Source organism: Albimonas donghaensis (assembly GCF_900106695.1).
GTDB classification, from domain to species: domain Bacteria; phylum Pseudomonadota; class Alphaproteobacteria; order Rhodobacterales; family Rhodobacteraceae; genus Albimonas; species Albimonas donghaensis.
Window position 1 is genome coordinate 393,633 of the sequence record NZ_FNMZ01000004.1, and the last position, 57,671, is coordinate 451,303.

Consider the following 57,671-nt stretch of genomic DNA (forward strand, 5'->3'; position numbering starts at 1 on the left):
CGGGGATGGTTCCGCTGGCCACCGGATCGGACACCGGCGGCAGCCTGCGCACGCCGGCGGCGTTCTGCGGCGTGGTCGGGTTCCGGCCCACGCCCGGCCTGTCGCCGATGGAGAAGAAGGGGTTCGGCTACGCCCCGATCTCGGTCCACGGACCGATGGGACGCACGGTGGCCGACACCGCCCTGCTGATGCAGGCGATCGCGGCGCATGACCCCCGCGACCCGCTGTCGGCGCCCCTGGGCGCGCCGCTTTCCCCGCCCGCGCCGGCGGATCTTTCATCCCTGACCGTCGCCATCTCCGCCGATCTCGGCTTCGCGCCGGTGGACCCCGCCATCCGCACCCGGTTCGAGGACGTCGCAGCCGCCCTCGCCCCCGTCTTCGGGCGGGCCGAGCGCGCCGATCCGCCCCTGGCCGACGCCGATCGCATCTTCGACATCCAGCGCGCCCTGCAATTCATCGCCGCCCACGGCGCCCGCCCGGCGGCGGAGCGCGCCCTGCTCGGCCCCAACATCCTGGAAAACCTGGAACAGGCCGAGACCTTCACCTTCCGCGACGCCGCCTGGGCGCAGGGCGCGCATACCGCGCTTTACCGCCGGTTCCTCGGCTTCATGGAGGGGCGCGACATCCTGATCTCGCCGGCCGTGGCGACGCCGCCCTTCCCGCATGCCACGCTGGCCCCGATGACCATCGGGGGCGCGCCCATGCGCACCTATTTCCACTGGCTCGCCATGGCCTACGGGCTGACCCTGACCGGGCATCCCTGCATCGTGCTGCCCTGCGGGCTGGACGCCGACGGCCTGCCCTTCTCGATCCAGCTCTGCGGCCGGCGCGGCGGCGACGCCCGCCTGCTGGCCGTGGCGCAGGCGGTGGAGACGGCGCTGGCGGGCCTCGGCCTCGGCCGCCCGATCCCCGACCTCGAAAGGCTGTCCCGATGAGCTCCCCGGCCCGGCGGCGCGTGCTGTCCGCCCAGATCGCGCATGAGACCAACACCTTCTGCGTCCTGCCCACCACGCTGGAGAGCTTTCGCAAGCGCCTGCTTCTGGAGGGCGACGCGATTCCGCCCGCGCTGCGCGGAACGCGGACGGAGATCGCCGCCCATCTCGACGCCGCCGACCGTTTCGGCTGGGACCTGACCCAGCCGATCGTCGCCAACGCCACCCCCTACGGGAAGGCCACGGCGGAGGCCTGGACGGTGCTGCGCGACACGCTTTTCGCCGCGGCCGAGGGCGTGGCCTGCGACGGGGTCATCCTCGCCCTGCACGGCGCCATGGTGACGGAGACGGAGGACGACGCCGAGGGCGCGATCCTCGAAGGCCTGCGCGACCGGCTGGGCGCGGGGACGCCCATCGCCATCACGCTGGACCTGCACGCCAACGTCACGTCGCGGATGGCGGCGCTGGCCGACATCATCGTCCCCTACCGGACCTATCCGCATATCGACCAGTACGAGACCGCCGCCCGCGCCGCCGCCCTGCTGGAGCGCGCCATGGCGGGCGAGATCCGACCGAAGGTGGTGCGCCTGCAGGGCCCGATGCTCGACGGCTGCAATCACGGGCGCACCCAGGGCGGGCCGATGTCGGACTTCCTCGAAATGGCCGCAACGATGGAGGCGGCGAACCCCGCGCTGCTGTCGGCGGATGTCTGCGCCGGCTTCACCCAGTCCGATATCGAGGAGGCGGGGCCGAGCTTTCACGTCACCTACGACGCCGCCGCCCCGGGCGCCGAGGACGAGGCCCGCGCCGCCGCCCTGACGCTGTACGAGGCCGCATGGCGCCGGCGCGCCGAGCAGACCGTCGACATCCTGTCCCTGCCGGAGGCCATGGCGCTCGCCACCCGGGCCACCGACGATCCGCGCCCGCTGGTGATCGCGGATTTCTCCGACAATCCGGGCTCGGGCGCCTATGGCGACCATGTGCGGCTGCTGGAGGCGATGGTGGGCGCCGGCGTGGAAAGCGGGCTCTTCGGGGTCATGCCCGACGGGATCGCGGCGGCGGAATGCCATGCGGCGGGGCTCGGGGCGGAGATCACGCTGACCCTCGGCGCCCGGCGTCATCCCGAGAGCTACGGGCCGCCCGTGACCCTGACCGGCACGGTGATCGGCCTGTCGGACGGGGACTTCACCTGCGAGGGGCCGATGCATACCGGGGTGAGCATGGCCATGGGCCCCTCGGCGCTGCTGGAGGTCTCCGTGGGGGCGGGAAGCGTGAAGGTCGCGATCTCCACCCACGCGCTTCAGGCCTGGGATCAGCAGATGTTCAAGACGCTGGGGGCGGAGCCGGCGGCGCACAAGGTGGTGGCGGTGAAATCCGCCCACCATTTCCGCGCGGCTTTCGAACCCATGTCGCGGCGGGTGGTCCTTGCGGACAGCGGCGGGCTCGCCACGCATGACCATTCGCGAACCCGCTTCGCCAGGCTGCGCCGCCCGATCTGGCCGCTGGACGCGTTCGATGAAACCCCGCCTGCGCCGGCGGGTTGAGGCGGGGTGAGGCGGGTTGAGGCGGGCCGGGGGGGGGCGGAGCGGCGGGTTGAAACCCGCCCTACGAGCGCAGCGCCACGCCTGTAGGGCGGGTGCGAACCCGCCTCGCCCCGCCGCCGTTAGGCGAACCGCGCCTGGCTGGGCGCCAGCGCATCGAGCACCGCGTCCCGCTCCCCCGCCATGGCGCGCACCAGCATCGCGGCCGAGACCGGGCCCTGCGTGAACCCCTGATGGCCATGGCCGAAATCGAACCACAGCCCCTTGTGGCGCGGGGCGGCGCCGATCATCGGCAGCATGTCGGGCAGACAGGGGCGCACGCCGGTCCAGGGCTCGTTCTCCACCGGGGCGCCCAGGTCGAACAGCTCCGCCGCGCCGGCCTCGGCGCGCAACAGCTGCACCGGGGTCTGGCGGGCGCCCTCGGCGGTCAGCTCGGCCCCGGTCAGCACCCGCAGCCCGGCCCGCATCGGCGCCAGCACCGCGGAATGATCGGCGTCCATCAGGGGCAGGACCGGGCCGGCCGCGCAGCGGTGATGCCGATGATAGCCGCGCTTGCGCACCATGGAGATGCGATAGCCGAACCCCGCCAGCAGCGCCGGCGACCACGGGCCCAGCGCCACCACCGCGTCGGGGGCGGAGACGGGGCCGTCGGCCGTCGAAACCCGCCAGCCGGCGCCCTGCGCGGTCAGGCTCGCGGCGTCGCCCGAGACCACCGCGCCGCCCCGCGCGGCGAACAGCTCGGCGTAAGCCCCGGTCAGCCCGCCGGGGTCCGAGCAGGTCCAGGCGTCGTTCCACTGCACCGCCCCGGCCATGGGGCGCTTGATGTTCGGCTCCGCCTCCGCCAGCGCCGCGCCGTCCATCACCGTGGCGTTCACGCCGTAGTCGCGGCTCAGCCGCTCGACCTCGCGGATCTCGGCGTCCAGCTTGTCCCGGGTGCGATAGATCTGCCGGAAGCCCTCCCGCCGGATCATCGCGCCGGCGCCCGCGGCCTCGATCAGGGGGGCGTGGGCGGCGGTCGCGCCCTCGGTCAGAACCCGGAAGGTGACCGAAATCGCCCGATGCTTCGCAGGGCGCGAGTTGAGGAAATAGCGCAGCAGCCCCGGCAGGTGCCCCGGCATGGCGCCGAGATGATAGTTGAGCGCATTGTCCCGCTTCAGCGCCATGCGCGCCAGGGTCGGCAGGCTGAGCGGCAGGGCGTAGGGCTCCACCGCCTCGGCCTGGATGATGCCGGCGTTGCCGTAGGAGGTCTCGCGCCCCGGCTGGCCGCGATCGACCAGCGTCACCGCCCGCCCCTGCGCCTGCAGCGCCAGCGCCGCCGAGACGCCGACCATGCCGGCGCCCAGCACGATGACCTCCCGGCCCGACGCGCCCCCCGCCGACACGCTCAGCGGACCTTGGCGACGACGGTGATCTCGACCTTCGCGTCGATCATCAGCCCGCATTCGATGGTGGTCCGCGTCGGATAGGGCTGCGGAAAGCGGGCCGCGTAGACGGCGTTGAAGGCCGCGAAATCCGCCTTGTCGGTGAGATAGCAGGTGGCGGAGACGACGTCCGACAGATCCAGCCCCTCGGCCTTCAGCGTGGCCTCGATGCGGTCGATGGTGTTCTCGGTCTGGGCCGTGATGCCCTCGGGGATCGCGCCGTCGGCGCCGAAGCCGAGTTCCCCCGACAGGTGCAGCGCATCGCCGAGGCGACGGGACTTGGTGAGGGGCGGCGTGGACATGAGGCGATTCCCGGACTGGTGAAGACCCCCGCATCAGGCGCGCCCCCCGGCGCAGGGTCAACGCGGGCGCGCGCGCGAGATGGTCGCGGGGAACGCGCCGCGCGCGCCGCCCATGGTCTCGGCCCCCCGACGCGTGCATCCTGCGCGCCCAACCGGCCCCGGCGGCCGGACCATGACGCGAGGGAGGCGAGCATGCGGCGCATCACCATCACGGCCCCGGGCGGGCTGGAGAACCTGGCCCTCGGCGAGGGCCCCGAAGCCCCCGCCCCCGGGCCCGGCGAGATCCGCGTGCGGCTGCGCGGCAGCTCTCTGAACTACCATGACCTGCTGGTCGCGACCCGGCCGAACGGCGCCGTCGACGGGCGCATCCCCATGTCCGACGGCGCCGGAGAGGTGGAGGCGGTGGGCGAGGGCGTGACCGAATTCGCGCCCGGCGACACGGTCGTGTCCTGCTTCTTCCCCGACTGGCAGGACGGGGGGGACGTGCCCTCCGACTTCGCCCGCGTGCCCGGCGACGGCATCGACGGCTATGCGCGCGAGGCGGCGACCCTCCCCGCCGCCTGGTTCACCCGCGCCCCCGCCGGCTGGTCGGCGGCCGAGGCCGCCACCATCACCACCGCCGGCCTCACCGCCTGGCGGGCGCTGGCGGTGAACGGCGGGCTGAAGGCGGGCGAAGTGGTGCTGGCGCTCGGCTCGGGGGGCGTGTCGATCTACGCGCTGCAGATCGCGCGGGCGATGGGGGCGACGGTGATCGCCACCACGTCGTCGGAGGCGAAGGCCGAACGGCTGCGCGCGCTGGGCGCCGCGGAGGTCATCAACTACCGCGAGACGCCGGACTGGGGGATGCGGGTGCGCGCGCTGACCGGGGGCCGCGGCGCGGATCACGTCATCGAGGTCGGCGGCGCCGGCACGCTGGCGCAATCCATCGCGGCGGCGAAGGTGGCCGGGCATATCTCGTTGATCGGCGTGCTGACCGGACGGGCGGGAGAGATCCCCACCGGGCTTCTGATGGCGCGCCAGCAGCGGCTTCAGGGCCTGATCGTGGGCAGCCGCCGCCACCAGCAGGATTTCGTGGCGGCGCTGGAAGCGACGGGCATCCGCCCGGCGATCGACGCGGTCTATCCGCTGGAGGGGCTGGCCGAGGCCTTCGCCCACCAGCAGGCCGGCAGGCATTTCGGAAAGATCTGCCTGGAGTTCTGACGCCCGGCATCCGGGCCGGGCGCCGGCGCGCAACGCCGTAGGGCGGGTGCGAACCCGCCGCGCTCCCCCCGCCGGCCCCCACCGCGCGCCCCGCTGGGCTCCCCCCCGGCTCTACCCGCAGATCCGAAGCTCCGTCCCCCAGTCGCGGCACCGCTCCGCGACCTCGGGGGCCGGCGCGCGGTCGGTGTAGAAGGCGTCCAGTTGCGCCAACGAGGCGATGCGCACCGGCGCGCGGCGGTGGAACTTGGTGTGGTCGGCGACCAGCCGCACCTGCCGGGACTGGGCGACGATCATGCGCGAGGCCGCGACCTCGGCCAGGTCGAAATCCAGCAGGTCTCCGCCCGCGTCCAGCGCCGAGCAGCCGATCACCGCGATGTCGAAGCGGAACCGCTCGATGCTCGCCGCCGCGAGATCGCCGACCATGCCCCCGTCCGCCGGGCGCAGCCGGCCGCCGGTCACCACCACCTGGCAATCCGCGGCGCCGGCCAGGATATGCGCGATATTGAGATTGTTGGTCACCACCATGAGGTTGCGGTGGCGCAGAAGCTCCCGCGCCACGGCCTCGGTGGTGGTGCCGATGGACAGGAACACCGAGGCCCCGTCCGGCAGATCCCGCGCGCAGGCCCGACCGATGGCGGCCTTGGCCTCCAGGTTCAGGGCGCGGCGGTCCTCGTAGCCGATATTGGAGACGCCCGAGGGCAGCACCGCCCCGCCATGCACCCGCGCCAGCCGCCCGGCCTCGGCCAGGTCGGCGAGATCCCGGCGGATGGTCTGCACCGTGACCCCGAAACGGGCGGCGAGATCCTCGACGGTGACCCGGCCCTCCTGGCGCGCGATCTCGAGGATCTCGGGGTGGCGGAATATCTGTGCCATGACGGCGGCTCCGTTGACGCGCGGCCGGCGCGGGACTCCCGGAATGACCCGAAAAGCGCGCCAAAGCGAATGTTTTCGCGCATGATCCGAGCGTTTCGCATAGCGAAACCGGGGCGGAAATCACCGCATAGGGCCGCGTCATTTCCGGCGACAGACTGAGACATAGGCCTTTTTCGGAATGCGAAAAAATCCGAACATGTGCGATTGACGCACGCAACGGTTCGTGGCCTTTTGGCCGGCGAGAGAACATCCCCAGGGAGGGTGCAAATGTCAGGTCCGCACAGGGTGCGCGCCCTCCGCGCGCGGCGAGGTCATGTCCCGGCTTCTCCGTCGTCATGCGCGAAGGCCGCGGGTCCGTCGCCGTGCGAAAGGCGCCGCCGATGACCCTGACGCTCGACGGCGTGACCCGGACCGCGGGGGCCGAGACCCATATCCATCCCACCGACCTGACGCTTTCCCGCGGCACCATGAACGTGCTGCTGGGGCCGACGCTGTCGGGCAAGACCTCGCTGATGCGGCTGATGGCGGGGCTGGACGCGCCGAGCGCCGGGCGGATCCTGTGGGACGGCAAGGACGTGACCGGCATGCGGGTGCAGGACCGGCAGGTCGCCATGGTCTACCAGCAGTTCATCAACTACCCGTCGATGTCGGTCTACGACAACATCGCCTCCCCGCTCCGCCTCCAGCGCCGCCCCTCCGCCGAGATCGACCGCGTGGTGCGCGAAACCGCGGAGATGCTGAAGCTGACCCCGATGCTCGACCGTCGCCCGCTGGAGCTTTCGGGCGGCCAGCAGCAGCGCTGCGCGCTGGCCCGCGCGCTGGCCAAGGGCGCCGGCCTGGTGCTGCTGGATGAGCCGCTGGCGAACCTCGACTACAAGCTGCGCGAGGAACTGCGCATCGAGATCCCCCGCATCTTCGAGGATTCGGGCGCGATCTTCGTCTACGCCACCACCGAACCCGAAGAAGCCCTCCTGCTCGGCGGCGCCGTGGCGACGCTCTGGGAAGGCCGCGTGACCCAGTTCGGCCCGACGCCGGAGGTCTATCGCCGTCCCGCCGACGCGGTGACGGCGCGGGTGTTCTCCGACCCGCCGATGAACTTCCTGAACGTGGAGAAGCGCGGCGACGTGCTGGTCTTCGAGGCCGGACGCGAGACGCCGGCTTCGGGCGCCTTCGCGGCCCTGCCCGACGGGCGCTACCAGGCGGGCTTCCGGCCCAATCATCTGGAGCTTTCCGCCCACGCCCCCGCCGCGATCCCCTTCGAGGCGCATCTGCGGGTGACCGAGCTGACCGGCTCCGAGACCTTCGTGCATCTCGACCATGCGGGCGCGCGCTGGGTGGGGCTGGTGCACGGGGTGCATGACCTGGAGATCGGGGCGCCGCTGACCGTGTGGCTCGACCCCGCGCATGTCTATCTCTTCGCCCCGGACGGGCGGCTCGCCGCCCCCGCCGCCTATGCGGCCGCGGCCTGAGGGGGGACGGGACCATGGCCAAGATCACGCTCGACAACCTCGCGCATTCCTACCTCGCCAACCCGAAAGGGCCCGAGGACTACGCGTTGCAGCAGCTCGACCATGACTGGGCGGACGGGGAGGCCTACGCGCTGCTCGGCGCCTCGGGCTGCGGGAAATCCACGCTGCTCAACATCATCTCGGGCCTGCTGCGGCCCAGCCAGGGGCGGATCCTGTTCGACGGCGTGGACGTGACCGACGCCCCCACCGCGGCCCGCAACATCGCGCAGGTGTTCCAGTTCCCGGTGGTCTACGACACCATGACGGTGCGCGAGAACCTGGCCTTTCCGCTGCGCAACCGCGGCGCCGATCCCGCCTATATCGCCGAGCGGGTGGCGAGCATCGCCGCGATGATCGGCATGGAGGCGACGCTGGACCGCAAGGCCCGCGGGCTGACGGCGGATGCGAAGCAGAAGATCTCCCTCGGCCGCGGGATGGTGCGCGAGGACGTCAACGCGCTGCTGTTCGACGAGCCGCTGACCGTCATCGACCCGCAGATGAAATGGGAGCTGCGCACGCAGCTGAAATCACTGCATCACGATTTCGGCCACACCATGATCTACGTCACCCATGACCAGACCGAGGCGCTGACCTTCGCCGACAAGGTGGTGGTGATGCATGAGGGCCGCGTGGTCCAGATCGGCACGCCCGAGGCGTTGTTCGAAACCCCGGCCCACACTTTCGTCGGCTATTTCATCGGCTCGCCCGGCATGAACCTGCTGCCGGCGGAGATCGAGGGGACCACGGCCCGCGTGCCCGGCGGGACGGTGCAGCTGGGCGCGGCCTATCCGGGTCTCCAAGGCAAGGTCGAGATCGGGGTGCGCCCGGAATACGCCCGCCTCCTGCCCGACGACGGCTCGGGCGCCGGCCTGCCCGCCCGCATCCGGCGGGTCGAGGATGTGGGCCGCCACAAGATCGTGCGCGCCGAGATCGACGGCCCGTCGGGGCCGCTGCCGGTCAATGTCGTGGCGCCGGAGGGCGCGGGGGTCGGCCTCGACCAGACCCGCCTGCATTTCGACCCGGCCCGCATCAACGTCTACGCTGACGACTGGCGGGTGGAGGGGGCGGCGGCCTGACGCCGCCCGCCCCCGTCCCCGCCCCGTTTCGCGAAAGGAGCCGCCCGAGATGAACGACAAGACGGTCAACCAGAAGGCCTGGCTGCTGGTGCTGCCGGTGCTGGCGCTGGTCGCCTTTTCGGCGGTGATCCCGCTGATGACCGTGGTCAACTACTCGGTGCAGGACACGTTCGGGAACAACCAGTTCTTCCCCGCCGGGCTGGAGTGGTTCGAGGAGCTGCTGGCCTCGGACCGCATGTGGAACGCGCTGGGGCGCCAGGTGGCGTTCTCGGCGATCATCCTGGCCATCGAGGTGCCGCTCGGCGTGTTCATCGCGCTCAACATGCCCAAGCGCGGCGCCTGGGCGAGCGTCTGCCTGGTGCTGATGTCGCTGCCGCTGCTGATCCCGTGGAACGTGGTGGGCACCATCTGGCAGATCTTCGGGCGGGTCGACATCGGGCTGCTGGGCGCGACGCTGGCGGAGCTGGGGATCGACTACAACTACACCCAGGACTTCTACGCCGCCTGGGCGACGGTCATCGTCATGGACGTGTGGCACTGGACCTCGCTGGTGGCGCTGCTGGGCTATGCCGGGCTGCAATCCATCCCCGACGCCTATTACCAGGCCGCCAAGATCGACCAGGCCAGCCGCTGGGCGGTGTTCCGCTATATCGAGCTGCCCAAGATGTCGGGCGTGCTGATGATCGCCATCCTGCTGCGCTTCATGGACAGTTTCATGATCTATACCGAACCCTTCGTGGTCACCGGCGGCGGGCCCGGCAACGACACCACCTTCCTGTCCATCGACCTGGTGAAGATGGCGCTGGGGCAGTTCGACCTCGGCCCCGCGGCGGCGTTCAGCCTGATGTATTTCCTGGTGATCCTGCTGGTGAGCTGGGTGTTCTACACCGTCATGACCACGATGGACGCGCGGGAGGGCCGCAAATGAGCCGCGCTCGCCCCCGCATCGGTTCCGCGGTCGTGATGACCCTCTACCTCCTGTTCCTGATGCTGCCGATCTACTGGCTGACGAACATGAGCCTGAAGACCAACGCGGAGATCCTGTCGACCTTCACGCTGTGGCCCAATGACCTGACCTTCGCCAATTACCGGACGATCCTCACCGATCCGAGCTGGTATATGGGCTATGTGAACTCGCTGATCTACGTGGTGATGAACACGGTCATCTCCATCGCCGCCGCCCTGCCCGCGGCCTACGCGTTCTCTCGCTACCGGTTCCTGGGCGACAAGCACCTGTTCTTCTGGCTGCTGACCAACCGCATGGCCCCGCCGGCGGTGTTCGCGCTGCCCTTCTTCCAGCTCTATTCCTCGGTCGGGCTGTTCGACACGCATATCGCGGTGGCGCTGGCGCATTGCCTGTTCAACGTGCCGCTGGCGGTGTGGATCCTGGAGGGCTTCATGCGCGGCGTCCCCAAGGAGATCGACGAGACCGCCTATATCGACGGCTACTCCTTCGGGCGGTTCTTCCTGCGCATCTTCATGCCGCTGATCGCGTCGGGCATCGGGGTCGCGGCCTTCTTCTGCTTCATGTTCTCCTGGGTCGAGCTGCTGCTGTCGCGCACGCTGACCTCGGTGGACGCCAAGCCGATCGCGGCGACGATGACCCGCACGGTCTCGGCCTCCGGGCTCGACTGGGGGGTGCTGGCGGCGGCGGGGGTGCTGACCATCCTGCCCGGCGCCCTCGTGATCTGGTTCGTGCGCAACTACATCGCCAAGGGTTTTGCGCTGGGCCGCGTCTGAGCGCCGGGAAAGGGAGCGACTTCAATGGCATGGATGGCCTGGACCACCGAAACGGCGATCTTCTTCGGGGTGATCGCGGCGCTGCTGGCGACCTTCACCTTCCTCGCGATCCGCTTCCCCGAGACGCCGCGCACCGGCGTGCTGGGGATCGAGACCACGCGCGGCGACCGGCTGTTCATCACGCTGCTGGGCTCCGCCTTCATCAACCTGGCCTGGCTGGCGCTCTCCGGGGCGCCCCAGCCCTGGGCGCTGGCCATCTGCCTCGTCTACGCCGCGGCGGTGTTCCGCTGGGTGTGAGCAAGCCTCCGCGCGGCCCGGCCCCGGGAGGGGGGCGGGCCGCGCGGTCCCGATAACACTCGTCCGCAGGGAGGACATCACATGCCGTATCCGCTCCGTTCCACCACCGCGCTCGCGCTGGCCCTGGGCCTGCTCGGCGCGCCGGCCTGGGCCGACATGGAGGCCGCCAAGGCCTTCCTCGACGCCGAGATCGGCGAGCTTTCGGCCCTGTCGCGCGCCGAGCAGGAAGCCGAGATGCAGTGGTTCATCGACGCCGCCAAGCCCATGGCGGGCATGGACATCCGGGTCGTGTCCGAGACCATCACCACCCACGAATACGAATCCAAGGTGCTCGCCCCCGCCTTCACCGCCATCACCGGGATCAAGATCACCCACGATCTGATCGGCGAGGGCGACGTGGTCGAGAAGCTGCAGACCCAGATGCAGTCGGGCGAGAACATCTATGACGGCTACATCAACGACTCGGACCTGATCGGCACCCACTGGCGCTACCAGCAGGCCCGCAACCTGACCGAGTGGATGGAGGGCGAGGGCGCCGACGTCACCAATCCGGGGCTGGACCTGGAGGACTTCATCGGCCTCAGCTTCACCACCGGGCCGGACGGCAAGCTCTACCAGCTGCCCGACCAGCAGTTCGCGAACCTCTACTGGTTCCGCTACGACTGGTTCACCGATCCCGCGATCATGGCCGAGTTCAAGGAGAAATACGGCTACGATCTCGGCGTGCCGGTCAACTGGTCGGCCTATGAGGACATCGCCGAATTCTTCACCGGCCGCGAGATCGACGGCCAGACCGTCTATGGCAACATGGACTACGGCAAGAAGGACCCGTCGCTCGGCTGGCGATTCACCGATGCCTGGATGTCGATGGCCGGCATGGGCGACAAGGGCGAGCCCAACGGGCTGCCGGTCGACGAATGGGGCGTCCGGGTCAACGAGAATTCGCAGCCCGTCGGCTCCTGCGTGGCGCGGGGCGGGGCGACGAATTCCCCGGCGGCGGTCTATGCCATCGAGAAATACGTCAAGTGGCTCAATGAGTTCACGCCCCCCGCCGCGGCCGGCATGACCTTCGGCGAGGCCGGGCCGGTCCCCGCCCAGGGCGCCATCGCCCAGCAGATGTTCTGGTACACCGCCTTCACCGCGGACATGGTCGGCGACGGCGCCGCGGCGGTGCTGGACGAGGACGGCATGCCCAAGTGGCGCATGGCCCCGTCCCCGCACGGCGCCTACTGGGAAGAAGGCATGAAAGTGGGCTACCAGGACGCGGGCTCCTGGACGCTGATGAAGTCGACCCCGGTGGACCGCGCCAAGGCCGCCTGGCTCTACGCCCAGTTCGTCACCTCCAAGACCGTGGACGTGAAGAAGGCCCATACCGGGCTGACCTTCATCCGCGAATCCACCATCCAGCACGACAGCTTCACCGAGCGGGCGCCGAAGCTCGGCGGCCTGGTGGAGTTCTACCGCTCTCCCGCCCGCGTGCAGTGGTCGCCCACGGGGACCAACATCCCCGACTACCCCAAGCTGGCGCAGCTGTGGTGGCAGAACATCGGCGACGCGTCCTCGGGCTCGAAGTCGGCGCAGGAGGCGCTGGACAGCCTGTGCGAGCAGCAGGAGCGGGTGCTTCAGCGGCTGGAGCGGGCCGGCGTGCAGGGCGACCTGGGTCCGAAGCTGAACGAGGAGATGGACGCGGAGCACTGGCTCTCCCAGCCCGGCGCGCCGAAGCCGAAGCTGGACAACGAGAAGCCGGAGCCGATGACCGTCTCCTATGACGAGCTGATCTCGTCCTGGAAGTGATCCGGGACTGAGCGTCTCAAGATCGGAGGCCGCGGGTTCGCTCGCGGCCTCCTTGCGTTTCGCCCCCTCTCGCCCCCCTCGCCCCCCCTCGTTCACGCCGGCCGCGACCCCGCGCCGGCTCGCGCCCCCGGGCCCGGCTCGGGCAGGGTCGCGCCTCCCAGACAGTCCGCGCCGGAGCCTCGCCATGACCCCGTTCTCCTTCCTCACCGCGCAGGAAATCCGCTTTGGCCGCGGGACCGCCGAAGGCGCGGCGGCGGCGGCGGCGGGGATGGGCGCGCGGGCGCTGCTGGTCCATGGCGCGACCGCGGCGCGCGCCGACTGGCTGGCCGAGGCGCTGGAGGCAGCGGGGCTCGTCGCCGCCCGCTTCGCCTGCCCCGGCGAACCCGACGTCCCCCTGATCGAGGCCGGCGTGGCCGCCGCGCGCGCCCATGGCGCGGAGGTGATCCTGTCGCTGGGCGGCGGCGCCGCCATCGACGCGGGCAAGGCCATCGCGGCGCTGGCGCCCGCCGCCCGCCCGATGATGGACCATCTCGAAGTCGTCGGCCGCGGCCTGCCGCTGGAGACCGCGCCCCTGCCCTTCATCGCCCTGCCCACCACCGCCGGCACCGGGGCGGAAGTCACCAAGAACGCCGTCATCCTCGCGCCCGGCGACCGGCGCAAGGTCTCGCTCCGCGACGCGCGCATGCTGCCCCGGCTCGCCATCGTCGACCCCGCCCTGACCGACGGCGCGCCGCGGGCGGTGACGTTGGCCAGCGGGCTCGACGCCGTGACCCAGGTGATCGAGCCGTATCTGTGCGCCCGCGCCAACCCGCTGACCGATGCGCTGTGCCGCGACGCGATCCCGCGCGGTCTCGCGGCGCTGGCGGCGCTGATGGCGGGCGAGGACGCGGAGGCCCGCGACGGCCTGGCCTGGACCAGCCTTTGCGGCGGGCTGGCGCTGGCCAATTCGGGGCTGGGCGCGGTGCACGGGCTGGCCGGCGTGATCGGCGGCATGGCCCCCTCGGCCCCCCATGGCGCGGTCTGCGGAGCGCTGCTGCCGGCGATCCTCACGGCCAACGAGACCGCCCTGGCCGCCGGCGCCTCCCCCCGTTTCGCCGAGGTCCGGGGCTGGATCGCCGCCGCGCTTGGCGGCGACCCGGCCGAAGCGCCCGCGACGCTGGCCGCCTGGGGACGGGCGCAAGGGCTGCCGGGGCTCGGCGCCATGGGCGTGGCGGAGGCGGAACTGGGCGCCATCGCCGAGGCCTCGGCCGCCTCGTCCTCGATGAAGGCCAACCCGGTCCCCCTGCCCCCTCCGGCGCTGATCGAGGCGATGCGCGCCGCCTGGTGAGGCCGGGCGCAGGGGGCGCCCGTCCCCGGGCCCGCGTCGGCCAGGCCGCCTGCCCGAGGGCGAACGCGGATCAGTCGGGGGCCCGCGCCAGCAGCAGGCTGGTCTCGCTGTTCGACACGCCCTGGATCTCACGCAGTTCGCGCAGCGCCCGGTCGAACCCGGCGAGGCTGCGGGCCCGCAGCTCCACCACCAGGTCCCAGGCGCCGCTGGTCGAATGCACCGCCGACACTTCGGGAATGGCGCGCAGCTTGCGGATCACCTCCCGCGACATGCGGCCCTGAAGCTCCACCATGGTGATGGCGCGGACCGCGTCCTCGTCCTCCAGGTCGGTCTCGATGGTGAAGCGGCGGATGCGGCCCTCACGCACCAACCCGTCCAGCCGGCTGCGCACGGTGGTCCGCGACACGCCGGCGATCAGCGCCAGTTCGGTGATCGAGGCGCGGGCGTCGTCGCGCAGCGCGGCCAGCAGGCGGCGGTCGGTGGCGGTCGGTTCGGCCATGTCGGGCTCCGGTCAGGGGCGGGGGGAATCGCGGTCGAGTCGCCGCCTCGCCTTGCCATAATGCACGCAGACCCGCCGTTTTGCGAAGAATGGCCGCCGAATTGCGCAAATCCCCCTCTTCGTCCCGCCACCCGCCCCGCGCAGAGTGCCGCCAGCCGAAACCGAGACGAGAGGATGAGACATGACCCGCAGCTGCCGGATACTTGGCGCGCCGATCCAGGAAGGCGCCTCGCAACCCGGCTGCGTGATGGGCCCCGCCGCCTTCCGCACCGCCGGCCTGCCCGAGACGCTGGCCGAACTGGGCTGGGACGTCACCGACCTGGGCGACGCCCGCCCCCGCGACCTCCCCCCGGCGGGAGAGCCCGACGACCGCCTGCGCAACCTCGCCCCCGTCGCCGCCTGGACCGAAGCGCTGGCCGCAAGCGCCCATGAGATGGCCCGCGACTGCGATCTGCCGATCTTCCTCGGCGGCGATCATTCGATGTCGGCCGGCACGGTCAGCGGCGTCGCCCGCCACGCGGCCGATCTGGGCCGCCGGCAATTCGTGCTCTGGCTCGACGCGCATCCCGACCTGCACAGCCCCGGCACCACGGTCAGCGGCAACCTGCACGGCGTGCCGGTCGCCTATTTCACCGGCCGTCCGGGGTTCGAGCGCTTTCCGCCCTGCCTCGCCCCGGTCGATCCGCGCGACCTGTGCATGATGGGCATCCGCTCGGTCGACATGGCGGAGCGGCGGCTGATCGCCGACGCCGGCATCGTCACCCATGACATGCGCGCGCTGGACGAAAACGGCGTCGCCCGACCGCTGGCGGCCTTCCTGGAGCGGGTGGCGCAGGCGAACGGGCGGCTGCATGTCAGCCTCGACGTCGACTTCCTCGACCCCGCCATCGCGCCGGCCGTCGGCACCACCGTTCCCGGCGGGGCCACCTTCCGCGAGGCGCATCTGATCATGGAGATGCTGCACGACAGCGGCCTCGTCACCTCGCTGGATCTGGCCGAACTGAACCCCTTCCTGGACGAGCGCGCCCGCACCGTCCGCCTGATGACCGACCTGGCGGCGAGCCTCTTCGGCCGCCGCGTGCTCGACCGCGCCACGGGAACCCTCTGACATGACCCATTCCGTCCCCCCGCCGCCCCGCCCCGCCACGGCGCCCGCGCCGTCCGAACTGGCCTGGGTGCCCTTCGTCTCGGTCCAGAACATGATGGCGCTGATCAACGGCATCGGACTGGAGACCGCGCTGCGCGAGCTCGCCGACTATATCGAGGCCGACTTCCGCCGCTGGCCGGACTTCGACAAGACCCCGCGCGTCGCCTCGCATTCCCGCGACGGGGTGATCGAGCTGATGCCCACCGCCGACGCCGAGAGCTACGGGTTCAAATACGTCAACGGCCATCCCGCCAACCTCAAGGCCGGGTTCCAGACGGTCACGGCCTTCGGCGTGCTGGCCTCGGTCGCCAACGGCTACCCGCTGCTGCTGACCGAGATGACCGTGCTGACCGCGCTGCGCACGGCGGCGACCTCGGCGCTTGTCGGCAGGCTTCTGGCGCCGAAAGGCGCGCGGACCATGGCGATGATCGGCGCCGGCGCGCAATGCGAGTTCCAGGCGCTGGCCTTCCGGGCGATCTGCGGGATCGAGACGGTGCGGATCCACGACATCGACCCCGCCGCGACCGCGAAGGCGCTGCGCAACCTCGCGCGGCACGGGCTGGAGGCGGTCGCCTGCGGCTCGGCGCAGGACGCGGTGGAGGGGGCGGAGATCGTGACCACCTGCACCGCCGACAAGCAGAACGCCACCATCCTGACCGACAACATGATCGGGGCCGGGGTGCATATCAACGCCATCGGCGGCGACTGCCCGGGCAAGACCGAGCTGCATCGCGACATCCTGCTGCGCGCCGGGATCTTCGTGGAATATCCGCCCCAGACCCGGATCGAGGGCGAGATCCAGCAGCTCGCCCCCGACCACGAGGTGACCGAGATCTGGCAGGTGCTGCGCGGCGAGGCCGAGGGGCGCCGGGATGCGGCCCAGATCACCCTCTTCGACAGCGTCGGCTTCGCCATCGAGGATTTCAGCGCCCTGCGCTGGGTCCATGACCGGGCCCGCGCCGCCGGCTGCGTCGAGCGGCTGGACATGCTGGCGGATCCGGACGACCCGCGCGACCTGTTCGGCATGCTGGACCGCGCCGCCGGCTGAACCGCCGGCCCGGCCGGTCCCGGGCGGAGGAGGGGGGGCGGGGCGGGGCGGGCCCCCCCCGTCAGGCTTCGGGCGGGCGCCGCAGCCCGTCGACGAACACATCGAGCAGGCGCAGCGCCGCGTCCTGCCAGTTGTCGGCCGGGCCGGGCGCGTAGCAGAAGCCGAACAGCGCCCGCATCACGTCCAGCGCCGAGATATCGTCGCGCAGCGCCCCGGCCTCGACCCCGCGCGCGACCAGCGCCGCGATGGCGTCGTGCAGGCGCGTCTTCACCTCCGCGAAAAGCGGGTCGTCGGCGTCGAGCGCCGGGCTCAGCACCGCCGCCATGCCGCGCTTGGTCGCCACCATCCCCACCGCGGCGTGCAGCCAGCGGCGCAGCGCCGCCTCGGGGTCGTTGAGCCGCGCGAGATCGTCGGACAGCGCCGCCAGCTCCTCAGCCTCGCGCCGGTAGACGGCCAGGAACAGCGCCTCACGCGTCGGGAAATGACGGTAGAGCGTGCCGATGCCGACCCCTGCGCGGCGGGCGACGGCTTCGAGGCTCGCCTCCGGGCCGCCCTGCGCGAAGACGGCGCTGGCGGCGACGAGCAGCTTCTCGCGGTTGCGCAGGGAATCGGCGCGCGGCTTTCGCGCGGACCCGGCTTCGGCTCCCGCGTCCGGTCCCGATCTCCGCCCCTTTTCCGCGGCCGTCCGGCCGGCGCCTTCGCTCATCCTCGACATCGCCCTTGAAAAGCGGAGGGGGCCTCCGCATATTCTCTAACATGGTCGCGGCCGCGGCGGAACGCCTGCCCGCTCCGCGCCGCGTCGCCTGAATTCCGCGTGAGGCGCCCGGCCTCGCGCCTCTCCGCCTTCAGCTCGTGTCTTCGATCCGTCGCACAGGCCCGCCCAGAGGTCGATGAAATTCGCCTCCAGACCCACGGGAGCTCCCATGACCCATACCGTGAACCTCGTCCTCAACGGCGAGCGCCGAGCGATCGCGCTCGACGATCCGCGCGTCACCCTGCTCGACCTGCTGCGCGAGCGGCTGGACCTGACCGGGACCAAGAAAGGCTGCGACCGCGGCCAGTGCGGCGCCTGCACCGTCATCGTCGACGGGCGCCGGGTGAACGCCTGCATGAGCCTCGCCGTCACGCTCGACGGGGCCGAGGTGACGACCATCGAAGGGCTCGCGCAGAACGGCGAGCTGCACCCCGTCCAGGCCGCTTTCATCGAGCATGACGGCCTGCAATGCGGCTACTGCACGCCGGGCCAGATCATGTCCGCCGTGGCCCTGATCGCCGGGGGCGAGGCCGCCGATATCGGCGACGACCCCGAGCGCCTGCGCGAGGCGATGAGCGGCAACATCTGCCGCTGCGGCGCGCATCGCGGGATCATCGAGGCGGTGCTGGACGCGCGGACCCGCATGGCGGACGCGAAGAAGGAGCAGGCGGCATGAACCGGTTCGACTATATCCGCCCCGCCTCGCTGGAGGAGGCGCTGGCCGCCGGCGCGCGCCCCGGCGCGGCCTATCTCGCCGGCGGCACCAACCTGCTGGACCTGATGAAGGTCGGCGTCGCCGCCCCCGCCCTGCTGGTCGACGTCACCCGCCTGCCGGGGCTCGACGCGATCGAGGAGACCGCCGAGGGCGATCTGCGCATCGGCGCCATGGTCCGCAATTCCGACATCGCCCGGGCGCCCGAGATCAAGGCGCTGTTCCCGATGCTGGCGGAGGCGCTGCTGTCCGGCGCCTCCGCCCAGCTGCGCAACGCGGCGACCGCGGGCGGCAACGTCCTGCAACGCCCGCGCGCGGCGCTGCTGGACGGGATGCGGGGCGATGACCGCGACCTCGCGGTGCTGGGCTGGACCGACGCCTGCGCTTGCGTGCATCCGTCCGACTTCGCGGTGGCGCTGGCGGCGCTGGACGCGCGGCTGGAGATCGCGGGGGCCGCTGGCCTGCGCGCGGTTCCGCTGGCCGACTTCCTGTCCCTGCCCGAGGGCGCGGCCGAGGCGGTTCCGGCGCTGGCGGCGGGCGAACTGCTGACCGCGGTGGTCCTGCCCGCCGCCGCGGCCCGCGTCGCCGGCCACGCGCGCTATGTGAAGCTGCGCGAGCGGACCTCCTTCGCCTTCGCGCTGGTCTCCGTCGCCGCGGCGCTGGAGATGGAGGGCGGGCGCATCCGCTCCGCCCGCCTGGCGCTGGGGGGCGTGGCGCACAAGCCCTGGCGGACCCCGGCGGCGGAGGCGGCGCTGGCCGGCGCCGCCCCCGGCCCGGAGGTTTTCGCCCGAGCCGCCGCCCTGGCGCTGGAGGGCGCGGCCCCTTCCGGCGACAACGCCTTCAAGATCGAGCTGGCGCGCCGGCTCGTCGCCCGCGCGCTGGCGCTGGCCGCGGCGGGGACGCCGGCGCGCGTGCCCGCCCTGCCCGCCTCCCCCCTCGACGCCGACCATGGAGCGCCCGCTTATGTCTGACGCGATCCCCACTCCCGAACATGCGCGCTTCGGCTCCAATTCCGGCGAGGCGCTCAGCCGCCGCGACGGGCATGACAAGGTCACCGGCGCCGCGACCTTCGCCGCCGACAACACCCCCGCCGGCACGCTCCACGCGGTCTATGCCGCCGCCGGCATCGCGCGCGGCCGGGTCTTGACGCTCGATGTCGAGGCCGCCCGCGCCCATCCCGGAGTGGTCGAGGTGATGACCCCCGCCGATCCGCCGAAGCTCGCCATGGACCCCGAGAACAAGTTCCACGGCTTCGCCTTCCGCTTCGACTGCCTGCAGAACGACCGGGTCCGCTTCGCCGGTCAGCCCATCGCGCTGGTGGTGGGAGAGACGCTGGAGGCCGCGACCGAGGGCGCCCGCCTGCTGGCCCCGACATACGAGGCCGAGACCCCCGGCATGGGCTTCGACGCGGAAGCCCCCTACGCCCCCGAGGCGGTCGGCATCGGCGCCGCCCCCGCCGCCTCCAAGGGCGACATGGAGGCGGGGATCGCCGCCGCCGCCCAGGTGATCGAGACCCGTTACGAGACCCCCGCCCAGTATCACAACGCCATGGAGCCGCATGCGGTGGTGGCGCAATGGGACGGGGACCGGGTGACGCTCGACATGCCCAACCAGGCGCCGGTGATGTCGCGGCCGATGTATGCGGCCTTTCTCGGCATCCCGCCGGAGAACATCCTGATCCGCACCCCCTATCTGGGCGGCGGCTTCGGTTCCAAGGCCATCGTCAACGGCCCGCAGATGCTGGCGGTGCTGGCGGCGCGCAAGCTGGGGCGTCCTGTCAAGCTGGTCCTGAAGCGCGAGCAGATGTTCGGCCCGGTCGGCCATCGCGGCGCGACCCGCCAGGACCTTCGGCTGGGGCTCGACGCGGAGGGCGGGCTGACCGCGCTGGAGCACAAGGCGCTGTCGGTGACCTCGCGCTTCGACGAATTCATCGAGCCCGCCGCCAACGCCTCGCTGCACCTTTACCCGGCGCCGGCGATTTCGGTGTCCCACCAGGCGGTGCGCAACGACGTGGGCACCCCCGCCCCGATGCGGGCGCCGGGCGAGGCGCCGGGGCTCACCGCGCTGGAATGCGCCATCGACGAGGCGGCGGCGGCGGCGGGGCTGGACCCGCTGGCATTCCGTCTGCGCAACTACGCCGAAACCCATCCGATGACCGGGCTGCCCTATTCCTCCAAGGCGCTGCGCGAATGCCTTGAACTGGGGGCGGAGCGGTTCGGCTGGGCCGGTCGGCCGATGGCGCCGCGCACGATGCGCGACGCGCAGGGGCGGCTGCTGGGCTGGGGGCTGGGCGTGGCGCAGTTCCCCGCCACATTCTTCGCCGCCGCCGCCCGCGCGACGCTGCGCGCCGACGGCACGGCGCTGGTCGAGACGTCGGGCGTCGACATGGGCCAGGGGGCGTGGACCGCGCTGGCCCAGATCGCCGCAGACGGGTTGGGCCTGTCCATCGACCGGATCGAGTTCCGGTCCGGCTCGTCCGACCTGCCCGACGCGGGCATCGCCGGGGGCTCGGGCCACACCGCCACGGCGGGCTCGGCGCTGCATTCCGCCGGGGTCGACGCCATCGCCCGGCTGGCCGAGATCGCGACCGAAGACCCCGAGTCGCCGCTGTTCGGGGCCGGCAACTCGGGGACGGTGGCGAAAGACGGCCGCATCCACCGGCGCGACGACGACAGCCGGTCGGAAAGCTACGCCGACATCCTCGCCCGCGCCGGTCACGCGACGCTGGTGGGCGAAGGTTCGGCGAGCCGCCCGGCCTCGGCCGGGGAGCAGCACGCCTTCTTCTCCCACGGCGCGGTGTTCGCGGAGACGGCGGTGGACCCGGATCTCGGCCAGGTGCGGGTCACGCGCATGGTCGGCGCCTTCGCCGCCGGGCGGGTGATCAACCCCAAGCTGGTGCGCAGCCAGCTGGAGGGCGGCATGATCTGGGGCGTCGGCTTCGCGCTGCACGAAGAAGCGTCCCACGACCCGGTGACCGGGCGGGTGCGCAACGGCGATCTCGCCGGCTACCATGTGCCGGTCCATGCCGACATTCCCGAACTGACGGTGCTGACGGTGGACGAGGTCGACCCCCATGTGAACCTGCTGGGGGTGAAAGGGGTGGGCGAGCTGTCGATCACCGGCGCCGCCGCCGCGGTGGCCAACGCGGTCGCCCATGCCACCGGCGTGCGCCCGCGCCGCTTCCCGATCCGGATGGAGACGCTGATCGGCTGACCCGGCCGCCGCGTCCCCCGAAACGCCGAACGCCGAACGCGAACGGCCGGCCCCGCGGGGCCGGCCGTTTTTTCGTGCCGCGGGGGCGCGCCTCAGAAGCGGAAGGTGAAGCGCACCGAGCCCGCGTGGCTGTCGAGATCCTCGGCGAAGGCGCCGTCATAGCGCAGGTCGAGATCCATGGTCTCGGACCGCATCACCGTCACGCCGGCGCTGACCCGGCCCACCACATCGGCGATCGAGACCTCGTTGCGGAACGCGCCCGCGCCGGCCGCGGCGCCGGCGAACCCGGCCTGCGCGTCATAGGACGAGAGGGTCGAGAAGCTCGCCCCGACCCGCGCGTAGGCCCGCGCCGACAGGGTCTCGGTCAGCGCCGCGACGCCGCCGAACTCCATCGCCGGGGTGGCGGTGAAGGCCACCGCGTCGCTGTCCTCCACCGACAGCGACAGGGCGCCGGCGCCGGTCTCCCGGTAGCCGCCCGCCGACACCCAGGTCAGGTCGAGATCGACCATCGGGCGCAGGTAGCCGGTCTCGGACCCCAGCGTGTAGGCGCCGCGGACCCGGCCGGCGAGGCTCGCCACGTCGTGATCGGCCTTCGCCGCCCCGGCGGCGCCCGCAGGCGTGCGGCGCGTGTCGAAACCGCCCCAGCTGCCGGTCCCCGCCAGGGTCAGGTCCATCGCGCCATAGCTGCGGGTGGCCGAGATCCCGGCGAACGCCGCCGCGCCCTCGACCGAGCCGAAGCCGCCCGCGCCGTTGAAATCGCTGGTCTCCCAGCCGATGGCGCCGCCCAGCGTCCAGGTCTCGCTCACCGCCGCCCGCCCGGCGAGGCCGAGCGTGTAGACCGAGCCGCCATAGCCGAAGCCGCCCGCGTCGCCGTCCTGGTCGATGCGCCTGGCAGCGCCCAGGAACTGCACGCAGCGCCGCTCATCCGCCACCGCCTTCTCGGAGAAGTCGGAGCAGCCGAGCACCGCGTCGAAGCGGCTGCGCGCCATCTCGAAGGTCGAGGCCGCGCCGGCCAGCGAGGCCCCCGGCGCCAGCCCGCTCAGCGCCGCGGCATAGCCCGCGGAACCGGCGGAAGCGGCGGCGTCGAGATCCCCGAACAGCGCCCCGAAAGCCGCGTCGGAGGTCAGGAACACGTCGCCCAGATAGGCCGCCACGCCGCTTTCCCGGGCCGAGAGCGCGAAAGCCGGGTCGTCGAAGCGGGCCTCGGCCGCGCGGATCGCCAGCCCCTCCGAGGTCACGGTCTGCTCGAAGCCGAAAAGGCCGGATTCGATGCTGTCGAAGCGCCCGCTCAGATCGCCGTCGACGGACAGAAGCGGGTGGGAGATCCCGCCGACGATGCTGAGAGCGTTGATCCTGAGCGTGCCGCCCAGCGCGGCGTCGTCGCCCACCGACAGCACATCGCCGCGCCCGCCGGCGAAATCGACGGTGGCGAGCGTGGTCCCGGTCTCCCCCTGCACGAAGTCGCCGAAGATGCGCAGCCGGCCGATCCCGCTCTGCGTGCCCAGCACCAGCAGACCGTCATTGCGCAGATCGGCGCCGTAGCGGCGGGCGCCGCTGAGGACGCCGCCCTCGCGGTTCTCGATCCGCACGGCGGCGGTGTTGCGGATGGCGGAGGCTGAGCCGGAGGCGGGCGCAGGGGCCGACAGGGCGATGGCGGAGGCTGCGGCGCTCAGGTTCCGCTGCTCCACCGCGCCCTGGGTGAACTCGTCCGAGTAGACCCCGCTGACGCCGCCGACGAGAGTTCCGCCGTCCTCGACCACCACCAGAAGGCCGTCGTCGAAGGTCCGCGAATGGCCGACATAGCGGATCGCGCTCCCCGCCGAGGACACCACGCCGCCGTCGCGCACCGTGACCACGTTGGTCGGGGTGTCGGCGGAATCGCGCAGCCCGCCGCCGACGATCTTCATGGCGAGGCCGGCGACGCCGGGATCGCCCAGCATGGCGACCGACCCGGCGACGTCGACCGTGATCGGGGCGCTGTCCTCGGGCCCGACGCTCTGCGCGAAGATGCCCGTGGCGGTGACGCCGCCGACGGTGACCGAGCCGCCCTCGGCGATGGTGATGTCGACCGGACCGCCGGCGCCCGAGCTTTGCGACACGAGGCCCGTGGTTCCGGCGAAGGAGGCGTTGGCGCCACGCTCTCCTCCCAGGCCGCCGCCGCCGCCGATGGACTGGGCGAAGACGCCGATGGCGTTCTGCCCGCCGGTGACGGTGATCGCCGCGTTGTTGGTGATCGACACCGCGCCGCCGGCGCCGCGCGACACGGTGCTTACGTCCGGCAGAACGTCGAGCTGGTCGAACTCGATCGCGCCGGCGACGCCGCCGCCGCCGCCGATGGACTGGGCGATGACGCCGTAGGAGGAGACGCCGGTTGCGGTCAGGGTTCCGCCGGTGAGCGAAAGCGACACGTCGCCGCCGTCGCCCGTGCCGTTGCCGAGGATGATCGTGGTGTTGGTCTTGTTGATGCTGGGCGCCAGCCCGCCGCCGCCGCCGATGGACTGGGCGACGATGCCATGCGCGGCGGCGCCGGTGGTGGCGATGGCGACATCGCCCCCGAAGGTCACCGCGCCGGCCGTGGCCGCATCGTCCCCCGACAGGGCGCCGTTGCCGGTGGCGATGTCGGTCTTGATGTAGCCGCCTTCGCCCTTGCCGTCCTCGGAATAGCCGCTCAGCTCCGCCACGTTGGCATTGCCGGCCAGGGCCACGCCGCCGCCGCCGGCGATCGACTGCAGGACCAGGGCGCTCGCGTTCATGCCGGCGGTGGAGATGGTCGCGGGGCCGGTGACGGCAACCGCGCCGCTGTCCTGGTTGTCGACCCCGTCGGCCCCGCGCACGCCGAGCTGGATCGAGCCGTCGTCTCCCGTCCCCGGCGCCGCCACGATGCGGTCCGAGCCCGAACCCCCCTGCCCGCCGCCGCCGCCGACCGACTGCACCAGCGCGCCCATCGCGCCGTAGCCGGCGGTCGTGATCGCGCCGCCGTCCTCGAAGGTCAGGCTGGCCGCGCCGCCATTCCCGCCCGCGCCGCCGGAGCCGCCGAGGTTGAGCTGCAGGCTGCTCACCGTCTCGCTGCCCATGGAGGCCGCCGAGCCGCCGACCCCGCCGCCGCCGCCGATGGACTGCACCACCACGCCGTCGGCATGGTCGCCGGAGGTGGTGATCAGCCCCGACTGGGTGAACGAGGCCGCGCCGCCGTCGCCCCCCGAGCCGCCATCGCCGCCGATGTCGACCGTGAACCCCATGATCAGCGAAGCGCTGAGCTTGTTGCGCACGTCGACCAGGGTCTCGGAGGCCTGCTGCAGTCGGTCGACATCGCTGCTGACCGCGCCGCCGAGCCCGCCGCCGCCGCCGATGGACTGCACCAGCACCCCGTCGGCGCCGCCGCCGAAGGTGGTGATCTCGCCGTCATTGCGCCCGCTGCTCGATGCGCCGGCGCCGGCGGAGCCGCCGGTCTGCCCCAGCCGCAGCTTGAACGTATAGCTGGGCACCGCGTCCGCGAAGCCGCTGGCGGGGATGTTGAAGCCCAGCGAGCCGCCCTGCGAAGCGCCGCCGCCGCCGCCGATGGATTGCAGCATCATGCCCCGCGATTCCGACCCCTGGGTGGTGATCGTGCTGGTCTCGTCGAGGCTGGCCGAGGCCGAGCCGCCGCCGCGCCCGCCCGTGCCGCCCGTCGCCCCCACCGTCAGGGTGACCGAGACGCCGAAGCCGCTCTTGAACGGATAGGTTCCCGCCGAGCCGGGGCCGGCGACCCCGCCGCCGCCGCCGACCGACTGCGCGACCACGGCGTTGGCGTAGTCGCCCACGGTTTCGATGGCGCTGTGGTCGGTGATGGTCGCGGTCGCGGTCCCGCCATCGCCGCCGTTGCCGCCGGCGCCGCCGAGCGCGAACCCGACCTTGCCCGACACGCTGCCCGCCGCGCCGCGCAGACCGTTCATCGAGGACGAACTGCCGCCCAGCCCGCCGCCGCCGCCGATGGACTGGCTGAGCACCGCCATCGAGCCGTCGCCGCGGGTGGTGGCGTCGACATCGGCCAGCAACACGCTGGCGGTCCCGCCCGCGCCGCCCGACCCGCCGACGCCGCCGGCGCCCGCCGCGATGCTGAAGCCGAAGCCGATGCCGGCGTCGGGGATGCTCACCGCCTGGTTGAAGCTGCGCACCACGTCGCCGCCGCCGATGCCGCCGCCGCCGCCGATGGACTGCGCGACCACGCCATGCGAGTCGGTCAGGTCGTCGGCTCCGGTGGTGATGGTGGTGTTCTTGGCCAGCGTCACGCTGGCGGCGCCTCCCGCGCCCCCGGCGCCGCCGTCGCCGCCGACCGCGACGCCCAGCGAGAAGCCGACCCCGACCTCGTTGGCGGTCGCCATGCCCCCGGTCCCGCCGCCGCCGCCGATGGACTGGGCCAGCGCGCCGATGGAATGGGCCCCGGTGGTGGTGATGGAGGTCTCGCCCCCTGCGTCGTCGTTATGGATGGAGATGGTCGCGTTCCGGCCGTAGCCGCCGCCCTGCGCGCCGTCGGCGTCGTCGGTGGTGTCGCTGTCCGCCCCGCCCGCGATCTGCACCGAAAGCACGCCGATATCGGTGCCTGAGACGTCGCCGCCGACCCCGCCGCCGCCCCCGATGGACTGCACGAACAGGCCATGCGCGTTGTCGCCCGCGGTGGCGACCGAATAGGTCCCGTTGGCCGCGCCCTGGTTGGGCAGGTTCACCTGCGCCGTGCCGCCGTCGCCGCCGGAGCCGCCGTCGCCGCCGACCCCCACCGCGGGGATGATGACGCTGAAGTCGAAGACGTCGCCGCCATTGCCGCCGCCGCCGCCGATGGATTGCAGCAGCATCCCGTAGCTGTAGTCGCCCAGCGTGGTCACGTTCAGCGACGGGTTGGCCGCGCCGTCGCCGTCCGGCCCGAAGGTCACCGTGCCGCCGTCGCCGCCCGACCCGGCCTGGCCGCCGACCGCGACCACGCCGTTGGCGTTGCCGCCATTGCCGCCGCCCCCGCCGATGGACTGGGCCTGGACGCCCGGGGCGGCGCCGCCCTCGGTCGCCGCGGTCAGGTTCGCGCCCAGCTTCACCGCGCCGCCCTTGCCGCCTTGCCCGCCGCCGCCGCCCAGCACGAACAGACCCGAGGAGTCGCTCTGCGTGGAGACGTCGCCGCCCCCTCCCGCGATGGACTGGTAGAGCCCGCCCAGCGCGTAGTCGCCAAAGGTCTGCGTGACGACCGCGCCCTTCACGTCCACGGTCCCGCCGGAACCGCCGGCGCCGCCCGCGAGATCGGCGGTGTTGATGAAGGCGAAGCCGCCGTCCGCGGCCCCCGCCACGCCGCCGGCGCTGTAGAGATGGACCGCGTGAGAATGGGCGCCATGGGTGGCGATCCGCGACGCCGCGTCCGCGGTCAGCGCGATGATCCCCCCGGTCGCACCCGTGCCGGAAGTGTCGGAGCCGACATTGATCACCGTGAACTGGTCGTCGGCATAGACCCCGCCATTGCCGCCGATCGACAGGCCGACGAGGCCCCGGGCGTCGTCGCCATGGGTCTCGATGGCGCTGCGGGTCAGCGTCAGCTCCAGCTTGCCGACGCCGCCGCCGTCCGCGCCGCTGGTCTCGTTGCGCCCGTCGCCGCCCTTGCCGCCCAGCAGCTCGCCGATGACCCCGGTCACATAGGCGCCCTGGGTGGTGACGCTGGCGTCGGTCAGCCGGATATAGGAGGTGCCGGTGGTCCCGTCATTGGAGGTGGCGCCGCTCGCCGCCCCGCCGGCGCCGGCGTCGGAAGTCGACATCGCATCCGCGCCGCCCGGGCCCGCGCCGCCCTCTCCGCCCACGCTCAACAGGTAGATCCCCGCCGAACGGTCGGAGCTGACCCGCGCCGGCGGATTGGGATGGTCGCCGGTGGGGGTCGCTGGGGTGTCATAGGGATAGGTGGGCGCCGACAAGTCGTTGTAGGTCACCGAGATCGCGCCGGTATGGGTCAGCTGGATGATCCCGCCGACCCCGCCCTTGCCGCCAGGGTCGGAGCCGTCGTCGGAATACCAGTAGGCGTCGCCGCCGAGGCTGGCGGCGTAGAGGCCCCGCACCCCCTCGGTCACCGTGCGCTGGGTCCCGGCCGAGCCGTCGATGGTCACGTCGCCGGAATTCTCGATATGCACGGTCGAGCCGATGCCGCCGTTGGAGGCGTTGTCGCCGCCCGGGCCCGCGATGGCCTCGCCGGCCACGCCCCAGGCCGCATGGCCCATCTTGCCCGCGATCCTCACATCGCCCGAATTGACGATGCGCACGGTGTTGGTCGACCCGCCCTTGCCGCCGACCTGGTCGTCGGTGCCGCCGCTGTCCTGGCGGCCGCCGGTCCCGCCCATGCTCAGCCCGTAGATGCCCAGCGCCCCGGCGGTGAAGTTGGTCGACAGCGTGATCGACCCGGAATTGCCTATGGTCGCGAGATCGGCGCCGCCGCCCTGCCCGCCATTGCCGCCGGACACGTCGCTGCCCTCGGACGCATCGCCGCCGTCGCCGGCATTGGACACGGCGATCAGCCCGCCGATGGTGGTCCCGTCGTCCCAGAACCCGTAGAATTGCCGGGGCTGGTAGATGTAGGTCGCGTTGGGCGCGGCGGTGACGCTGATCGGCGAGGCGTTCTGGATCTCGGCCGTGCCGCCGTCGCCGCCGCGCGTGGCGTTGCCGTTGCGGTTGGACGACCCGGTCCCGCCCTGGGACTGCACGAAGATCGGCGCGAAAGCCTGGCTGTAGTTGGTCAGGGCGCTGCCGGTGATGCTGATCGTCGTCGTGCTGGAACTGGTGACCTTGTAGTCGGAGCCGTCGACGCCGGCGTCGCTGTCCTCCGCCTCATCGGGCAGGCCGCGGGGGAAATACGCGGTGCCGCCGGGAGCGTTTTCGCAACCGGGCGCGAACAGGTTCGAATAGGTGCAATCGGCCGCCGCGCTCCCGGTCATACCGACGACCGTCAGCGCCGTGGTGGCCAGCAGCCTCAGCATGCAGGAGCGGGGACCCTCGGAGAAACGCGGCATGGGCGGGCGATGCGGGGAGAGCGATTTCATCACGGTGATCGGACCTTCTTTCACGCGGGATATTTGCGCGCCCCGGTTCAGGATGCGGCGCTGACGCTGCTGCAATATGCGAACAATGACGACAGTTGGAACCGTGAAGGTCCATGCGGACGCGCGGACTCACCCCACCCTGCGGAAGTCGATCCCACACAGAGGCGAACCCGGTCGAATGCTCGGTGAACCCGGCGGAAGCGCCGGGCGCGCGCGCAAGGGTGCTTCACACCGCCTCATGCCTGCGGGCCGCGCGGACGCGACACGGCGCAACGCAACGCTTCGGGCGGGCGCCGGGCACGGGAACGGGCGCCCCTGCGACGACCGGGGCGACGTCGGGGGGAACGGCGGCGGGCCTCGGCCGGGAAATGCGGGTCCGGCCCGGTCCGGCGGGGCTCAGGCGGTGTCGAGCCGGAACTTCAGGAACCGGGCGCCGTCCTGCATCACCTCGCCCTCCGCCCGCGCCCCGAGCCGAGCCAGCGCGCCCAGCCGGGTGCGGGAGGGCGGCAGCAGGAGGGTGACGAAAGGAATCCGCGAATCGGCCCGGGCGAATTCCAGCGCCCGACGCGCGGCGGCGGGACCGAGCCCGAAGGCCTCCGGCGTCAGCACCAGGCCGAAATCCCAGCCCTCCGCCTCCTTCTGGAAGCCGCCCCATCCGATATAGGCGCCGCGATGGAGAAGCGCCCAATGGCCCAGGCCGTCGCGAGCCCATCGCGCCTCCTTCGCCGCGACGAGGCGCGCCGTCGCCTCCGCGTCCCAGACGGGCGGCAGCAGCGGAAGATGCGCGGCGAGGCGCGGGTCCGACATGTGCGCCGTGATCGCCTCCGGCGGGATGTCGGGCAGGCGCAGGAAAGCGAGCCCCGCGGCGTCGGGCGCCGGCGCGGGCGGGAGTGCGCCCTGAGCGGCGGGAGCGGCGGCGGGGTCATGGCGGGTCATGCTTCAACCTAGCGGATCCGGGCCGCCCCGATCAGCCCGCTCCCGATCATGTCATCGCCCCGGATCAGGACCGCGCGGGGGCGGCGCAGGACGCAGGCTCAGGCGCTTCGCGCTTCGCCGCCGGCCCGCGCGGCGTTCTCCTGCCTCGCCAGCCAGCCGGGAACATCCTCCGCCGGCATCGGGCGGCCGAACAGGTAGCTCTGGAACACGTCGCAGCCGAGCTCGCGCATCACCGCCAGATCCTCCGCCGCCTCCACGCCCTCGCCGACCACGTCGAGGCCGAGGCTCGCCGCCATCCCGATCATCGAACGCGCGAGGGTCCGCAGCCGCCCATCGGCGCCGACGCCGTTCACGAAGGCCCGGTCGATCTTGAGGCAGGAGACCGGCAGGTTCACCAGGCTGAGGATCGAGGCGTGGCCGGTCCCGAAATCGTCGATCGACAGGGAGAACCCGGCCCGCGTCAGCGCCTCGCAGCCCCGGGTCACATGCTCCGCATTTTCATCGAACAGCACCGATTCCACCATCTCCAGCCGCACCCGGGCGGGGGGCACGCAGGCTTCCTCCAGGTCCCAGAGCAGGCGGTCGCAGAAGGCGGGCTCGCGCAGGTCGTCGGTGGTCAGGTTGAGGCTGATGGCGGGGATCGCGCGCCCCTCCCGCAGCCAGAGGCCGAAGACGCCGAGCGCCTCGCGCCGCAGATGGGCGTCGATGCGCGGGGTCAGGCCGGCGCGATCCGAGACCGGCATGAACTTCGCCGGGCGCAGCAGCCCGCGCTCCGGGTGGCGCCAGCGGGCCAGCGCCTCGAAGCCCACGACCTCCCCCGAGGCGACGTTCACCTGCGGCTGGAAATGGGGGACGAAGGCGCCGTTGGCGAGCCCGGTCTCGATCTCCTTCGACATGGCCTGCAAATCGGCGTGACGGGCGCGCAGCTCCGGCGTGCAGAGCATGGCGGCGCCGCGCCCGCCGCGTTTGATCTCATAGAGCGCGAGATCGGCCTCGTGCAGAAGCGCGTCAGGTGTGCAGGCGCGCCCGGGCTCGACCACCGCGACGCCGATGCTGGCGCCGATCCGGGTGATCTGCCCCTCGATGCGCAGGGGCTGCGACATGGCCGCGATCAGCCGCGTGGAAATCGCCTGCAGCCCGGCGGCGTCGGTGGTGCTGTCGAACAGCATGGCGAATTCGTCGCCGCCGAGCCGCGCGCAGAAGTCCCCGGCGCGCGCCTCCGACCGCATGCAGGCGGCGGCATGGACCAGCACCTCGTCCCCCGCCGCATGGCCGAGCGTGTCGTTGACCTCCTTGAACTTGTCGAGGTCGATATGCAGCACCGCCACCGACCCGCGGCCGGGCGCGTCCAGCAGGGCGCGCAACCGCTCCATCAAGGCGCGGCGGTTGGGCAGGCCGGTGAGCGCGTCGTTGCGGGCCAGACGCTCCGCCTCCGACTTGGCCTGCATCAGCCGTTCGGTCAGGGCGTGGCTGTCGCGGATCATCTCGCGCTGGACATTGGCGAGATACATCATCTCGGCGCTGCCGTCGGCGGGGCTGAAATCGGACGCCTTGAGCCCGTGATCCTCCACATAGCGCGAGATGTCGGCGCCCGGCGTCAGCGCCAGCAGGAGCGGGCCCTTGCGGATATCCGCGGGGCGATGCGCGCAGGGGCTGGCGCGCCGCGCGGCGCGCGCGGCATGCGGATCGGCGTCGGGATCGGCGTCGGGATCGGCGTCGGGGCCGTCGAGCCCCGATCCGCCCACCGGCATCGCGACGCCATACAGGCGCGGCGGCGCGCCCTGCCCGGTGGCGAGCGCCGCAACGTCGAGCTGCAGACGTTCCCCCGACCGGGCGCGCAGGGCGTCGATATCGCCGATGCGGCGGGGTTTGCGGACCGAGAACGCCTCGAAGAAGGCGCGCCCGACCAGCGGACGGTCCCCGAACACCTTGAGCATCGACGGCCCCGCGTCGCGCACCGCGCCGTCCTCTCCCAGCACCAGCCGAAAGGGCAGGATCGCGTCCAGCGCCGCGCGCGGCAGGCGCATCATGGGCTCCGACGGCGCGCTCGGCCTCATGCGGCTTTCCTTTCGCGACGCGGGCTCAGGCGGCCCCGGCGCCCAGCTCGTCGCCGGCGGCGGCGGCGGCGTCCAGCATCCGAAGTTCGAACACGTCGTGATCGGCGCCGTCGTCGCGGCGCGCGACATGGTCGATCTCGACCCGTTCGCCCGACTCCGCGGCGAGCCCATGCAGCAGCCCGATCACCATCGGCTGAAGCCCCTCGCGCGCCGAGTAGTAGTGCAGGCGGTGCAGCCCCTCGCCCACCGGCTCGAATTCGAAGGAGGGCGGCTCCAGATGCGGCATCACCAGCTTCACCCGCTCATGCATCTCGTCGAGATTGCGGAGCCGCTCGACCAGGGTCGCGCCTTCGAAAACCATCAGCCGGCCCACCGACGTGTCCCGCGAGAAGTCGACCCAGAAATGCCCGAACACCTCCAGCACCGTCGCGGCGGGCAGGCCCAGATGGTCGGCGACCGCGCCGACCAGCCGATAGGTCAGATCGTCGTCATAGGCGACCATGCTCTCGAACTCGACGCCGGAAAGCCCGGCCTGCGCGCAGATGCTGTCCCAGGCGCCCTGGCCATGGGCGCCGAGGATGAACGCCTTCACCCCGTTGTTCACCAGTCCGTACATGGCCGCTCCTGCTTCATCGCGGGGAGGATGAAGGCGATACCTTAACGCCGTCTTTGCAACGACGGGCGGCGCCCCGAAACCGGGAGAAAATCGCCGGGCGTTCGGGGTCAAGCGCCGGCGCGCCGGGGGGGCGGCCTGCGGATATGACGCCGTGCCGCCCCCATGCGGGGCACGCCGACGTTGCGGAGGCGCGCCGGGAGGCGTCTGATCGGCCCGGGGCCCGCAGCGGCTCCGCCGTCCGGGCCGCCTTGCGCGCGCCCCATACAAGCCAAGGAGCCTGCGGGACGTGACCGACCCCGAAACCGCCCCCCCGTCGTCGCGGATGAAGCTCGTCGCCTATCTCAAGACCGGGCCGACCGCCCGCCATCCCGGCGGCTGGCGCCATCCCGAATCCCGGCTCGACGACATCCTGACGCCCGAACGCTACGCCTCCATCGCCCGCACGCTGGAGCAGGCGAAATTCGACGGCTGCTTCTTCGCGGATCTCTTCGGGCTCTACGACATCCATGCCGGCGGGCCGGACGCCTATGTGCGCCGGGGCGGGCAGATCAGCTGGCTGGACCCGATGGTGGTGCTGCCGGTGATGGCCGCGGCGACCACGCGGCTGGGGCTGGGGGCGACGCTGTCGACCTCGCTCCACACGCCCTATCACCTGGCGCGCTGGCTGGGCTCGCTCGACGCCATGAGCGGCGGGCGCGCGGCGTGGAACGTGGTGACCTCGGCCACGGAGCTGGAGGCGAAGAACGCCGGGATGGACGCGCTCCCCCCGCGCGACCTGCGCTATGACCGCGCCGACGAGGTGCTGGAGGCCTGCTGCAAGCTCTGGGAAAGCTGGGATCCGGACCCGTTCGTGCTGGACAAGGAGAACGGGGTCTTCGCCGATCCGGAGAAGGTGCATTACGCCAATTACGAGGGGGCGTTCGTGAAGACCCGCGGCCCGCTCTCGGTGCCGCGCAGCGCGCAGGGGCGGCCGGTGATCCTGCAGGCCGGGGCGTCCGACCGGGGCCGCGAATTCGCGGCGCGCTGGGCGGAGGCGGTGTTCACCATCCAGCGCGACGAAGCCGACATGCGCGCCTTCCGCGACGATCTGCACGCGCGAATGGCCGCGTTCGGCCGGGCGCCGGAGACCTGCAAGGTACTGACCGCGGTGTCGGTGGTGATCGGGGAGACGCCATCCATCGCGCGGGCCAGGGCGGACTACCTGCAAGGACTGGTGGACATGGAGCTGACCGCCGCCAGCCTGTCGTCCAACCTCGGGGCCGACATCACCCGGATCAAGGACATCTCCGAGCTCGCCGCCGCCCAGGGCGCGCAGGGCATGAAAGGCTCGGAGCAATTGCTGGCGCAGGAGATGAAGGCCACCGGCCGGAGCCTTTCCGAAGTCGCCAGCCGCAACGCCGAAAACGAGATCGTAGGCACGCCGGCGGCCATCGCCGACCACCTCCAGCACCTGTTCGAGAGCGGGGCCTGCGACGGGTTCGTGGTGTCGCCGACGCATTTCCCCGGCATGTTCGAGGAATTCTGCCGGGCCGTGGTCCCCGAATTGCAGCGCCGCGGGGTGTTCCGCAGCGAATATCGCGGCGCCACCCTGCGCGAACACCTGACTGAGTGACGGGCGGGGGCCGGCGCCCCGGCATCTTCTCCGGGGCGCCGCGCGCGCCGGGAGCGGCCTAGCCGCTCCCCCCGATCACGCCCTGGCCCGTCCGCTCCGGCGGGTCCTCGACCGCGACCACGGCGCCGGCGGCGAGCCGCGCCAGGCTCACCGCGCAGCCCAGCCCCGCCAGCGCGCCGCCCAGCCACAGCGCCGCCACCGCGCCCTCGGCCGCGCCCAGCGCCAGGCAGAAGGCGGTCAGGGTCGCGCCGATGGACTGGCCGGTGAGCCGCGAGGCCGCGAGGATCCCGCCCGCGCCGCCGCTGCGCCAGGCCGGCGCCGAAGCCATGATCGCCCGCATGTTCGGCGTCTGGAACAGGCCGAAGCCCAACCCGCACAGCGCCAGCCGCCAGCCCAGCGCCAGGTCCGAGGCCTCGGCCGGCAGGGCGGCGAGCAGCATCATCCCCGCCCCCGACAGGGCCAGTCCCAGCGCGCCGAGGATCCCGGCATGGATCCGGTCCGCCAGCCCCGCCGCCACCATCGCCATCACCGCCGTCGCCGCCGGCCAGGGGGTCAGCAGCAGCCCGGTCTCCACCTGGCTGCGGCCCAGCACGTCCTGCATCAGGAAGGGCAGCGCCACGAAGCCCGCCCCCTGCACCGCGAAGGCGCAGACCGAGGTCGCCGAGGACAGCGCGAACATCGGCCGCCGGAACAGGTCCGCGGCGAAGATCGGCGAGGGCCGTCCGCGCTCGCGCCGGGTCAGGGCCAGCCCGCAGAGCACGCCGCCCCCCAGCTCCAGCGCCAGGCGCAGGGGGCGGGCCTCGTCGCCGGCCTCGGCCAGGCCCAGCAGCATCAGCACGAAGAAAGCCATGCACAAAAGCGCCGAGACCGGGTCCAGCGGCCGGCGCCCCGGCCGGTCCGCCGGCATCGCCCGGATCGCCAGCAGCAGCGAGGCGCCGCCCACCGGCACGTTGATCAGGAACAGCCACGGCCAGTCCGCCACCGCCAGCACCGCCGAGGCCACCGTCGGCCCCGCGGTCAGCCCCACGCCCACCGCCAGCGCATAAAATCCCAGGCCCCGGCCCAGCCGCTCGGGCGGATAGAGCGCGCGGATCAGCGCCGGGGTGGCGGCCGACAGCGCCGCCCCCCCGATCCCCTGCAACGCCCGCGCCCCGGCCAGCGCCGGCAGCGACCACGCCAGCCCCGAGGCCAGCGAGGTCACGACGAACAGCGCCAGCCCCCACAGGAACACCTTGCGATGCCCGATGGCGTCGCCCAGCGCGCCCAGCGGCAGGATGGTGGCGGCCATGGCGAACTGGAAGGCGGTGACCACCCAGACCGAATCCGCCTGGTCCGCGCCCAGATCGGCCGCGATGGTGGGCAGCGAGGTGTTGGTGATCGCCATGTTCAGCGTCACCGCCGTCGAGGCCGCGAGGATCGCCGTCACCGCCAGCGCCGATACCGGCGGCGGCGTCGCAGCGCCGGAGCGAGCGGCGGCCCCCGGGCCGGCGGGGGCGGCGGGAGCGGGGGGGGCTTCGGGGGCGGACGGGTCGGACAGGGTGTCGGCGTCGGTCTCGGCGTCGGCAGAGGTCGAGGCGTCGGCAGAGGTCGAGGCGGCGGCCCGACCGGGCTCGCCGGCATCTGGGCGCATCATAAGGTCTCCTTCGATTCCCCACAGATTGGCGCCTCGCCGCGGATTTGCGAACCGATTATTCGCGGGCCCCGTCCTTCGGCGCCGCCCGCGCCTGCGCCCGCGCTCACCCCAGCCGCGCCGCGGCGCCGTTGCGACGCGCGCGAACGCTCCCGCCCCGTCCTGTCCGCCCCGTCCCGTCCGCCCCGCCGCGCGCCACGGCCGAGGTCGAGGTCGAGGTCGGCCGAGACCGGGCGATGTCGGGCGATTTCCGTTGCTCGCCCGCCCCGCCTGCGGCAACCTGACCGTGCCGAACGTGCACAACTGGATCGGAAAGCTCCATGACCAGACCGACGACCCCGGCGACCTGGCTCGGCGTTCTCGCCGCCGCGGCCTTGCTCGGCGGCGGCGCCCTCGCCCAGACCTCCGAAACGCCGGCGCACGCCGCGGGCGAGGCTGCCGAAACCGAAATCGCCGACGAGGCCCCGGACGCGCTGGACCCCATCGCGCTCGAGGTCCTGAAGACCGCCACCGACTATCTCGCCGCGCAAAGAACGCTCTCGGTCGACTGGTTCGTCAGCCGCGACAGGGTCATCGACGGGCGCGAGAAACTGACCGAATTCACCAGCGGCGGCATCATCCTCGACCGCGAGGCGGGCTTCGTCGCGCATTCCGAGAACGGCCCGGAAGGGCGCAATTTCTATTACGACCGCGAGGCGGTGTTCATCCAGGACATCGAGGCGAACGCCTACGTCACCGCCGCGTTCGAGGGCGAACTCGAAGCGCTGGTGGCGCGGATCAAGGATGAATACGACGTGGTCCTGCCGATCTGGTCGGTGCTCAGCCGCGACACGGCGGCCGAGTTCATCGACGCCGCCGACAAGGCCGCCTATGTCGGCCGGACCCGGGTGGCGGGGCGCGACGCGCACCACCTCGCCTTCTCGAACTACGATTACGACTGGCAGGTCTGGGTCGCCGACGACGCCGACCGGCCGGAGATCCTGATGATCGTGGGCACCGATCCCTACACCCAGGGCTGGCCGCAATACCGGGCCTATCTCACCAACTGGGATTTCGCGCCGGAGATCGACCCGACCGAATTCACCTATGTCCCCGAAGCGGACGCGGAGCGGATGGCCTGGCCCAAGATCGCCGATATCCCCGCCCACAGCGGAACGGAGTGAGCCGATGCGGAGCATGGTGGGAATCCTCAAGAGAACCCTGCACGGCGCGCTGATCTTCTCGGTCGCCGTGGGCGTTTCGCCCGAAGGCCTGATGCGCCTGTCGCTCTCGGTCGACACGGCCGAGGCTCTGGGCGGCGGCCGGGGCGGCGGCGGCGGCAAGGGCGGCTTCGCCCGCGGCGGCGGCGGCGGCCGGCAGATGGGCGGCGGCGCCCGGACCCGGCCGACGGCGAAGCCCAGCATATCGCGCCCCAGCGCATCCCGCCCGTCGGTCGCGGCGGCGCGTCCGGGCGGCAAGCCCGGCGGCATCCTGTCCAGACCCTCGGGCGATCGCCCCGCGGCGGCCCGGCCCGGGGCCGGCAAGCCCGCGGGCATCGGCGGCGGCGATCGTCCCGGCGCCGACCGCCCGAGCGGAAGCCGCCCGAGCGGGGACCGGCCGGGGGGCGACCGCCCCGCCGGCAACCGTCCCGGCGGAGATCGCCCCGGTGGAGACCGCCCTGGTGGGGATCGCCCCGGCGGCAACGTCAATATCGGCAACACCGTCAATGTCGGCAACAATGTCGGGACCCGTCCGGGCCGCCCGCCCGGCGCCGGGCGCCCGGCCTACAACCGCCCCGGCGGCTGGTATCGCCCGGTTCCGCGGCCGCCGGGCTGGCGCCCCCGCCCCTACCCGCCGCCCTATGTCCGCCCGCCCCATGCGCGCTGGGGCGACTACTACTACAACCCCGGCTGGGGCTGGTTCTTCACCGGCGCCATCGCCGGCGCCACCATCGCCTATGTCGCCAGCCTGCCCGAGGACGAGGATTGCGACCAGGCCACCGAGGACGGCGACACGGTCTATATCTGCAACGGCGTCGTCTACCGCTCGACCTACTACCAGGACGAGAAGGTCTACGAGATCGTCTCCGAAGAAGACCCCAAGGCCCCGCCCGAGCCGAAGACGGTGGTGGGCCTGAGCCTGACCACCCCGCTGACCCAGGGCGGCGCGGTGCGCACGCTTCAGAACAAGCTGGTGGAACTGGGCTACGACGTGGGCGGCGTGGACGGCGTTTACGGCGACGGCACCGCCAATGCGGTCGAGTGGTATCAGTACGACAACGATCTGGAGGCCACCGGCGTCGTGGACCAGGCGACGGCGGACAAGATGGGGCTCTGACGCGCGCCCTCTCGCGACCCTTGCGGCGGCCCCGGATCTCCGGGGCCGTTCGCGCATCAGGGCCTGCCGCCGGCCGGCGGCGCCCCATTGACTTCGCCCCCTCGCCCCCCGCTTCTGCGCCTGACCGCACGAGGCAGGGAGGCCGACGCGCCATGAGAAAGATCGCCCCCGGCGAACGTCCGAACTGGAAGGCGCGGGCCGAAGAGCTCGGCTTCCGCTTCCACACCATGCACGGCGAGCCCTATTGGGACGAATCCTCCGCCTACGCCTTCGGGCTGGAGGAGGTGGAGACCCGCATCGAGGCCCCCGCCGCCGCCCTGCACGCCATGTGCGTCGAAGCCGCGAAGGAGATCGCGTCGTCCGAGGCGCTGATGGCCCGGCTCGCCATCCCCGAGACCGCCATGGACCTGGTCGCGGCCAGCCTGCGCCGGGCGGACGCCTCGCTCTACGGCCGCTTCGACCTGGTTTACGGCGGGACCGGGCCGGCGAAGATGCTCGAATACAACGCCGACACCCCGACCTCGGTCTACGAGGCCGCCTCCTTCCAGTGGGTCTGGCTGGAGGACATGCAGGAACAGGGCCGCCTGCCCGCGGACGCCGACCAGTTCAACGACATCCACGAAGCGATGATCGCCCGCTTCCGCGAGATCTTCGCCCAGGGCGAGGACGTGCATTTCACCTCCGCCGACGGGGTGGAGGAGGACTTCGCCACCGTCGAATACCTCGCCTGGTGCGCGGCCGACGCGGGGATCACGCCGCATTACACCCCCATCGAGCGCATCGGCCTGACCGAGGACGGCCATTTCGCCGACGCCGACGACCGGGTGATCGGGTCGCTGTTCAAGCTCTACCCGTGGGAAGACCTGATGCGCGACGAATTCGCCGCCGCGATCCCCGGCGCCAACTGCCGCTTCGTCGAGCCGGCCTGGAAGGCGGTGCTGTCCAACAAGGGCCTGCTGCCGATCCTGTGGCGGATGTTCGAGGGGCACGAGAACCTGCTCCCCGCCTTTTTCGAGGACGAGCTCGCCGTCTCCTCCCCCCGGCTGGAACGGGCCCGCGCGGCGCTGGAGGCCGGCCATGTCCTGAAGCCCGTCTTCGGGCGCGAGGGCGCCTCGGTCACCATCGTCGAAGGCGGGCGGGAGACAGACCGATCCGTCTCCGGCGGCTATGACGACCATCCCCGCGTGGCGCAGGCCTACGCGCCGCTGCCGGTCTTCGACGACATGCGCCCGGTGATCGGCGCCTGGATCGTGGGCGAGGCCTGCGTGGGCATGGGCCTGCGCGAGGATCGCGGCCGCATCACCCAGGATCTCAGCCGCTTCAAGCCGCATGTGATCCTGCCGGAGGGCTGAGGCGCGGGGGGCGATAACGTCTCCGTGATCGGGTCGGGGGCCGAAAGCCGTCGAGGCCCCTGCCCTTCCCGCGCCCGAACCATTAGATAACCGTCAGGGAGGACTCTCAGAATGATCCATCGACCCAGGGTTTCGGGCCGCGCCCGCGCGGTGATCCTCGGCGGCGCCGTCTTCGGCCTCGCCGCCTGCGAGGAAAAGACCGACCTGACCTATTTCGAGAACGCCGAGCAGTGCACCCGTTACGCGGGCGCCGAGGCCGGCTTTTCGGTCGAGGATTGCCAGGCCGCCTTCGCCGAGGCCGCGCAGTCCTACGCGCTCTCCGCCCCCCGCTACGAAAGCCGCGAGCTTTGCGAGGAGGAGCACGGCCCCGCCGCCTGCGCCCCGCCCGAGGTCCAGGCCGCCGCGCTCGGCCTGCCGCCCGAAGCGGTGCCGGTGGAGCAGACGCCCGAGCAGGCGTCGCAGGGCGGGTCGATCTTCATGCCGCTGATGGCGGGCTACATGATGGGCTCGATGATGAGCGGCGGCGCCCGCGCGGCGTCGCAGCCGGTCTATACGGGCAGCCGCGGCGCCGGGCTGGTGACAGGCTCCGGCAAGGCCATGGGCGCGGTGACGCCTGGGTCCACGCGCAGCTTTTCGGGCAGCGAGCTGCGCGCGCCGAAGGCCGCGCCGCAGGTGCTGTCGCGGGCCAATGTGGCGTCGCGGGGCGGATTCGGGGCCAGCCGCACCTCGGGCGGGCTCCGCAGCCTCGGCGGCTGAGGCCGGCGCGCCCGCGCCCAGCCGGGGCCCTCGGGCTCCTCTCGCCTTGCGAAAGGCGGAAAAGCGGCGCCAAGGCGTCGCTTTTTTGCGTCCCGGCCCCAACTCCTTTAAGGTCAGCTTAACGAAGCCGACCCGGTCGGCCCTCGGCGTCGTGCTCCACGGCGCCGCGATCGCGCGGGGGCGTCCGCCCCTGGCTGACGCAGCCTTGCGACGCGCCGGGTCCGAAACCAAGGGAGCGCGCCGATGTTCGCGAAAATCATGGTCCCCGTCGATCTCGCCCATGCCGACAAGCTCGGCCGGGCGCTGGAGACGGCGGCGGGCCTGGGCGGGTTCTACGGATGCCCGGTCTGCTATGTCGGGGTGACCACCGAGGCGCCCAGTTCGCTGGCCCACACGCCCGAGGAATACGCGGCCAAGCTGGCCGCCTTCGCCGCGGCCCAGGGGGAAACCGGCGGGCACAAGGCGGAGTCCCACGCGGTCGCCAGCCACGACCCGTCCGTCGATCTCGACGGCACGCTGATCAAGGCGGCCGAGGATGTGGGCGCCGACCTGATCGTCATGGCCTCGCACATCCCCAATCTCGCCGATCACCTGTGGCCGTCCCATGGCGGCCAGGTGGCGCGCAAGTCGCACGCCTCGGTGCTCGTGGTGCGCTGACCTCGCCCCGCGGCCCCGCGCGGGCCGCCGCCGGCTGCCGGGCCCGTCCGGCCCGCCGGCGCCTGATGGGCCTTCCGGGGCCTTTTCGGCGATGTTCGGCGCCCGCTCCGCGGCGCCCGTCGCCCCCGCCCGCCCATTCGCCGACCCCGCCTCACCGCAGGAGACCCCATGTCCGATCCATCCACACCGCCGGAGACATCCACCGGCATCCCGGCGCCCGAGGGGGCCGCCTCGATCATCGATACCGACTACGAGCTCGGACAGAACAACATCGACGGCAAGGTCGGGCCTTTCGGCTTCGACATCCATAACCCGGTGTTCCTGATCTCGGGCCTGTCGGTGGTGCTGTTCGTGTTCTACACGCTGGCGCTGCCGGAACAGTCGTCCTCCGTGTTCTCGTGGCTGTTCGGCGTGGTCACCAAGGGCTTCGACTGGTTCTTCATCGGGGCCGGCGACCTGGTGGTGCTGTTCTGCCTGGTGCTGATCGTGTCGCCCTTCGGCAAGGTCCGGCTGGGCGGGCGCGACGCGACGCCCGACTACACCTATGTCGGCTGGTTCGCGATGCTGTTCGCCGCCGGCATGGGCATCGGCCTGATGTTCTACGGCGTGTCCGAGCCGATGAGCCACTTCTCGTCCTCGATGGGCGGGATCGCGGTGGGCGAGGACGGCGTGCGCACCGACTGGGCCCCGCTGGGCGCCGCGGCGGGCGACGCCGAGGCCGCGCGCCGGCTGGGCATGGCCGCCACCATTTACCACTGGGGCCTGCATCCCTGGGCGATCTACGCGGTGGTGGCGCTGTCGCTGGCGCTGTTCTCCTTCAACAAGGGGCTGCCGCTCACCATCCGCTCCGCCTTCTACCCGCTGCTCGGCGAGCGGATCTGGGGCTGGCCGGGCCATGTGATCGACATCCTGGCGGTGTTCGCCACGCTGTTCGGCCTCGCCACCTCGCTGGGCTTCGGCGCGACCCAGGCCAATGCCGGGCTCAACGAGCTGTTCGGCGTGCCGGTCAACTCCACGACCGAGGTGCTGCTGATCTCGGCGATCACCGCGGTGGCGCTGGTCTCGGTGCTGCGCGGGCTCGACGGCGGCGTGAAGGTGCTGTCGGAGATCAACATGGGTCTCGCGATGCTGCTCCTGGCGTTCGTGCTGCTCGCGGGGCCGACGCTGCTGATCATCACCGGCTTCTTCGACTATCTCGTGGCCTATGTGGAATACCTGCCCGCGCTCTCCAACCCGATCGGGCGCGAGGACGTGAACTTCTCCCAGGGCTGGACCTCGTTCTACTGGGCGTGGTGGATCTCCTGGTCGCCGTTCGTCGGCATGTTCATCGCCCGCGTGTCCCGCGGCCGCACGGTGCGCGAGTTCATCATCTGCGTGCTGCTGATCCCCTCGATGGTCTGCGTGCTGTGGATGTCGGTGTTCGGGGGCGTGGCGCTCGACCAGGTGATCGCGGACAACTACACCGCGGCCCAGGAGGCGGACCTGCCGATCAAGCTGTTCAAGATGCTGGACGAGCTGCCGCTGACCCAGATCACGTCCTTCATCGGGATCGTGCTGGTGATCGTGTTCTTCGTGACCTCGTCGGACTCCGGTTCGCTGGTCATCGACACCATCACCGCCGGCGGCAAGGTCGACGCGCCGGTCACCCAGCGCGTGTTCTGGTGCGTGTTCGAGGGCGCGGTGGCGATCGTGCTGCTGCTGTCGGCGGGGGGCCTCGCGTCGCTTCAGTCGATGGTGATCTCCACCGGGCTGCCGTTCACGATCGTGCTGCTGCTGATGTGCGTGGCGATCTGGAAGGGGCTGGCCTCCGAGCCGCGCTGAGCCGCTTCGCCGCGGAAACAGGGGAGGGGCGGGCTTCGGCCCGCCCCTTTCGCGTTCTCCGCCCCTTTCGCGTTCCGGGGGCCTTTTCGCGTCCGGGCCCCTTCGCCTTGGGGCGCGCCGTCGGCGGGGGGCGCCCTGACGATTGCGGCCGCCGCCCGCTTCTGCTGAGAATGCGCCCGCGACTTTCCCCATCCCCGCCGGAGCCTTCCCCCATGCGCCAGATCCCCCTCGGCCCCTCGGGCCTGACCGTCCCGCCCATCGTGCTCGGCGCCAATGTGTTCGGCTGGACGGCGGACGAGGCGACGAGCTTCGCCGTGCTCGACGCCGCGGTGGAGGCGGGGCTGAACGCGCTCGACACCGCCGACGTCTATTCCCGCTGGGCGCCCGGTCATGCGGGGGGCGAGAGCGAGTCCGTCATCGGCCGCTGGCTCACTGCGCGGCCGGGGATGCGCGCGCGGATCGTGCTGATCACCAAGGGCGGCTCGGACATGGGGCGGGACCCGCAGGGCCTCCCCGCCTCCGGCCTTTCGGCGCGCTGGCTGGAGCAGGCCATCGACGCCAGCCTCGCCCGGCTGGGGGTGGACTGCGTGGACCATTACTTCGCCCACCGTCCCGACGACGCCACGCCCCACGCGGAGACGCTCGGCGCCTATGACCGCATGATCAAGGCGGGCAAGATCCGCTCCATCGGCGCGTCGAACTTCTCGCCCGAACAACTTCGCGGGGCGCTGGAGACGGCGGACCGCGAGGGGCTGCCCCGCTATTCCTCCCTCCAGCCCGAATACAACCTCGTGGCGCGCGACAAGCTGGAGGGGCCGCTGCTCGACCTCTGCCGGGCCGAGGGGCTGGGCGTGATCCCCTATTTCGGCCTCGCCTCCGGCTTTCTCACCGGGCTTTACCGGTCCCGGGAGGACGTGGCCGCGAAGCCCCGGCGCGGACGGCTGGAGGTCTACATGACCCCCGAGGGCCTGCGCGCGCTGGAGGCGCTGGACGACGTCGCCGCCCGGCACGCCGCCAAGCCCGCTCATGTGGCGCTGGCCTGGGTGGCGGCGCAGGACGGGGTGACCGGGCCCATCGCCTCCGCGACCTCGGTGGCGCAGGTGGCCGATCTGGTCGCCGCCGCGGCGCTGGAGCTGAGCGCGCAGGACCTCGCGGATCTCGACGCGGCCACGAAGCCCGCCGCCACGACCGGCTGAGCGGACGGGGCGCGCGCCCCGACGCCCGGCGACGCCGGGGCGGGAGCGGGGGCAAGAGAGGCGGCGGAAGCGGGCCGCGAGGGCGGCGGAGGAGGGCCGGAACCGCGGGCGGGGGCGCGCGTCTCCGGCTGTTCAAGGGTCGGGACGGCTGGTAGTTTTTCAGTCCGTCCGGGCGTCCGCTCCTCGTCCTTCCCTTCCCCCGGACCCGCGTGCGGCGGCCTGAGGCGCGTGCCCTCGGCCGGCTCCGCTTCCCCTGTTCGCAAGGCGTTTCCATCATGTCCCCTATCCGTGCCGCCGCCGCCCTCGTCCTGCCGTTCGCCGCCGCGCTGGCCGGCCTCCTGGCGCCCGCCGACCCGGCCCGCGCGCAGGCCGCCGGCGCCGCGGACCTGGCCAAGAAGCTCTCCAACCCGGTCGCCTCGCTGATCAGCGTCCCGATCCAGACGAACTACGACCAGGGCTTCGGGCCGGCGGACGGGTCGCGCGTTCTGACCAATATCCAGCCGGTCTACCCGATCACGCTCAGCGCGGACTGGAACCTGATCTCGCGCACCATCCTGCCGGTGATCTGGCAGGAGGACATCGCCGGGAACAGCGGCGTCCAGTTCGGCCTCGGCGACGTGGTGCAGAGCCTGTTCCTGTCGCCGGCCGAACCGGGCTCGAACGGCGTGATCTGGGGCGTCGGCCCGGTGGCGCTGCTGCCCACGGCCACCGATGACCTGCTGGGGAGCGGCAAGTTCGGCCTCGGCCCCACCGCGGTGGCGCTCAAGCAGTTCGGGCCGTGGACCCTGGGTTTTCTCGGCAACCACATCTGGTCGGTGGCCGGAGAGGGCTCGCGCAACGACGTCAACGCCACCTTCATGCAGCCCTTCCTCAGCTACACCACGCCCGAGGCCTGGACGTTCACCGTCAACACCGAGACCACCTATGACTGGGGCTCGGAAAGCTGGTCGGTCCCGCTCAACGCCGTGGTCAGCAAGGTGGTGACCTTGGGCGCGCAGCCGGTCAGCCTGTTCGCGGGCGCGCGCTACTGGGCCGAGGCGCCCGCCGGCGGGCCGGAGGGGCTGGGCCTGCGCATCGGCCTGACCTTCCTGTTCCCCAGGTGACCGGCGCGCCGGCGGGGCCGCGGCGTCGGCTGCGGGCGTCGCCGCTGGGGCTCTATCTCGGCGGGCTGATCTGCGCGCTGACCTTCACGCCCTCGCTGATCCCCCGCCCGTGGGAGGCGCAGGGCGCGCTGGCCGGGCTCGGCTTCGCGCTGGGCTATGGCGGGGGCGTGCTGATCGCGCGGCTCTGGGCCTGGCTGGAGCTGCCCGTGGCGAGCGACCGCCGGGGGCGGCCGCTGTTCCTGGCGCTGTGCGCGGTCACGGCGGTCCAGCTCGGCTACCATCTCTGGCAGGCGGCGGAATGGCAGGACTCCACCCGCCTGCTGATGGGCATGGCCCCACTGGAGGACGCGCATCTGGTCAAGCTGGTCGGCCTGGGCGCGCTGGTCGCCCTGGGGCTGCTGGGGCTGGGCTGGGCGATCTCGGCCGGGATCGGCTTCGCCGCCCGCTTCCCGCTGCGCTACGCGCGACGCCGCTGGGTGGCGGCGCTGGGGGCCCTGGTCTTCATCGCCGCTCTGGCGATCGCGGTGAACGACACGCTGCTCAGCCGCGTGATCACTCTGATCGACGAGATCCAGGCCGCCGCCGATACGCGCGATCCGCCCGGCGCCCGACCTCCGGCGGAAGCCACGCGCTCCGGCGGGCCGGGCTCGCTGACGCCCTGGGACGCGCTGGGCTCCGCCGGCAAGCGCTTCGTCCACGAGGGACCGCGGGCCGCGGAGATCGCGGCGCTGACCGGGCGCCCCGCCAAGGCGCCGATCCGGGTCTATGTCGGCCTGCGCGCCGCCGACGGGGCCGAAGCGCAGGCCCGGCTGGCGCTGGCGGAGCTGCGGCGCGCTGGGGCCTTCGACCGCAGCGTCCTCGTCATCGCCACGCCCACCGGCACCGGCTGGCTGGACGACAACGGCATCGCGCCCGTCGAATACCTGCATGACGGCGACACCGCGGTGGCGGGCGTGCAGTATTCCTACCTCGCCAGCCCGCAATCGCTGATCCTGGAGCCGGGGCGGGCGCAGGCCTCCGCCGCCACCGTGTTCGAGGTCATCCACGACCACTGGAAAAGCCTGCCGAAGGAGACCCGGCCCGCGCTTTATCTCTTCGGCCTCAGCCTCGGCGCCTTCGGATCGGAGAGCTCGCCGATGATGTTCTCCTTCATCTCCGACCCGTTCCAGGGGGCGGTCTGGGCCGGGCCGACTTTCCGCAACCCGCTCTGGCGGCGGATCATCGCGGACCGGGATGCGGGCTCCCCCGCCTGGCAGCCGGTGTTCGAGGGCGGGCGGCTGGCGCGCGTGCTGACCCCGCCCCATGGCTTCAACGTCGAGGACCCGGAGGAGGGGCCCGGCTGGGGGCCGATCCGGATCGCCTATGTGGCCTATCCCTCCGACGCCATCGTGCATTTCGAGGAGGACATGTGGTTCCGCCGCCCCGACTGGGCGTCGCGCCCGCGCGGAGCCGACGTGTCGGAGGCGCTGACCTGGCGCCCGGTGGTGACCTTTTTCCAGGTAGCGCTGGACATGCTGCTGGCGGTGAACGCGCCGCCCGGCCACGGCCACAACTACGCCGCCGCCGACTATATCGATGCATGGGCCGCCGTCTCCCGCCCCGACGCGCCGTCGGAGGAGGTGGCGCGGATCAAGGCCGCGATGGCGCCGCGCTGACCCGCGGCGCGGCGAGAACACGTTGCGTCATCGCGGTGGCGCGGTCGCAAAACACCGATTAACGTCCGCTCATCTTTCTGAATGACTTATGGAAGCGTCATGATTCCCAACGAGATTCTCGCCGGCCCGTTCCGCTCGGACCTCACCTCCGCCCCGCTGACCGCCACGCCCTCCGCCGCCGCGGACAGCCCGCCCATCGCGCGCGCCGACACGCTGGCCGCGCATGAAACCGCGCTGATCAGCGGCAACCTTTTCGACGATCATGGCCATGGCGCCGATACGGACCCAGAGGGCGGCGCCCTGCGCGTGGTCGCCGTGCAAGGCGTGGCGAGCTATGTCGGGCTGGGCCTGAACCTCTCCGCCGGCCGGGTCCGGGTGATGGAGGACGGCAAGTTCTGGTTCGATACCGCCGGCGATTTCGGCTACCTGATCGGCGGCGAGACGGTGGAGGTGTCTTTCGACTACACCATCGCCGACGCCGCCGGGGCGACCTCGACCGCCACCGCGACGGTGACCGTGACCGGCGCCAACAACGCCCCGACGCTCTATCCCGATTTCATCTACACCCATGAGAAGGCCACGACCAAGGCCGACGTCTTCGCCTTCAACGGCCTCGGCGCCGACAAGGACCCCGAGGGCGGCGCCCTGCGGGTGGTGGATTTCCTGAGCGGCGCGGCCGAAGCCGGCGAGTCCGTGAGCCTCCCCCAGGGCGGCGTTGTGAAGCTGGAGGCCGACGGCACGCTGTGGTTCCGCGCCGACGGCGCCTATGACCACCTGAAGGTCGGCGAGCTCGCGCAGGTCACCTTCACCTATAGCGCCACCGACGGCCAGTTCACCCGCAGCTCCCATGTCACCCTGATGATCGAGGGCCGCAACACCGCCCCCGAGGCCCGAGACGACGCGTTTTCGGTGATCGAGGACGGGTCCCGCCACGGCTGGCTTCTGGACCACAATGGCGCCGGCGCTGATTCAGATATCGAGGGCGACGTGCTGACCGTTTTCCAGGTGGAGCGCGACAAGGCGAAGGTCGACGCCTCTTTCGATCTGGAAGAAGGCGGCCGGGTGCGGGTCACGGAGACAGGTGAATTCTGGTTCAACCCTGACGGCGACTTCGACCACCTCGAGACCGGAGAGACCGAAACCGTCTCCTTCACCTACACGATCTTCGACGGCGCCGATGGCTATTCGCGCGCCACAGTGGAGATCGAGGTGGAAGGTTTCACCTATCTGTCGAAATCCGCGGAGGATGACTCGCTCAGGCTGTCGGAAGGCCGCGCGGAAACTCTCGACTTCCTCGCCAACGACTACACCTCCGACACCGGCCTGGCCGAAGTGGTGTCCGTTTCCTTCGCGCCGGATGGACCGGGAACCTATGATGGCCCGTTGGGCGGCACGCTGACGCTTAAAGACAACATGCGGGAAGTCGTTTTCGATACCGGTGATGACTTCGAGTATCTGAAGAACGAGGAGACCGTTTCCTTCGATTTCGACTATGAGATCGAGGAGCGCGGGGGCGACCACAGCACCGCGACCGTAACGGTCGAGGTCGTGGGTCGGCAGGACACCCCGACGGCCGTGGACGATCACTTCGTCTGGTCGCTAAGCGGCGGCAACCCGGCGATGAATGTGCTTCTCGACAATGGCGAAGGCGCGGATTTCGATGTGGATGCCGGAGAGGCCATCATCGTCCATGGCTTCAAGCCCGCGACATACAACATCTTTCGCGACGCGGGGACGCAGCTGAATCTTCACGGCGGCGGCGCCGCTACGATCTCCGAGGGGGGCTTCGTCACGCTGAACGCCAGTTCGACAACCGACCGTTATGTCCGCGGCGGGACTCTGGAGGCCGGCGACACGGTGGTGCTCGACTACCGTCTGGCGAACCCGAACACGGCCCCGGGCGAAGACGCTCAAGTCTATATCGACATCATCGCCTGACGCCTCGCCCCCTCCCCCGCCGGGGGGAGGGGGCGCCGGTTCAGGGCAGCGCCGCCGCCTGCTCGCGCAGCGCGAGCAGGCCAGGGTCTCCGGGATTGGCGCGCAGGGCCTCCTCCACCGCGGCGCGGGCGGCGTCTCCGCCGCGTGTCGCGGCGGCGATGCGGGCGATCATCGTCCAGGCCTCGATCCGCTGGGGATCGAGGCGCACGGCCTCGCGGAAGCCGGCCTCGGCGGCCGGAAAATTGCGCATGGTCAGCGCCATGCCGGCCATTTGCAGATGCGTCTCCGGAAAGTCGGGCCGGCTGGCGAGCGAGGCCCGCCATTCGCGCATCGCGCCGTTGAGATCCGCCTCCCGCGCCGGCGGCATGCGGGCGATCGGCGCATCCAGCAGCGCCCGCGCCGCCGCCTGGCGGACCGAGCGCGACGGATCCCGCAGCGCCGGGAACAGCCGCCCCGCCATCGTCGGGGCCGCCGCCGAGCGCTGCGCCCCCACCGCCGCCGCGCGCACCAGCGGGTCCGGGTCGGACAAGAGCGGCGCCACCCGGTCCGCGGCCCCGGCGTCGCCCGAATTCTCCAGCAGCCACAGCGCCGTGGCCCGCGCGATGCCGGGCTGCGCGCCGTCCAGCGCCAGCGCCGCCAGCTCCCCCGCCGCGGAGGCCGGATCGCCCCGTCCATGGGCCAGCGCCACCCCGAAATGCGGACGCGCCGCGGCCTGCGGGTAATGCTCGGCGATCCGGGCCGCAGCCCAGTCCGCGCCGCGATCCGCATGGCAATCGCCGCAGGCGTCGGGCGCCTCGGTGATCGGGCTCAGGTCCGGGCGCGGGATGCGGAAGGAATGGTCCCGCCGCCCGTCCACCTGCATGTAATCCCGCTCGATCATGTGGCAGTTCACGCATTGCGCGCCCTCGGAGCCCGCCGCGTGGAAGTGATGCGCCGGGTCGTCATAGGTCTTGCGCGCCAGACTGGGAAACTCCGGGTTCCCCGCCGGGCTGTGGCACTGGGCGCAGACGTCGTTCCCCTCCAGCCGCAGGGCGGCCTGGTGCGGATCGTGGCAGTCGGTGCAGACCACGCCCTTGGCCTGCATCTTCGATTGCAGGAACGAGCCCCAGACATAGACCTCGTCGAGGATCTGCCCGTCGGCGTGGTAGAGCCCCGGCCGCAGCAGCGCGAGGTTGAAGGCATCGTCCACCGCCATGCCCGCGGGCGGATCGCCGGGATGATACGCCTCGCGCCGCGCATGGCAGCCGGCGCATTGCGCCAGCGGGCCGGAGGCGATGCCCGCCCCCTCCGCCGGGCGGGGGACGTCGAAATCCACCGCGAAGCCCCCCGCCGTCGGGGCCGAGGCCGGGTCCGCCCCCGCCTCCGCCCAGTCCGCATGGCGCGATCCGGGCCCGTGGCAGGATTCGCAGCCCACCCCGATCTCGGCCTGGGTGGAGACATAGGTCCGCGCGCGCGCGTCGTAGCCTTTCTCGAACCCGGTCGCGTGGCACTCGGCGCAGCGGGCGTTCCAGGTCTTGTAGGGGCCGGTCCAGTGCAGCCCGTCATCCGGGGGCAGGTTGGTGTCCGGGTAAAGGTGGAACCAGCGGTCGCGCTCGGTGTCCCAGGCCACGTCGAAGGACTGCAGGCGGCCGGGCTCGGTCTCCAGCAGGTATTGCTGAAGGGGGGCGATGCCCGCGACGCCGCGCACGGGATAGGCGCGGCGGACGCCGTCGGCCTCGGTCACCTCGATCCTGAAGCCGCCGTCTGGCGCGGTGCGGAAGCGGGCGGCGAGGCCGGCGCCCTCGAAACGCGCGTCGTCGAAATCGCCCAGCACATGTTCGGCCGTGGGCGGGGTCCAGGCCAGCGCGTGATGCGACCCGCGCCAGGCCTCGGTCTCATCGGCATGGCAGCCGGCGCAGGTCTCGGAGCCGACGAAACGGGCGAGTGCGGTTTCGGCTTCGGTGTCCGGGGATTGCTGGGCGAGCGCGGGCGCCGGATCGAGCGCGGCGAGAAGGCCGAGCGCCAGCGCGAGCGTCGCCGCGACGGCCGGGTGGGGAATGCGCATGGAGTATCCTGCGGGAAGCGATGGGATGGCGGGCGTCAACGGCGGGGCGGGACCCGGCCCCGGCCGCGGCCGCGGTCCGCCGCGTCCTCGTCGGATGGCCCGCGTGGCGCCCGGCGCGGGCGGAAGCGGGGTCGGGAACGCGGAGCGGCGGGCACGCGCATGGATACGCCTTTCGGGTCGGGTCTCGGGGGCGCGGCCGCGCAGGCGCGCGACGGCCGGTCGCCGACACCCTCCCATGACGACCCCACGCCGCGCCAGCGCCAATCCGCCCCGCCCGCCCGTCGGCTGGCGCAGGGTGGGACGGCGGCCCTGGCGGCGCCTTTCATTCCGCAGGGTGGAAACCTGTCGCGCGCCAAGACTTGCCTCGCGCACCGCCTCATCCCTATGTTCCGGAACGAGGCCATCCCCGGCCCTTTCGGATCCGGAGCCCGCCCGCCATGCCCCTGCCCCTCGCCCTGCTTCCCGCGCTCGGCCCGCTCGCCGCCAAGGCGCTGAGCGCGCCCGCCGGCGCCAAGGTCGCGGCCGGCGCCGCCGTGGCGCTCGCCGGCTGGGCCGCGATGCGCCGGGCCCGCCGCGCCGACGGCGGCGCGCCGGTGGCCGCGATCCCCGGCGCCGACGCGGCGCTCGACGCCACGCCCGAGGGCGCCGAGGCCGGCTGGCGCAGCGCATCGAGCCGCCGCGCCGCCGAGACCTCCGCTTCCGCCGCCTGGCGGGGGACCTTCCGGTTGGGCGCCCACGGACCGGGGCTGGCCATCGACGCCGCCGCCCTGGGGCGGCTTCGCCTCGGGCTTCTGCCCGCGCGGCCCCGAGCGGACGCCCGACCGGATACCAACGCCCGCGCTTCCGATTTCCGGCCCTTCGCCGACCCGACCAAGGAGACCGCGCGATGATGCGCCTGCGCCATTCCCCCAGCTCGCCCTTCGTCCGCAAGGTCATGATCGTGCTGCATGAAACCGGCCTGCTCGACCAGGTGACCCTGGAGAGCGGCGCCACCACGCCGTATGATTCGAACCCCGAGGTCGTGGCGATCAACCCGCTGGGCAAGATCCCCTGCCTGGTGACGCCGGAGGGCCAGGGGATCTACGACAGCACCGTGATCACGCGCTATCTCGACGGCCTGCACGGGGGCGAGAAGCTCTACCCGACCGGCGCCGCGGAGATCCCGACGCTGGTGCTGGAGGCGACCGGAAACGCGATGATGGAGGCCGGGATCGCCGTGGTCTACGAAGGCCGTCTTCGCGAAGAGGGCAAGCGCAGCGAGGAATGGATGGCCGCCCAGCGCGCCAAGATCGCCCGGGCGCTGGACGCGCTGGAGGGGCGCAAGTTCGCCGACAAGCTGGATATCGGCCAGATCGCGCTGGGTTGCGCGCTGGGCTACTTGGATTTCCGCTTCGAGGCCTGGGACTGGCGCAGCGGCCGCCCCGGCCTGGCCGCCTTCGCGCGCCGCATGGCCAAGCGCCCGTCCTTCGAGGCCACGAAGCCCGCCTGAGCGGGCGGGCGGGCGCGGCGCCTCGCGCAGGGGGGGGGGCCGGCCGACCGGGGCGCCTGTCGCCGCGTCGGGCCGGCCGCCACGTGGGCGGCCCCCACGCGGCGAAGGCATGGCGAGGGGCGTGGCGTTCCGGAAACCACCGGCGGCCCTGATGCTCGGGGCTTACCGCACGCCCCCCCGCAAAAACGCGCCGCCCAGTCCTCCGCCGGTTCGGGTCCGCCCCCGCGACCGCCGGGGGGGCGAACGCTGCGCCGGCGGGCGCCTTCCGCGACCGGATTTCCATGGGCGCGGCCGGCAGGCGCTTCCTGCTCCGGCCCCGCTCCCGGCCGCTCAGCGATCTTGCGCCAAGGGCGCGGCGCCTGGCTGTTTTGCTTTTGTCCCCGATGCTTACGGATCCAAAAGCCCCAGACTATGAAAACTCGCCACGTCCTTCTTGCCCACGATCACGTGGTCATGGACGGTGACGCCGAGCGGCTCGCAGGCCTCCATGATCCGGCGGGTCATGTCGACATCCGCACGGCTTGGCGAAGGGTCGCCGGAGGGGTGGTTGTGCACCAGGATCAACGCCGAGGCGCCCAGTTCCAGCGCCCGCTTGATCACCTCGCGCGGGTAGACCGGCACATGATCGACGGTGCCGCGGCCCTGCGCCTCGTCGGCGATCAGGATGTTCTTGCGGTCGAGATAGAGCACCCGGAACTGCTCGGTCGCCTCATGGGCCAGACGGGCGCGGCAATAGTCGACGAGTTGCTCCCAGGTCTGGATCGCGTCCTTGCCGATGACCCGGGCGCGGGCGAGGCGGTGGGCCGCGGCCTCGACGATCTTGAGTTCCTGCACCACCGCGTCGCCGACGCCCGAGACCTCCGCCAGCCGCGCGGGCGGGGCGGAGATGGTGTGGTTGAAGTCGCCGAACGCCGCCAGCAGGCGCTTGGCGAGGGGCTTCACGTCGCGCCGCGGGATGGCGCGGAACAGGACGAGCTCCAGCAGCTCGTAGTCCGGCATGGCGTCGGGACCGCCCTGCATGAAACGCTCGCGCAAACGTTTGCGGTGATCGAGACGGCTGGCCGCGTCCGCATCCCGGGCCGAGGGGCGAGGCGCCTTGCCGCCTCGGGCTACCGCAGGAGGCTCGGCCGGCTGATCGAGCGGAAGCAGGCCGGGCGTCGAGGCGTTGGCCCCGTCCGCCCGGTCAGGGGGCGCCGTCGCGGACCTCCCCCCCTTCGGATGGGCGACGGGGGCGGTCGCGTCTTCCTGCGCTGACGGAGCGGTTTTTCCGGGAGGGTCGCCGGGTCGCTCCTGCGGATCGGGAGGGCTCGGCGCGGCCTCGGGCGCCGCGTCCGGGGGCCGGTCGCGCCGCGGGGGCGCCTCGGCCGCACCGCCTTCCGGCATGGCGGCGTCGCCGACATCCGCCTGGACCGGGCGCGCATGCGTATCCCTCGCGTCGTCAGGGGATGCGCCTTCGGGGGATGAGCGTCCCGGCGATGCGGCTCCGGGGGATGCGCCGCGCTCGGCGGCGTCCCCGTCCGCCGCCTCGGTCGTACGCGCACAGCTCTGGGCCGCGGCGGCGATGGCGCTGGCCACAGCGCCGCCCAGCCAGGCGGCCGCCGACCCTTCCGCCGCGCCCTGGGGTCCGCCGGCGTCGGAGGGCGGTTCCGCGAGCGCGCCCGGCTCGCGGCTCGGCGCGGGCGGCGCGGGCGGCGCGGGGTCCGGCCCTGGCCCGCCGTTCCGGCCTGGTCCGTCCCCGGACGGCGACACGCCATCCCGGCCGGACTCGATTCGAACGGCGCCGCGCTGCACATCAGCCCGACGCGCTTCGTCTTCAGACGGGGGCGAGAGGCCAGGCAGCAGCGGCGCCTCGCGCAGACCGTCTTCATCTGTTGAGGCTCTTCGGCCCATGCGCGACTCCGCAGTTCAAACGGATACGATGGATCATCGGGCGGGTTGGTTAGGAATTGATGAACAGTTGCGGCCTATATCCGGCGCCAGAGACGCCCGTCGGACCCCAACCGCGCCAGGAAGACCGAATATGCCGCTGTTTCTCGTGACCTATACGCATCCCGACGAGAGCGGGTGGAATCGCCATCTCCAGGCCCATGTGCGCTGGGTGACGATGGGGGTGGAACGCGGGATCATCCGCGCAGGCGGCCCCCTGCCCGACCAGCGCCCGCGGGAGGCGATGATGCTGCTCGACCTGCCCTCGCTGCACGCCGCGCGGGAGTTCCTGGAGACCGATCCCTTCCAGGAGGCCGAGGTGGTCGCGGGCATGACCCTGCGCCGCTGGGACCCGATGTTCGGCCTGTTCAACGCGGAATCGAGCCGCCCGGGACCGCACCCGCTGGCGGACTGACCCGACCCGGAGAGACCGTTCCGCCGGCGCCCCCGGATCAACGCCGCGCGGGCGCAGGGGCGCCGCCGGCGCAGCGGTTGACGCGCGGCTCCCCCGCAGGCCGCCGGGCGGGGCGCGGGAAAGGAGGGCGGGGAAAAGGGGCGCATGAAAAAGGGGCGGCCCGACCGGACCGCCCCCGTGTTACATCGCCCCGGGGCGATGCGATCAGAAGAACGCCTGCAGGCCGGTCTGGGCCCGGCCCAGGATCAGCGCGTGCACGTCATGGGCGCCCTCGTAGGTGTTCACCGTCTCCAGGTTCACCATGTGACGGATCACGTGATACTCGGCCGAGATGCCGTTGCCGCCGTGCATGTCGCGGGCCATCCGCGCGATGTCCAGCGCCTTGCCGCAGTTGTTGCGCTTGATGATCGAGATCATCTCCGGCGCCGCCATCGCCCGGTCCATCAGACGCCCGACCCGCAGCGCGGCCTGGGTGCCCAGCGCGATCTCGGTCTGCATGTCGGCCAGCTTCTTCTGGAACAACTGGGTGTTGGCCAGCGGCCGGTTGAACTGCTTGCGCTCCATCCCGTAGTCGCGGGCCCGGAACCAGCAGTCCTCGGCGGCGCCCATCACGCCCCAGGCGATGCCGTAGCGCGCCCGGTTCAGACAGCCGAACGGCCCGGCCAGGCCCTCGATGTTGGGCAGCAGCGCGTCGTCGGGAACCTCGACATTCTCCATCGAGATCTCGCCGGTGGTCGAGGCGCGCAGCGACAGCTTGTTGCCGATCTTGGGCGCCGACAGGCCCTTCATGCCCTTTTCAAGGACGAAGCCGCGGATCTTGCCGCCATGGGCGTCCGACTTGGCCCAGACCACGAACACGTCCGCGAAGGGCGCGTTGGAGATCCACATCTTGGAGCCGTTCAGCCGGTAGCCGCCCTGCACCTTCTCGGCGCGGGTCTTCATCGAGCCCGGGTCGGAGCCCGCCTCCGCCTCGGTCAGCCCGAAGCAGCCGATCAGCGTGCCGGCGGCGAGGCCGGGCAGATACTTCTGGCGCTGCTCCTCGGAGCCGTAGGCGTAGATCGGATACATCACCAGCGAGGACTGCACCGACATCATCGAGCGATAGCCCGAATCCACCCGCTCCACCTCACGCGCGACCAGGCCGTAGGCCACGTAGCCCGCGCCGATCCCGCCGTATTCCTCGGGGATGGTGGAGCCGAGCAGCCCCATCTCGCCCATCTCGGCGAAGATGCCGGGGTCCGAGGTCTCCTCCAGGAAGGCCTTGGTCACGCGGGGCTGCAGCTTCTCCTGGGCGAAGGTGCGGGCGGCCTCGGCCAGCATCCGCTCATCCTCGTCGAGCTGGTCGTTCAGGAGGAACGGGTCCTCCCACGTGAAAGCGGCCTGGGCGGGCTTGTCCTTGGCGCTGAGCGGCTTGTTCATGCTGGGCTCTCCTCCCGTGCGGCGGGGGCGGTTCCCCGGGGCCGACGACGGTGCTTCGATGCTGCGGTGCGATATCGGGGTGAATGGCCCGAAAGGCGCCGGATTTCAAGCGGCGGCATACCGGTGGGTATGTCGCATTGCGGCAAGGCCCCCGATTGCGCGCCGGTCGCGGCGACACTATACGGAGCGCCTGCGCGCCCACCGCCCCGGACCGGGGTCAGGCGCGGCGGAACTGGAATACAGGGACGCGCGCGCCGCGACAAGCGCCGCCGGACCGCCCGCCCCGGCCGCACGCGCCGGTCCGAAGAGCCCGACGGCGCGGAACGTCCTTCCGCCCGGGGCATCCCCGCCCTGCGGCGGCGCCGCGCCGCGCGCACGTCCCGCCGGGTCGAACCCTGCGCGAAAGTCCCATGGAGCCGCCGATGTCCGACAAGCTCGCCCAGATGCTCAAGACCCGCGACTGGATCCTCGCCGACGGCGCCACCGGCACCAACCTGTTCGCGCTGGGGCTCGAACATGGCGACGCGCCGGAGCGCTGGAACCTCGAGGAGACCGACAAGGTCAAGGCGCATTACCGCAGCTTCATCGACGCGGGCTCGGACCTGGTTCTGACCAACACCTTCGGCGGCACCGCCAACCGCCTGAAGCTGCACGACATGCAGGACAAGGTGCACGAGATCAACGCCGCCGCCGCGCGCCTGCTGGCCGAGGCCATCGCCGAATCCGGCCGCGACGTGATCTGCGCCGGCGACGTGGGTCCGACCGGCGATCTCTTCGCCCCCGTGGGCCCGCTGACCCATGCCGACGGCGTCGCCGCCTTCACCGCGCAGATGCAGGGGCTCAAGGACGGCGGCGCCGATCTGGTCTGGATCGAGACCATGAGCTCGGAGGAGGAATACAACGCCGCCCTCGAAGCCGCGGCCGCCGTCGGCATGCCCTGCGTCGGCACCATGTCCTTCGACACCAACGGCCGCACCATGATGGGCGTCACCCCCACGCGGCTGGCGGGGATCGTGCACGCCTGCGGCCACGATCACGCGCCGATCGCCTGGGGCGGCAACTGCGGGACCGGGGCCTCGGACCTGCTGGTCGGCGTGATCTCGGCCGCCGACGCGATCACCGAGCACGACGTGATCGTCACCAAGGCCAATTGCGGCATCCCCGAATATCACGAGGGCGCCATCCGCTATACCGGCACCACCGAGCTGATGGCCGATTACGCCTGCATCGCCCGCGATCTGGGCGTGAAGATCATCGGCGGCTGCTGCGGGACCACGCCCAACCACATCGCCGCCATGCGCGAGGCGCTGGAGTCGACGCCCCGCGGGCCGAAGCCGGGGGTGGACGAGATCCTCGCCAGGCTCGGCCCGGTCACCGGCACGACGATGGAGCTGCTCTCGGGCGCCTCCGCCGCGCCGGCCCGGCGTCCCGGCCGCCGGCGCCGCGGCGCCGCCTGAGGCGGGCTTGCCCGACAGGCGCAAGGCGGGGCGGGCGCAGGCCCGCCCTTTTCGCATCGGCGCGCCCGGCCGCGCGTCGTCACGCGCCCGTCTTGCTTGTCCTCCATGGTGCGCGCCGCGCCGCGCGGGACGATTCCCGCTTGACGCGAGCCCTGCGCCGGTCCCCGATCCCAGGGTTCTCCAGCGTCGACCACAGCGAGCGATGAAGCCCACGGAGCCGCCATGCCCAGCCTGCCCCCCCTTTCCCGCCGCAGCCTGCTGCGCGGCGCCGCCGCGACCGGCGCCATGATCGCCCTGCACCCGTTCGCGGTCCGCGCCGCCGCCAACCAGGCGCATCTGCGGATCGTCTCGACCACGGACCTGCATGTCCACGTCTTCCCCTACGACTATTACGGCGACCGGCCCAACGACACGATGGGCCTCGCCCGCGCCGCCGCCCTGATCGAGGACGTCCGCGCCGAGGCCGCCAACGCCATGCTGGTCGACAATGGCGACTTCCTGCAGGGCAACCCGATGGGCGACTACATCGCCTATGAGCGCGGCATGAAGGAGGGGGACGTCCACCCGATCGTCGCCGCCATGAACACGCTGGGCTACGCCTGTTCGACGCTGGGCAACCACGAATTCAACTACGGCCTGGGCTTCATGGACAAGGTGCTGGCCGGCGCCGATTTCCCGTTCGTGTGCGCCAACCTCGCCCGCGGCAGGCTGGCCGGCAGCGCCCGCGCCGACGACACCTGGCTCAAGCCCTATGTGATCGCCGAGCAGACCGTCACCGACGGCGCCGGCGGGACCCGCAGGATCAAGGTCGGGCTGATCGGCTTCGTCCCGCCCCAGATCATGACCTGGGACAAG

General features: G+C 72.2%; 44 protein-coding genes (2 of these 44 cut by a window edge). 31 read left to right on the forward strand and 13 right to left on the reverse strand.

All coding sequences use genetic code 11. The features are described from left to right. A protein-coding gene (locus BLV24_RS13880) for an amidase (RefSeq protein WP_092682727.1) crosses the window boundary here: on the forward strand, positions 1–935 show its 3' portion. 493 nt of this gene lie to the left of the window's left edge; the window shows 935 of its 1,428 coding nt (coding positions 494–1,428); its start codon lies beyond the left edge, outside the window; the stop codon is at positions 933–935. Further along, on the forward strand, positions 932–2,476 hold the full coding sequence (locus BLV24_RS13885; protein WP_092682729.1) for a M81 family metallopeptidase: 1,545 nt from the start codon (positions 932–934) through the stop codon (positions 2,474–2,476). Before BLV24_RS13880 ends, BLV24_RS13885 begins: the two co-directional genes overlap by 4 nt. Before the next feature lie 119 nt (positions 2,477–2,595). Here BLV24_RS13885 and BLV24_RS13890 read toward each other — a convergent pair whose 3' ends face one another. Further along, on the reverse strand, positions 2,596–3,819 hold the full coding sequence (locus BLV24_RS13890) for an NAD(P)/FAD-dependent oxidoreductase (RefSeq protein WP_245710565.1): 1,224 nt from the start codon (positions 3,817–3,819) through the stop codon (positions 2,596–2,598). Between the two features lie 38 nt (positions 3,820–3,857). Continuing rightward, positions 3,858–4,196, reverse strand: a complete 339-nt coding sequence (locus BLV24_RS13895; RefSeq protein ID WP_092682733.1) for a RidA family protein — start codon at positions 4,194–4,196, stop codon at positions 3,858–3,860. Between the two features lie 192 nt (positions 4,197–4,388). Between BLV24_RS13895 and BLV24_RS22885 the strand changes: the two genes are divergently transcribed. Further along, the gene (locus BLV24_RS22885) at positions 4,389–5,396 is read left to right on the forward strand and encodes a zinc-dependent alcohol dehydrogenase family protein (protein WP_092682735.1); all 1,008 of its coding nucleotides are present in this window, start codon (positions 4,389–4,391) and stop codon (positions 5,394–5,396) included. Between the two features lie 111 nt (positions 5,397–5,507). Here BLV24_RS22885 and BLV24_RS13905 read toward each other — a convergent pair whose 3' ends face one another. Then, positions 5,508–6,269, reverse strand: a complete 762-nt coding sequence (locus BLV24_RS13905; RefSeq protein ID WP_092682737.1) for a DeoR/GlpR family DNA-binding transcription regulator — start codon at positions 6,267–6,269, stop codon at positions 5,508–5,510. Between the two features lie 380 nt (positions 6,270–6,649). Between BLV24_RS13905 and BLV24_RS13910 the strand changes: the two genes are divergently transcribed. From BLV24_RS13910 to BLV24_RS13940, 7 genes are all read left to right on the forward strand, one after another. Then, the gene (locus BLV24_RS13910; RefSeq protein WP_092682928.1) at positions 6,650–7,738 is read left to right on the forward strand and encodes an ABC transporter ATP-binding protein; all 1,089 of its coding nucleotides are present in this window, start codon (positions 6,650–6,652) and stop codon (positions 7,736–7,738) included. 14 nt (positions 7,739–7,752) lie between these two features. Then, entirely contained in the window at positions 7,753–8,853 is a 1,101-nt protein-coding gene (locus BLV24_RS13915) for an ABC transporter ATP-binding protein (RefSeq protein ID WP_092682739.1), read from the forward strand. Positions 8,854–8,902: 49 nt separating this feature from the next. Next, positions 8,903–9,781 carry a carbohydrate ABC transporter permease gene (locus BLV24_RS13920; protein ID WP_092682741.1) on the forward strand — a complete coding sequence of 293 codons (879 nt, stop codon included), beginning with the start codon at positions 8,903–8,905 and terminating at the stop codon, positions 9,779–9,781. After that, positions 9,778–10,593, forward strand: a complete 816-nt coding sequence (locus BLV24_RS13925) for a carbohydrate ABC transporter permease (RefSeq protein ID WP_092682743.1) — start codon at positions 9,778–9,780, stop codon at positions 10,591–10,593. Before BLV24_RS13920 ends, BLV24_RS13925 begins: the two co-directional genes overlap by 4 nt. A gap of 24 nt (positions 10,594–10,617) precedes the next feature. Next, complete coding sequence (locus tag BLV24_RS13930; protein WP_092682745.1) at positions 10,618–10,890, forward strand: DUF2160 domain-containing protein; 273 nt, start codon at positions 10,618–10,620, stop codon at positions 10,888–10,890. 81 nt (positions 10,891–10,971) lie between these two features. After that, complete coding sequence (locus BLV24_RS13935) at positions 10,972–12,684, forward strand: ABC transporter substrate-binding protein (RefSeq protein ID WP_092682747.1); 1,713 nt, start codon at positions 10,972–10,974, stop codon at positions 12,682–12,684. A gap of 184 nt (positions 12,685–12,868) precedes the next feature. After that, positions 12,869–14,011, forward strand: a complete 1,143-nt coding sequence (locus tag BLV24_RS13940; RefSeq protein WP_092682749.1) for an iron-containing alcohol dehydrogenase — start codon at positions 12,869–12,871, stop codon at positions 14,009–14,011. A 70-nt stretch (positions 14,012–14,081) separates the two neighbouring features. Here BLV24_RS13940 and BLV24_RS13945 read toward each other — a convergent pair whose 3' ends face one another. Then, the gene (locus BLV24_RS13945; RefSeq protein WP_092682751.1) at positions 14,082–14,510 is read right to left on the reverse strand and encodes an Lrp/AsnC family transcriptional regulator; all 429 of its coding nucleotides are present in this window, start codon (positions 14,508–14,510) and stop codon (positions 14,082–14,084) included. A gap of 181 nt (positions 14,511–14,691) precedes the next feature. Between BLV24_RS13945 and rocF the strand changes: the two genes are divergently transcribed. Together rocF and BLV24_RS13955 are read left to right on the forward strand one after the other, a co-directional pair. After that, on the forward strand, positions 14,692–15,618 hold the full coding sequence (gene rocF, locus BLV24_RS13950; protein ID WP_092682753.1) for an arginase: 927 nt from the start codon (positions 14,692–14,694) through the stop codon (positions 15,616–15,618). A gap of 1 nt (position 15,619) precedes the next feature. Next, complete coding sequence (locus tag BLV24_RS13955; RefSeq protein ID WP_092682755.1) at positions 15,620–16,705, forward strand: ornithine cyclodeaminase; 1,086 nt, start codon at positions 15,620–15,622, stop codon at positions 16,703–16,705. A 61-nt stretch (positions 16,706–16,766) separates the two neighbouring features. Here the strand turns inward: BLV24_RS13955 and BLV24_RS13960 are convergent, their stop codons facing one another. Continuing rightward, positions 16,767–17,411, reverse strand: a complete 645-nt coding sequence (locus BLV24_RS13960; protein WP_092682757.1) for a TetR/AcrR family transcriptional regulator — start codon at positions 17,409–17,411, stop codon at positions 16,767–16,769. Positions 17,412–17,628: 217 nt separating this feature from the next. Here BLV24_RS13960 and BLV24_RS13965 point away from each other — a divergent pair, with 217 nt between their 5' ends. The 3 genes from BLV24_RS13965 to BLV24_RS13975 are packed head-to-tail and all read left to right on the forward strand — an operon-like array spanning position 17,629 to position 21,384. After that, positions 17,629–18,135 (forward strand): (2Fe-2S)-binding protein, encoded by a 507-nt coding sequence (locus BLV24_RS13965; RefSeq protein ID WP_092682759.1) that lies wholly within the window; start codon positions 17,629–17,631, stop codon positions 18,133–18,135. Further along, on the forward strand, positions 18,132–19,142 hold the full coding sequence (locus tag BLV24_RS13970; RefSeq protein ID WP_092682760.1) for an FAD binding domain-containing protein: 1,011 nt from the start codon (positions 18,132–18,134) through the stop codon (positions 19,140–19,142). Before BLV24_RS13965 ends, BLV24_RS13970 begins: the two co-directional genes overlap by 4 nt. Further along, positions 19,135–21,384 carry a xanthine dehydrogenase family protein molybdopterin-binding subunit gene (locus BLV24_RS13975; RefSeq protein ID WP_092682762.1) on the forward strand — a complete coding sequence of 750 codons (2,250 nt, stop codon included), beginning with the start codon at positions 19,135–19,137 and terminating at the stop codon, positions 21,382–21,384. Before BLV24_RS13970 ends, BLV24_RS13975 begins: the two co-directional genes overlap by 8 nt. A 92-nt stretch (positions 21,385–21,476) precedes the next feature. Here BLV24_RS13975 and BLV24_RS22015 read toward each other — a convergent pair whose 3' ends face one another. The 4 genes from BLV24_RS22015 to BLV24_RS22590 form a co-directional block, all read right to left on the reverse strand. After that, positions 21,477–28,421 carry an autotransporter outer membrane beta-barrel domain-containing protein gene (locus tag BLV24_RS22015; RefSeq protein WP_176954761.1) on the reverse strand — a complete coding sequence of 2,315 codons (6,945 nt, stop codon included), beginning with the start codon at positions 28,419–28,421 and terminating at the stop codon, positions 21,477–21,479. Between the two features lie 396 nt (positions 28,422–28,817). Then, complete coding sequence (locus BLV24_RS13985) at positions 28,818–29,357, reverse strand: GNAT family N-acetyltransferase (protein ID WP_143040316.1); 540 nt, start codon at positions 29,355–29,357, stop codon at positions 28,818–28,820. A gap of 98 nt (positions 29,358–29,455) precedes the next feature. Then, positions 29,456–31,414: a putative bifunctional diguanylate cyclase/phosphodiesterase gene (locus BLV24_RS13990; RefSeq protein WP_092682766.1), complete on the reverse strand. Its 1,959-nt coding sequence runs from the start codon at positions 31,412–31,414 to the stop codon at positions 29,456–29,458. 25 nt (positions 31,415–31,439) lie between these two features. After that, positions 31,440–32,030, reverse strand: coding sequence for a heme NO-binding domain-containing protein (locus BLV24_RS22590; protein WP_092682768.1), 591 nt, complete (start codon positions 32,028–32,030; stop codon positions 31,440–31,442). A 286-nt stretch (positions 32,031–32,316) separates the two neighbouring features. Between BLV24_RS22590 and BLV24_RS14000 the strand changes: the two genes are divergently transcribed. Next, a complete protein-coding gene (locus BLV24_RS14000) occupies positions 32,317–33,642 on the forward strand; it encodes an NtaA/DmoA family FMN-dependent monooxygenase (protein ID WP_245710567.1) in 1,326 nt (441 codons plus the stop codon). A gap of 58 nt (positions 33,643–33,700) precedes the next feature. Here BLV24_RS14000 and BLV24_RS14005 read toward each other — a convergent pair whose 3' ends face one another. Next, entirely contained in the window at positions 33,701–35,272 is a 1,572-nt protein-coding gene (locus BLV24_RS14005; protein WP_218133413.1) for an MFS transporter, read from the reverse strand. A gap of 320 nt (positions 35,273–35,592) precedes the next feature. Here BLV24_RS14005 and BLV24_RS14015 point away from each other — a divergent pair, with 320 nt between their 5' ends. From BLV24_RS14015 to BLV24_RS14060, 10 genes are all read left to right on the forward strand, one after another. Next, the gene (locus BLV24_RS14015) at positions 35,593–36,435 is read left to right on the forward strand and encodes a DUF2092 domain-containing protein (protein WP_092682772.1); all 843 of its coding nucleotides are present in this window, start codon (positions 35,593–35,595) and stop codon (positions 36,433–36,435) included. A gap of 4 nt (positions 36,436–36,439) precedes the next feature. Next, positions 36,440–37,588, forward strand: coding sequence for a peptidoglycan-binding domain-containing protein (locus BLV24_RS14020; RefSeq protein ID WP_092682774.1), 1,149 nt, complete (start codon positions 36,440–36,442; stop codon positions 37,586–37,588). A gap of 152 nt (positions 37,589–37,740) precedes the next feature. After that, a complete protein-coding gene (locus BLV24_RS14025; protein WP_092682776.1) occupies positions 37,741–38,940 on the forward strand; it encodes a glutathionylspermidine synthase family protein in 1,200 nt (399 codons plus the stop codon). 111 nt (positions 38,941–39,051) lie between these two features. Next, positions 39,052–39,696: a DUF1190 domain-containing protein gene (locus BLV24_RS14030; protein ID WP_092682778.1), complete on the forward strand. Its 645-nt coding sequence runs from the start codon at positions 39,052–39,054 to the stop codon at positions 39,694–39,696. Positions 39,697–39,939: 243 nt separating this feature from the next. After that, on the forward strand, positions 39,940–40,353 hold the full coding sequence (locus BLV24_RS14035; RefSeq protein WP_092682780.1) for a universal stress protein: 414 nt from the start codon (positions 39,940–39,942) through the stop codon (positions 40,351–40,353). A 168-nt stretch (positions 40,354–40,521) separates the two neighbouring features. Next, positions 40,522–42,174: a BCCT family transporter gene (locus BLV24_RS14040; protein ID WP_092682782.1), complete on the forward strand. Its 1,653-nt coding sequence runs from the start codon at positions 40,522–40,524 to the stop codon at positions 42,172–42,174. Positions 42,175–42,386: 212 nt separating this feature from the next. Beyond that, positions 42,387–43,370 (forward strand): aldo/keto reductase, encoded by a 984-nt coding sequence (locus tag BLV24_RS14045; protein ID WP_092682784.1) that lies wholly within the window; start codon positions 42,387–42,389, stop codon positions 43,368–43,370. Positions 43,371–43,645: 275 nt separating this feature from the next. After that, positions 43,646–44,473, forward strand: a complete 828-nt coding sequence (locus BLV24_RS22595; RefSeq protein WP_092682786.1) for a hypothetical protein — start codon at positions 43,646–43,648, stop codon at positions 44,471–44,473. Further along, positions 44,470–46,128, forward strand: coding sequence for an alpha/beta hydrolase (locus BLV24_RS14055; RefSeq protein WP_092682788.1), 1,659 nt, complete (start codon positions 44,470–44,472; stop codon positions 46,126–46,128). The genes BLV24_RS22595 and BLV24_RS14055 overlap by 4 nt, the downstream gene beginning before the upstream one ends. A 99-nt stretch (positions 46,129–46,227) precedes the next feature. Next, positions 46,228–48,066 carry an Ig-like domain-containing protein gene (locus BLV24_RS14060; protein ID WP_176954762.1) on the forward strand — a complete coding sequence of 613 codons (1,839 nt, stop codon included), beginning with the start codon at positions 46,228–46,230 and terminating at the stop codon, positions 48,064–48,066. Positions 48,067–48,106: 40 nt separating this feature from the next. On the opposite strand, the gene BLV24_RS14065 is transcribed toward BLV24_RS14060, so the two are convergent. Further along, on the reverse strand, positions 48,107–50,110 hold the full coding sequence (locus tag BLV24_RS14065) for a cytochrome c3 family protein (RefSeq protein ID WP_092682792.1): 2,004 nt from the start codon (positions 50,108–50,110) through the stop codon (positions 48,107–48,109). Between the two features lie 437 nt (positions 50,111–50,547). Here BLV24_RS14065 and BLV24_RS14070 point away from each other — a divergent pair, with 437 nt between their 5' ends. Further along, positions 50,548–51,000, forward strand: a complete 453-nt coding sequence (locus BLV24_RS14070; protein ID WP_092682794.1) for a hypothetical protein — start codon at positions 50,548–50,550, stop codon at positions 50,998–51,000. Further along, the gene (locus BLV24_RS14075; protein ID WP_342707995.1) at positions 50,997–51,599 is read left to right on the forward strand and encodes a glutathione S-transferase N-terminal domain-containing protein; all 603 of its coding nucleotides are present in this window, start codon (positions 50,997–50,999) and stop codon (positions 51,597–51,599) included. The genes BLV24_RS14070 and BLV24_RS14075 overlap by 4 nt, the downstream gene beginning before the upstream one ends. Positions 51,600–51,986: 387 nt before the next feature. On the opposite strand, the gene radC is transcribed toward BLV24_RS14075, so the two are convergent. Further along, positions 51,987–52,748, reverse strand: coding sequence for a RadC family protein (gene radC / locus BLV24_RS14080; RefSeq protein ID WP_245710576.1), 762 nt, complete (start codon positions 52,746–52,748; stop codon positions 51,987–51,989). 871 nt (positions 52,749–53,619) lie between these two features. Here radC and BLV24_RS14085 point away from each other — a divergent pair. Next, positions 53,620–53,940, forward strand: coding sequence for a YciI family protein (locus BLV24_RS14085; RefSeq protein WP_092682798.1), 321 nt, complete (start codon positions 53,620–53,622; stop codon positions 53,938–53,940). Between the two features lie 204 nt (positions 53,941–54,144). Here the strand turns inward: BLV24_RS14085 and BLV24_RS14090 are convergent, their stop codons facing one another. Continuing rightward, positions 54,145–55,359 carry an acyl-CoA dehydrogenase gene (locus tag BLV24_RS14090; RefSeq protein WP_092682800.1) on the reverse strand — a complete coding sequence of 405 codons (1,215 nt, stop codon included), beginning with the start codon at positions 55,357–55,359 and terminating at the stop codon, positions 54,145–54,147. Positions 55,360–55,781: 422 nt separating this feature from the next. Between BLV24_RS14090 and bmt the strand changes: the two genes are divergently transcribed. Further along, positions 55,782–56,816 carry a betaine--homocysteine S-methyltransferase gene (gene bmt / locus BLV24_RS14095; protein ID WP_092682938.1) on the forward strand — a complete coding sequence of 345 codons (1,035 nt, stop codon included), beginning with the start codon at positions 55,782–55,784 and terminating at the stop codon, positions 56,814–56,816. Between the two features lie 222 nt (positions 56,817–57,038). After that, positions 57,039–57,671, forward strand: partial view of a bifunctional 2',3'-cyclic-nucleotide 2'-phosphodiesterase/3'-nucleotidase gene (locus tag BLV24_RS14100; protein WP_092682802.1) — the start only. The gene runs 1,341 nt beyond the window's last position; only the first 633 of its 1,974 coding nucleotides appear in the window; the start codon lies at positions 57,039–57,041; the stop codon falls past the right edge of the window.

Excerpts from the sequence above, each read along its gene's own strand:
- BLV24_RS13970 (WP_092682760.1), top strand. The coding sequence starts at position 18,132 with ATGAACCGGTTCGACTATATCCGCCCCGCCTCGCTGGAGGAGGCGCTG.
- BLV24_RS14015 (WP_092682772.1), top strand. The coding sequence starts at position 35,593 with ATGACCAGACCGACGACCCCGGCGACCTGGCTCGGCGTTCTCGCCGCC.
- BLV24_RS14005 (WP_218133413.1), bottom strand. The coding sequence starts at position 35,272 with ATGCGCCCAGATGCCGGCGAGCCCGGTCGGGCCGCCGCCTCGACCTCT.
- bmt (WP_092682938.1), top strand. The coding sequence starts at position 55,782 with ATGTCCGACAAGCTCGCCCAGATGCTCAAGACCCGCGACTGGATCCTC.
- BLV24_RS13955 (WP_092682755.1), top strand. The coding sequence starts at position 15,620 with ATGACCCATTCCGTCCCCCCGCCGCCCCGCCCCGCCACGGCGCCCGCG.
- BLV24_RS13935 (WP_092682747.1), top strand. The coding sequence starts at position 10,972 with ATGCCGTATCCGCTCCGTTCCACCACCGCGCTCGCGCTGGCCCTGGGC.
- BLV24_RS13960 (WP_092682757.1), bottom strand. The coding sequence starts at position 17,411 with ATGAGCGAAGGCGCCGGCCGGACGGCCGCGGAAAAGGGGCGGAGATCG.
- BLV24_RS13975 (WP_092682762.1), top strand. The coding sequence starts at position 19,135 with ATGTCTGACGCGATCCCCACTCCCGAACATGCGCGCTTCGGCTCCAAT.
- BLV24_RS13990 (WP_092682766.1), bottom strand. The coding sequence starts at position 31,414 with ATGAGGCCGAGCGCGCCGTCGGAGCCCATGATGCGCCTGCCGCGCGCG.
- BLV24_RS13920 (WP_092682741.1), top strand. The coding sequence starts at position 8,903 with ATGAACGACAAGACGGTCAACCAGAAGGCCTGGCTGCTGGTGCTGCCG.
- BLV24_RS14035 (WP_092682780.1), top strand. The coding sequence starts at position 39,940 with ATGTTCGCGAAAATCATGGTCCCCGTCGATCTCGCCCATGCCGACAAG.
- BLV24_RS22015 (WP_176954761.1), bottom strand. The coding sequence starts at position 28,421 with ATGAAATCGCTCTCCCCGCATCGCCCGCCCATGCCGCGTTTCTCCGAG.
- rocF (WP_092682753.1), top strand. The coding sequence starts at position 14,692 with ATGACCCGCAGCTGCCGGATACTTGGCGCGCCGATCCAGGAAGGCGCC.
- BLV24_RS14020 (WP_092682774.1), top strand. The coding sequence starts at position 36,440 with ATGCGGAGCATGGTGGGAATCCTCAAGAGAACCCTGCACGGCGCGCTG.
- BLV24_RS14030 (WP_092682778.1), top strand. The coding sequence starts at position 39,052 with ATGATCCATCGACCCAGGGTTTCGGGCCGCGCCCGCGCGGTGATCCTC.
- BLV24_RS13940 (WP_092682749.1), top strand. The coding sequence starts at position 12,869 with ATGACCCCGTTCTCCTTCCTCACCGCGCAGGAAATCCGCTTTGGCCGC.
- BLV24_RS14075 (WP_342707995.1), top strand. The coding sequence starts at position 50,997 with ATGATGCGCCTGCGCCATTCCCCCAGCTCGCCCTTCGTCCGCAAGGTC.
- BLV24_RS13925 (WP_092682743.1), top strand. The coding sequence starts at position 9,778 with ATGAGCCGCGCTCGCCCCCGCATCGGTTCCGCGGTCGTGATGACCCTC.
- BLV24_RS22595 (WP_092682786.1), top strand. The coding sequence starts at position 43,646 with ATGTCCCCTATCCGTGCCGCCGCCGCCCTCGTCCTGCCGTTCGCCGCC.
- BLV24_RS22885 (WP_092682735.1), top strand. The coding sequence starts at position 4,389 with ATGCGGCGCATCACCATCACGGCCCCGGGCGGGCTGGAGAACCTGGCC.
- BLV24_RS13930 (WP_092682745.1), top strand. The coding sequence starts at position 10,618 with ATGGCATGGATGGCCTGGACCACCGAAACGGCGATCTTCTTCGGGGTG.
- BLV24_RS13945 (WP_092682751.1), bottom strand. The coding sequence starts at position 14,510 with ATGGCCGAACCGACCGCCACCGACCGCCGCCTGCTGGCCGCGCTGCGC.
- BLV24_RS13905 (WP_092682737.1), bottom strand. The coding sequence starts at position 6,269 with ATGGCACAGATATTCCGCCACCCCGAGATCCTCGAGATCGCGCGCCAG.
- BLV24_RS14065 (WP_092682792.1), bottom strand. The coding sequence starts at position 50,110 with ATGCGCATTCCCCACCCGGCCGTCGCGGCGACGCTCGCGCTGGCGCTC.
- BLV24_RS13915 (WP_092682739.1), top strand. The coding sequence starts at position 7,753 with ATGGCCAAGATCACGCTCGACAACCTCGCGCATTCCTACCTCGCCAAC.
- BLV24_RS14070 (WP_092682794.1), top strand. The coding sequence starts at position 50,548 with ATGCCCCTGCCCCTCGCCCTGCTTCCCGCGCTCGGCCCGCTCGCCGCC.
- BLV24_RS22590 (WP_092682768.1), bottom strand. The coding sequence starts at position 32,030 with ATGTACGGACTGGTGAACAACGGGGTGAAGGCGTTCATCCTCGGCGCC.
- BLV24_RS14040 (WP_092682782.1), top strand. The coding sequence starts at position 40,522 with ATGTCCGATCCATCCACACCGCCGGAGACATCCACCGGCATCCCGGCG.
- BLV24_RS14025 (WP_092682776.1), top strand. The coding sequence starts at position 37,741 with ATGAGAAAGATCGCCCCCGGCGAACGTCCGAACTGGAAGGCGCGGGCC.
- BLV24_RS14085 (WP_092682798.1), top strand. The coding sequence starts at position 53,620 with ATGCCGCTGTTTCTCGTGACCTATACGCATCCCGACGAGAGCGGGTGG.
- BLV24_RS13985 (WP_143040316.1), bottom strand. The coding sequence starts at position 29,357 with ATGACCCGCCATGACCCCGCCGCCGCTCCCGCCGCTCAGGGCGCACTC.
- BLV24_RS14060 (WP_176954762.1), top strand. The coding sequence starts at position 46,228 with ATGATTCCCAACGAGATTCTCGCCGGCCCGTTCCGCTCGGACCTCACC.
- BLV24_RS13965 (WP_092682759.1), top strand. The coding sequence starts at position 17,629 with ATGACCCATACCGTGAACCTCGTCCTCAACGGCGAGCGCCGAGCGATC.
- BLV24_RS13885 (WP_092682729.1), top strand. The coding sequence starts at position 932 with ATGAGCTCCCCGGCCCGGCGGCGCGTGCTGTCCGCCCAGATCGCGCAT.
- BLV24_RS13895 (WP_092682733.1), bottom strand. The coding sequence starts at position 4,196 with ATGTCCACGCCGCCCCTCACCAAGTCCCGTCGCCTCGGCGATGCGCTG.
- BLV24_RS14045 (WP_092682784.1), top strand. The coding sequence starts at position 42,387 with ATGCGCCAGATCCCCCTCGGCCCCTCGGGCCTGACCGTCCCGCCCATC.
- BLV24_RS13910 (WP_092682928.1), top strand. The coding sequence starts at position 6,650 with ATGACCCTGACGCTCGACGGCGTGACCCGGACCGCGGGGGCCGAGACC.
- BLV24_RS14090 (WP_092682800.1), bottom strand. The coding sequence starts at position 55,359 with ATGAACAAGCCGCTCAGCGCCAAGGACAAGCCCGCCCAGGCCGCTTTC.